This is a genomic window from Flavobacterium sp. GP15 (assembly GCF_014281985.1).
Classification (GTDB): domain Bacteria; phylum Bacteroidota; class Bacteroidia; order Flavobacteriales; family Flavobacteriaceae; genus Flavobacterium; species Flavobacterium pygoscelis.
Genome location: NZ_JACFTC010000007.1, coordinates 1 through 57,671 on the forward strand (window position 1 = coordinate 1; position 57,671 = coordinate 57,671).

Below are 57,671 nucleotides of genomic sequence, written 5' to 3' on the forward strand. Positions count from 1 at the left end.
TATCGCTTAAGCATTGCTATTGTTGTCTTAGATATAGGCAATTCAATACTACCATTTATAAAACCGCTGTTTTTTACACCTATATATAGCTAGGTGTTTTTTTTCTTACCTATATATAGGTGTAGTAATCCTATTGAGTAGAATCTGATCTAGAATAGTAAATTGTTTATTAAGTCTAATCTCTTATAACAGCCTTAGAAAAACAACCCCGCGTTAGGGATATCAGCGCAAAGCCCACAGTCAAGTGAAGTATAACGGAACTTGACGAGGACTTGAAGCGAATAGCCCGACCCATTCTAAAAAAGAGGCTATAACCGAACTCGGATATAGCCTCTTTTTTAGAATGGGAAACGCCAAAAGGAAATCAATCGAAACGAATGGCTTTTACAGGCGAAATTTTAGTTATTATGTAAGAAGGGATTAGTAATACCAAGAAGCATATACCAATAGTTAAAAAGTTTAGTGCTATTATATATCCCCAATTAAGATATACTGGCGCTTGATCAACATAATAGTTTTCAGGATTTAATTTAATTATTCCAAAATGCTGTTGAATCAATAAAAGTGAAATTCCAATCAAATTCCCCCAAAACAGCCCTCTTATTATAAGATAAAAAGCATTGTACAAAAATATTTTTCTAACAGACCAATTATCTGCTCCCAGTGCTTTTAATATCCCTATCATTTGGGTTCGCTCGAGTATTAATACTAATAGTGCAACTACCATATTAATGGTGGCCACTAAAATCATAACTACTAAAATAACGATAATATTAAAGTCGAATAATTGAAGCCATTCGAATATATAACTGTATTTTTCGATAATCGTTTTTGTGTCTAATGTAGAGCCTGTTTGTTCATAAACTTGCTCGCCTTTTACTTTTATGTCATTAAAATTATCTAAAAAAACTTCGAATGCTCCAACTTCATCAGCGTTCCATTTATTTATACGTTGAAGATGTCTAATATCTCCAATTATATAAGTAGCATCGAATTCTTGAAACCCAGAATTAAAAATACCTGTAATTTTGAACCTTCTACTGATTGGAAGTTTGTTTTGCTCTTCTTTTATAAAGAAGGTATTAAATGAATCACCAACTTTTAGATTTAATCTATTAGCAAGAAACTGTGATATCACTACTTCTTCATTGAGTTTTTTAGAAAAATCAGGAATTCTACCGGAAACTAAGTATTCTTTTATATTATTCCACTTGTAATCTTTCCCTACTCCTTTGAGAACAATTCCTTCGAAAGCATTATCAGTTCTAATAATTCCCGCTTTGGTAGCAATAGCTTGTATATGATTTATCCCACTAACTGAATTAAATTTGGGATAAAAATCCTGTTTCTTAGAAATAGGAACAAGTGTAACTTCGGATAGATTATTATCATAATTTGAAATAATAATATGCCCATTGAAAGCAGAGATTTTCTCCCGAATTTTTTGTTGCAATCCAATTCCAGTTGCTACTGAAATTATCATCATGATCATGCCAATTGCAATTGCTGAAATTGCAATTTTTATAATTGGCGCTGATATACTGCTTTTATAATCTTTGGCAGTAATAAGTCTTTTGGCTATAAAATATTCTAAATTCAAATTGATACTATTTCTAATTATAATTGCTAATTTTCATTTATGGGTTTAATCAAAAATACAGCTAAACCCCGGATTTGGCTATTTGCTGTCAAAAAAACCCTATAAGAATAAAACTTAAAAAAAGATTCTTTATAAAGGTAATTTTTTTTTCATGTTTTCGACTATATTAAAAGCGGCTGGACAGATAGCAACATTTTTCAAAGTAAGATCTGTGATTTGCTGAAATTTCTTTCTATCTGTATGTGGAAATTCACGACAGGCTTTCGGTCGTACGTCATAAATAAAGCAAGTATTGTCTTGATCTAAAAAATTACATGGTACACTTTGTAAAACATAATCTTGATCTTCATCAATTCTTAAATATTGCTCAATAAACTGTTGTGGTTTTTGTTTTAAATACTTAGCAACGCGTTCGATATCTGCAGAGGTAAATAATGGCCCAGTTGTTTTACAGCAGTTAGCACATTTTAAACAGTCTGTTTTTTTGAATTCAGTATCATGTAAATCTTGCATTACATAATCTAAATTTTTTGGTGTCTTTTTTTTGAGCTTATCAAAATACTTTTTGTTTTCGATATGCTTATCTTTGGCTTCTTTAGGAAGTTCGTTTAAAGTAGGTTTCAATATAAAAGTTTAAATTTTCTACAAAAATAACACTTTTTAAATCAGGATAATAGATTAATGAATTTTGAATTAAAAATAATGAAAGACCTTTTTGGCAAAGCCATACTTGATTATCAAACTAATAATTCTCCGGAAGATTTGATTACTGAAACTACCATCTCTGAAGAAGATGAAATGTCTGTTGCATATTTATTTCGTTCTTATAAAGAAATGCCGTTTTTAGAACAAAAAGCGATGCAACTTACTCATGGAAAAACATTAGATGTAGGATGTGGTGCAGGAAGTCACAGTTTGTATTTACAAAATGAAAAAAAACTCAATGTTCACTCGATTGATATTTCTCCAAATGCGATAAAAGCTTGTCAACTTAGAGGTGTAAAAAACGCACTGATTCAAAACGTTCTCGAAATAGACTCTTCCAATCCTGAAAATAAATTTGACACTATATTATTATTAATGAATGGTACTGGTATATTTGGAAGCTTAAAAAATACATCTCAATATTTGCTTGGCCTAAAAAAATTATTAAAACCAAATGGACAAATCATGATTGACAGTTCTGATATCATTTACATGTTTGATGAGGATGAAGAAGGAGCTTTTGCGATTCCCGCAAATGGTTATTACGGAGAATTGGAATTTAGTGTAACTTATAAAGGCGAAAAAGAAGACACATTCCCTTGGCTATATTTAGATTATAATACGTTACAGAATGCTGCATTTGCTAATGGATTGCAATGCGAAATGAAATTAGAGGGAGAACATTATGATTACTTAGCGAGATTATTCATTTAATAAAAAAAAATAAAATATTTTAATATCTTTAAATACCAAACTTAAAACATACAGCTTGTATGTTTGTATAACCTAAAAAATATTTGTAATTTAAAATAAAAAAGCCCAAATCTAAGATTTGGGCTTTTTTATTTTAAATTACAAATTATTGCATGTATTTCATCATTATGGTTTGTAAATCTCCACCCCATTCTTGACCAGCAGCTGTTGATTTTTTATATATTACACCAGATGAACTAGAAATTTTCTTTCCTAAAGGTGACTGATAAAATTTCAACATTTCTTTAACCTCCTCTTGTTTATAGGTCTCCATGTAAATTTTAGCAAGTTTTTCATACAATGAAGGCAAGCTAGCATCAAATTCTTTTGAAAATTCCTCTTTTTTTAATTCTGGAATATTTTGCATTATTTGTTCCTTTGCCATCTGCATTGGACCGGCTGCACCAGACATTTGTATCACTTTTAACGCTTCTGCTTTAAAAGAATCTTGAGCCGAAACTACATTTACTACTAAAACTAATACGGATGTTATAAATATTTTTTTCATATTGTGTGTTTTTTCACACCAAATATAAACTTTTTTATGGAATATTTAAATATTTATGTGTTTGTAATGATACGCGCCATTTAGGATTTTTCATTACATAGTCAACAATTATCGGTGTCATTTCATCATTTTTGCTCCACTCGGGTTGCAGAAATAAAATAGCGTTTGAATTAACCTTTTCAGCTTGTTCTTCTGCAAAAATAAAATCATGTTTGTTATGAATAATCACTTTTAATTCATTTGCATTATCATATACCGTTTCTGTAGGTAATTTATTTTTTTTGGGTGAAAGACAAATCCAGTCCCAAGTGCCAGACAAAGGATAAGCACCAGATGTTTCTATATGAACTTTTAAATCTTGCTCTTTAAGTTTTTGCGTTAGCAAAGTCATATCCCACATTAATGGTTCACCTCCAGTTACTACAACAGTTTCAGAATACTTACTAGCATTAGAAACTATTAGATCAATACTTGTAGGCGGATGCAATTCTGCATTCCAACTTTCTTTAACATCACACCAGTGACAACCAACATCACAACCACCTATCCTAATAAAATATGCTGCAGTCCCTGTATGAAATCCTTCCCCTTGAATTGTGTAAAACTCCTCCATCAAGGGCAACATCATTCCTTTATTTACTTCTAATTGTACTTCTTTTGATAACATTTACTTAATTTAAAACGCAAAGATAGTTAATTTGAGAAGGAGTCAATTTGAAAACAAGTAGTAATGTACCAAAATTTAACAGTACCAAAAATGTTGTTTATAAAATTATAATAGAAGCCTTATAAAAAAACACAAATCTAATTTTTAAAAAATAAACATAAAAAAACCGATGGCTAAATTACCATCGGTTTAAAATTAAACAGATTAATCGTTTACTATTTTAATATTTTTATAGACTCTGTAGCATAACTATTAGTAGGATCTATTGCAAGCGTTTTCTTAAAATATTCAATCGCTTTTGGTTTATCAGTATTAGCAAAACTAGCTGCCATATTGTTGTAGCATTCAATAATTTTAGTTTTAACAGCTGGCTTAGCTAACTCATCTGGACCTAATTCAGTAGTTTTAGCAACATAATCTTCATAATTCTTCACCATGACATCATCTTTATCAAGCAATCTATTTGTTCTTGCTCTATAAAGATAAGCTTCTAGGTAAGTTGGAGAAGCTACTAATACTTTTTCAAAAGCAGCGTCGGCTTTTTGTAAAGCAACAGTATCAACTTTTACATCTTTACCTTTATTAATATTAGCATAATAGTTAGCTAAACCATAATAAACGTTGTCATCAAGGAAACTTGCAGATTCTTTAGTATTAGCACCAAATTCAAAAATAGCTGCAGCTTCATTGTAAAGCTTTTGTGTAAACATTTTTTTACCAACTTCAGTTAAATCCTGAACAGCCAAAGGTTCCATTTCAATAGCTTTTTTGACATCTACTAAACCAGCTTGAAATGCTACTGGATCTATAGTTGCACCATCAGCACTTGTTCCCTTTTTTATCTTAGTCAACCCTAAATATAAATAATCTAATGCAATTGGTTTATTACCTGGTGCATTAATAAAATTTTCTAATGATTTGATTGCTACATCTACGTTTCCATTTTTATAGGCAGCATATCCTAAATAACGATAAATTCTAGGATTAACTTTATCCAATTCACTCATCTTGTTAGCTTCAGCTTCAAGAGCAACATAATCTTCAACTAATATTAAGAAATCCGCACGACGCATTCTAGAGTGAATAGAATAATCCGTTAATGACATGTATTTATCATAATATCCTATAGCCGTTTTATAATTCGCTGCTGCTTGAGAAGGTTTATTACGAGCAATTTTATAATAAGTTTCTGCTAACTCTCTATAAACTGGTCCGTAATTAGGATTGATAGCAATTACTTCATTGTATGCTTTAAGTGCTTCATCATAAGATTTAGCTCCTTTTAATAAAACACCCAATTGCATTTTAGCTCTCAATAAAGAATTATCAGCTTGAAAAGCACTTCTATATGCTACGTAGGCTTCATTTTGTTTTCCATCACCATAATATGCATCACCTAATGCCAATTGTAATTGTGCATCTTGCGCATTAACAGCAACTGCTTTATTTAAAATAGTTAAAGCATTTTTATAATCAGGCTTATCTGCATTCATATAAGCTCTTGCTATATAAATATATTCCTGAATATCTTTCTTTTTAACGTCTTTAGTTGCTAAAGCAAATTTAGCTTGAGCGGCAGAAACATCATTTTTGTCTAAATCTATTTGACCTAAACCAATATTATTAAGTTTACCGTTATCAGATGCGCTTAATCCCTTTTCAAAAAATATTTTAGCAGAATCTTGAACGTTCTGATTTAGATAAATAGTACCTAAAGTAAAGTAAGCATTACCATTAGAAGGTTTATCTTTTATAATAGATTTTAATATAGATTTAGCACTTTCAAATTGCTCTGCATCAACAGCTTTCTTGGCTTGATTGATATCTTGTGCTTGAACTGAATAAGTTGAAGCTAATATGGCAACACTAAACGTTGCAAATTTATTTATGCTCATTGTAGTTAATTTAATTTTCATCATTTTGGCTTTTAGTTATTATAAAGTTCCTCGTAGGAATTCTTATGGGTAGCAACCCTGATTTTAAAATTATTCTTTGTCCAATGTCTCCACCAACAAATGAGGCAAATCCCATTCCTAATCCAGAATATCCTTGACAATTTATAATATACAAATCACGTGCCAAAGGATACTTTTTTTCTGCTATATCGTTTTGGGTTGGTAAATAAGATTGACTTCCTTTAAGATCTTTAACCCTCAAAGTATTTACATTATCAATATATTTTTTCATTGATGGCTTAGGTTGTGAAAGCCAATTTACGCCAATTACTCCAATAATACCATCATTTTCTGAAACATACTTTATCACTTCATCGTTTGTCTTGAAAGAAAAAACTCCTTTCTCCGGAACAGATTTAATACCAGCGATTTCATTGATATATCTGACTGTACTAGAATTCAAATTATCAAAAACCAGACCCTTAATAGATGGTGTAGCCCTACCTTGCATAAAACTTATTACATCTTTTAATTCTACAATTGAATCCTTAGTATTCTTGTTAGAAATAAAAGCAATAGCATCGGTAGCAAAAGGAGTTACTTTTGGATTGATATTGCGCTGTTTAAAAATCTTAAGCTCTTCACTGGTCAAATCTCTAGATAAAATAGCAATACTCCCTTTTTGTTTAAACAATGAATTAACAGTTTCTGACTCCGATTTTGATACAAGTTTAATTTTCGCATCATAATTACTCTCAAAAACTGCTACTTGATCTTCAATAATAGGAGTTAACGTTTCATCAACATAAATTATTGCAGAACCTTTTAAAATTGTTTCTTGGTTCTTCGAACTGTCTTTTTGATTGCATCCAAACACAACCAAAAAAACTACAAAACATAAAAGCTTACTAATATTTCTCATTAACTAGTCTTTATTATCATTAATTATACGAAAAAATCTAAAGGAAGCATATGCAATAAGTATAATTCCAAATGCAATCCTAGCAGTAAGATTCATTGCTAAAGGAAAATTATTCATAAATATAACAAATAGACCTAAAACAAAATAAACCAAAAAAAACAAAATTCCTAAAACAAGAAGAAATCGCTCTTTAAGCGATTTCTTCTTAATATTATTAAATATGTTATCTAACATTATTGTGCAGATTGTATAGTAATAGGTAATGAATAAAGTACTCTTACTTTTTTACCGTTTTGCTCTCCAGGAGTCCATTTAGGACATTTTTTTAAAACACGGATAGCTTCTTTTCCTGTACCATAACCAATATCTCTAATTACTTTGATATCTGTTAATGAACCATCTTTCTCAACTACAAAAGTTACATATACTTTTCCTTTCAAACCTTCTTCTTCTGGAGTTTGATAGTTATTACCAACAAATTTGTAAAACTTATCAATACCACCTGGGAAATCAGGTTTAACCTCAATACCTGCTGTATTATAGATTGAATTATCTACTTCCTCAACAACGGCTGCAGTTCCAGTACCAACTGGTTCTACTGTTAAGATAGCATCAGGATCTCCTTTAATAGTTTCAGCTCCTAATTTTTTTTCTTTTAATTCAACCGTCTTAGGTGGTTCTTCTGTTACTTCGTCTGCTTTTGCTACTATTGGCTTAACAAATTTTACTTGGTCAACCTTAGGTGGCGGTGGCGGTGGCGGAGGAACATTTTCTTTTATTATCTCTTTCTTAGGCGGCAACTTAATACTAACAATTTTAGTATCTAGAGTAACATCTTTATCAGCTGAATTAGGCAACCAACTTAAAATAAGCGGTAAGCTAACCAATATGATAAAAACAATTGCACCAAAGATAAGCGCTCTAACGGCAGTCTTGTTATTTGATTTCCTTAGTTCGTAAGCGCCATAAGCTTTATTACGACCTTCGAAAACAATATCAAGCCATTGGTTTGTGAATATATCTAATTTCATTTTTCTTGATTATTAGGTTATAGAGTAATAAGCAAATCTTATTTATTACCTTCTAACAATTTTAATTCCTCTGGTGAAAAATCATTAACAATTGCGTTTGAAGGTACTCCAACAATTGCCATCTCATCTAATATATCTACTAAATTACGATAATTTGATTTTTTACTTGGTTTAATAATTACAATTAAACCTTTGTCTTTGTTCCCGGTATATTGTACTACTGACTCTTTTCTTTTCAATAATATTTCACGAATACCATCTTTACCATAAGATACATCTGTTGGACCAGCAATTGGAGTTGCTAGAAGACCCATGTAATATACCAATTTATTATTTTCACCTAACAAAACTGTTAACGTACGATTCTCATCAACTTTGATTGGCTTTTCTTTAGTTTTGTCGTCTTCTTTGTCAGGCAAACCCAAAGGCATCGATTGTGGTTTTGACAACGTGGTAGTAAGCATAAAGAAAGTAATCAACAAGAAAGCTAAATCAACCATTGCAGTTAAATCTACTTTAGAGTTTGACTTTTTACTTCTTACTTTTCCACCTTTTTTGCCTCCACCGTCGCCAGTATTTAATTCAGCCATTTTAGTGTATTTTTTTTAGTTTTTAGTTTTTTGCTCTTAAACCAGTAACTAGATTGAAGCTATTGATTTTTTGATCTTGTAAAATATCCATTACGCTTTTTATTGCAGGATATTGCTCTTTAGCATCTCCTTTAATAGCAATTTGTAATTCTTTATTATTTACTTTGATATTTGCAATACGAGAATTATAAACCCATTCTTTTAATTGATTATCTAGAGAATCTTTAGGTATGCCTGGCTGTAAACCTGGTTTACTTCTATCAGCAGTTTTCATACCGATTAGTTGCTTAAGACTTGTGATTGGAACCCCAATATCTTCCATCAAAGCAAACTTTTGAGATTCTTCAGGAGTAAATTCAACACCGTATTTTTGTCCCATCAAATCAAGAGCCATTTTTCTAACTTCTCTTCCTTTAAGATCGTAGAAAATCTTTCCTTTTCCAACGGTAATGGTAGCTAAATTATCTTCTGGCAACTTTGACTGAACTGTTGACGCAGGAGTATCAACTGGCAATGCTTCAGGTATCTTTGCTGTTGCCGTCATAACAAAGAACGACAACAAAAGAAAAGCCACATCACACATAGCAGTCATATCAGTAGACCCTGCTTTCTTTTTCATTTTTATAGCCATTAATATATTTTTTAATATTTACAAAAAAGTAGTGTTAGTTATCTAACTACTACTTTTTTGTAAATTAAATTATTAATTATTTTTTTGTACTTCTGTAATGTCTGTAAGTATTAACGATTGTATTACCTGCCTCATCAATAGAGTAAGTTAAATCATCAATTTTAGAAGTAAAAAAGTTATAAGAGATAATCGCTAAAGCAGAAGTAGAAATACCAGTAGCAGTATTAATTAATGCCTCAGAAATACCATTTGCAAGAGCAGCTTGATCTGGAGTACCAGCAGCAGATAACGCACTAAATGCTTTAATCATCCCTGTTACTGTTCCTAATAAACCTGCAAGAGTACCTAAAGATACCATAGTTGAAAGCACAGTCATATGTTTTTCTAACATTGGCATTTCTAATGAAGTAACCTCTTCTATTTCTTTGTGAATAGTTTCAGCAGCAGCTTCACTATCTAATCCTTCATTTTTAACTTCTTGATATTTCAATAAAGCTGATTTTATTGGATTTGCAACAGAACCTTTTTGTTTATCACAAGCAGCGATAGCTGATTCAATATTACCACTTTTAATATCATTTTGTACAGTTTTCATAAAAGTATCAAGGTTTCCTTTTCCTGCAGCTTTAGAAATTACTGCATAACGCTCAAATGAGAAAACGATAACAACTAATAACAAACCTAATAAAACAGGTACAATTGGACCTCCTTTATAAACCATTGCCAACATATTACCTGGTAATGGATGACCAGTATTAACACCACCTTCAAAATTAGCACCATTACCCATTATGAAATTCCAAATCAACCATCCAACAAAAACACATGCTACAATAATGATTCCAGAAATCATTCCTCCACCGTTTGCGCTTTTTTCTTTTTTAACGTTTGCCATTTTTTTTAATTTTAATAGTTTTAAATAAATTATCTTAGTTATATTAAACTTGTAGTGGAGCAAATTTATATTTTTAGTTCAAATAAAAAAACTTTTTTTTATTTTATTGTCATTAAATTTATTTTAAAAACATATCTACACAACTATTTATTGCATTTATATCAGTATATGCAATTAAATTAAATGTTTCATGAGAAATAATTTACGTTTTTATGAATATTTAAAGTAATATTTCAAGATATCACTAGTCAAGCTATAAAGTAATATTTTACGATATTAACAATATAAAAGCAGGAAAACTGCATTATACACTAAAATTGTTACTTCTAGAAAAATATAATATCTTGCGGATGATATTAATTTAAACTATTATGGGTAGAAAAGAGGATTTTGTAAAACATATTTCAGAAGGATACAACTTCAAAGGAGAAAGTATCATATTAGGCGGAGCCATACTTGATGGAGAAGCACTCGCAGATGCACCTATTAAAATTCCATTAAAAACTTTAAATCGTCATGGTTTAATCGCGGGAGCTACAGGAACTGGTAAAACCAAAACAATTCAGGTATTATCAGAACAGTTGTCTAGTTATGGAATCCCAGTTTTAATGATGGACATTAAGGGGGATTTTAGCGGAATAGCAAAAGAAGGCGAAGAGAAATCATTTATTACAGAACGCCACAATAAGATTAATATCCCGTATAGCACAGCAAGCTTCCCTGTTGAATTGCTAACTTTATCCGAGCAAAATGGAGTGCGTTTGCGCGCTACTATTTCTGAGTTTGGACCCGTATTGTTTTCAAGAATTTTAAACTTAAATGATACTCAATCTGGTGTAATCTCTGTTATATTTAAATATTGTGATGATAACAAAATGCCTCTATTAGATTTAAAGGACATTAAAAAAGTAATTAACTATATTACCGAGGAAGGAAAAAGTGAGATCGAACAACATTACGGCAAGATTTCTACATCAACGACAGGAACGATATTAAGAAAAATAATTGAACTTGAACAACAAGGAGCTGATCTTTTTTTTGGTGAAATGTCATTTGATGTAGAAGATTTAATGCGTATTGATAAAAATGGGAAAGGCTACGTCAGTATTTTAAGATTGACTGATATACAAGATAAACCAAAGTTGTTTTCTACATTTATGCTAAGTCTTTTAGCTGAAATTTATCAACAAATGCCAGAAAAAGGAGATGCTGATCAACCAGAATTAGTCATTTTTATTGATGAAGCGCATTTGATTTTTAATGAAGCCAGCAAGGTTTTATTAGAACAAATTGAGACTATTGTAAAACTAATTCGTTCTAAAGGGATCGGAATTTATTTTATTACCCAAAACCCAATGGATATTCCAAGTGGAGTTTTGGCACAACTAGGATTGAAAATTCAACATGCTTTAAGAGCCTTTACCGCTAATGACCGAAAAGCAATAAAGCAGACTGCAGATAATTACCCTAGTTCTGCTTATTATAAAACTGACGAAATACTAACTAGCCTTGGAATAGGAGAAGCCCTTGTTACCGCATTGAATGAAAAAGGAATCCCTACACCTCTTGCTGCTACTATGATGCGTGCGCCCATGAGTAGAATGGACATCCTAACAGAAAGTGAAATACAGGAAATCAATATTAATTCAAAATTAGTTAAAAAATATAGCGAGCTCATTGATCGTGAAAGCGCTTATGAAATTCTAAATAAAAAAATCGCTCTTGCTGAAGAAGAATTTGCATCAGAAAATCAAAAAGCAGAAAAAAAACAACCTGAAGGTCCTAGTACAGCAACTGTTGTAGGCAAATCAGTTATAAAAGTACTTACAAGCGCCACTTTTATAAGAGGAGTATTTGGAGTACTAAATAAAATGTTTAAAAAATAAAAATCACTAATCCCTTTTTAAAACCTCATTTAAAAAAGGGATTTTTTTATAAAATCTAGTTATGAAAAAATACTTTATCCAAAAATCTCCTTTCGTATTTCCTACTACTGATGGAAAATTAATTGAAGAGCATCATGGGATAGTTGCAACTAATAATTCCGAAATTTCCATTGCGCACATGGTTGCACCACCACATTGGAAAGAACCTTTTCAAACTCCTGAATTTGACGAATACACTTATATCATAAAAGGCAAAAAGCAATTTATAATTAGTGATGAAATTATTATTTTAGAAGCTGGACAATCTATCAAAATAGATAAGAACACTCGAGTTCAGTATTCTAATCCTTTTGATGAAATATGCGAATATATTGCCATTTGTACTCCAGCATTTTCTATAGAAAAAGTTAATAGAGAAGAATGAATCTTTTAAAAATTATATCTTTATACCTATAACTAAAAAGGCATGAAAATTCAAAAAAAAATTATAATTGTTGGAGCTGGTTTTGCTGGCTTGCGTTTGGCTCAGGATTTACAAAATAGCGACTTTGATGTATTATTAATTGACAAGAATAATTATCATCAATTCCAGCCATTAATGTATCAAGTAGCAACTGCAAGGCTTGAACCTGCAAGCATCTCTTTTCCCTTAAGAAAAGTATTTCAACACTCTAAAAACGTGAGAATTAGAATCGCGAGTGTTTTAGGTGTAGATACACAAAATAAAATATTAAAAACGTCAATAGCTGATTTTGATTACGATCATCTTATCATTTCATTTGGTTGTTCAACCAACTATTTCGGAAACGCTGAAATAGAGAAATTTGCTTACCCAATGAAATCTGTTCCTGAGGCTATCCAATTGCGAAATCATATCTTACAGACATTTGAAGACGCTTTAATGGTAGATGGAGACCAATTACAAGCTTTAATGAATTTTGTAATTGTAGGAGGTGGACCAACAGGTGTAGAACTTGCTGGTGCATTAGCAGAAATGAAAAGAAATATTCTTCCTAAAGATTATCCAGATAAGGATTTCTCTAAATTGACTATTTATTTGCTTGAGGGATCACCTAATGTTTTAAACCCAATGAGTGGTGACTCACAAAAAATGTCACGAAAATATTTAGAGGAATTGGGTGTAATTGTAAAAACAAGTTCAATTGTAAGTAAATATGATGGTAAAATAGTCACTTTGCAAAGTGGAGAAATCATCGAATCTAATAACGTAGTTTGGGCAGCAGGAATAGTTGGAAATGCTCTTGAAGGAATTCCTTCGGAATGTATTACGAGAGGCAATCGATTTCTTGTTAATCGATTTAATGAAGTAGAAAATCTAAACGGTGTTTACGCTTTAGGTGATATTGCTTTTATGTCTACTCCTAAATATCCAAATGGGCATCCACAAGTTGCTAGTGTAGCAATTGAACAAGCTAAAGTATTGGCCGAAAACTTTAAACGAAGTATAAAAAACAAACCTAGAATCGAATATGAATATCACGATAAAGGTTCAATGGCAACTGTTGGCAAAAGAAAAGCTGTAGTCGATTTGCCTAAATTTAGTTTTCAAGGTAGATTAGCCTGGTTCACTTGGATGTTTATTCACTTAATGTTAATTTTAAGTGTAAAAAACAAACTATCTATTTTTATCAATTGGATGTTTAGTTACTTTAATAACGACAGTACATTACGAGTCATATTAAAATCTGCTTCAAAAAATAAATAAACTAAAAAGGCTCTGAAAAATCAGGGTCTTTTTTATTTATAACCAATATTTATACTTCCTTTTAAAAATAAAAATCAATTGGTTTTGATAATTTTATATTCACAAAGTAATATTTTGTAAAAAACTAAGATCCGTTTTTATCGTAAACTTGACAATAAAAAACTTATCTATTTCGATAATTTAGAAACTAAATTTCCTTTCCGTTTAAAATGTTTCAAGCAATTCTAATCAGTTATTTATTATTTATTTGTAAATATTCTTTATTTATTATTAAATGATATGTTCATAAATGGTAAGAAAAAAACTTTCGAAAGCGCAATTAAATTAAAATTCTCTTTTCATAACCAAGTAAATTAATGTAAGAAAAAATATCGTTTTTTTTAATTAAACTGACAACCATTCTCCCTTAAATATGTATTTTTGATGACTAAATTTCTCTTTTAAATTTATAACATTAAAAACAAAGTATTTTTTTTATTACTAAAAATTTAAAGAATTTATTAATACTCTATTGAAAAGAGAAGTAAAATATTGACCATTAACAGAATTACAGCTAAATTAAAATGAAAAAAACAATACTTTTATTATGTTTATTATACGCAGGAAACCTATTTTCTCAAGCCTGGGATGAAACTTTTGATGCTAAATATTCTATTGGAGCCACAATTCAAAATAAAGGAATAGGCGCTGAAATTGGTAGTGAGATAGGCATTTCAAATTACTTATCAGTAGCAATCAATATTGGTTATGTAATAAAGACAGAACCTTTAGAGCCCGTTTATGATGGGTGGGGTATAAATATTAATAATAGTAAAAATGCTGATTCATTTGAAAAAATGAATATGGCTGCATCACTGAATCTTCACCTTACGCCTTTTTTCAAAATGGATGGAGAGAAGATAGACATGTCAGTCGGTGGAGTAGTCGGAATTAATGGTATTGGTGGACAAGCAGGATTTAAATATTATTTTTCAGAAAATTTTGGACTCTATTTTAGCGGATATTGTCCCATAGTTAAAAAGAGATTCTTTATAGAAGAATCATCTGCAAGAATTTATTATGATTTTTATACTCAGCCTGTTGCAAGCCTTGGTATTTCTTTTAGTCTATAAATTAAATTGATTGATTACTTTTTGATTTATCAGAACATAAAGTAGGTTTTCAATGAAGACTAAATTTAGTTTTGAACCATTACAATTGTAATACAACTAGTATTGTGTTACTTACAGATATAAAAAAAGGGTTCTGAATTTTCAGAGCCCTTTTTATTTACTTTAATAATTCTAAAATCTTATTTTCAACTGCTACTGAATCCCAGATTTTATCAATACTGTCCATTTTCAGTACTTGTTCCATTATTTCGTTTTGATAATCACCTATCGCTAATGCTTCAGCATAAGGACGATCACTAAAAGTGACTCTACTGTATAATGGAATCCATTTTTCAGGATGTTTGTCTGAGAACCATTTTTCAATTTTCTTCTGTAAAAGGAAATTTTCATCTGCAGTTTTAGAACTCATTTCTAAAAAATTACGATAAGAAAGTTCCGCAATAGCATCTGCATTTGGTTTGCGTGATTTTTCATATTCTGAAAAAATAGTTACCCAATCATCGTCATATTTTTCGATCATCTCATGAAGCACGGTAATGTCTTCAAAACCAGCATTCATTCCTTGTCCATAAAAAGGAACAATAGCATGGCTTGCATCACCTATTAAGGCCACTTTATCTTTATATGTCCAAGGAAAACATTTCATAGTAACCAGCGTGCTTGTAGGATTATTGAAAAAATCTTCGGTAAGCTTCGGGATTACATCAATTGTATCTGGCAAATTTTTCTCAAAAAAGGTTTCAACAGATGCTATGTCTTTTAATGATTCAAATGAGTTTTCCCCTTTAAAAGGCATAAATAAAGTGCACGTAAAACTACCATCAAGATTTGGCAATGCAATTAACATATACTCGCCTCGTGGCCAGATATGGAAAGAATTTTTATCTAATTTATGTGTTCCATCATGGTTTGCAGGAATGTTTAATTCTTTATAACCAATAGGTAAAAATTCTTGCGAATAATCAAACATACTTTGACGCTGCATGCGGTGACGAATCCTAGAGAACGCACCATCTGCACCAAAAACAATATCGTATTTTTTATCCTCCCAAGCACCACGTTCTGTCTCGCCACTGTGAAGTGTTGCATCATCAAGAGAAACATCCCAAATTTTTTGCTCAAAAAAGAATTCTGCTCCTTCGGCTTCCGCCAAATCAATCATTTTTCTATTCAAAACTCCTCTAGATATAGAGTAAATTGATTCTCCTTCTTGACCGTAATTCTGAAAATTTAGTTTGTCTACTAAATGGATAGCCCGTTTATCCATTGGAATTGCTATTTCTCGTATTACGTCACCAATATTCACTGCATCAAGCGCTTTCCAACCCCGATTAGACATCGCTAAATTAATAGAGCGACCGGAAAATTGTATTTTTCTAATATCTGGACTGCGATCATAAACATGAACTTCATGACCTGCTCTACGTAGATAAATAGCTAATAAAGATCCTACTAATCCAGAACCTACAACAGCTATTTTTTTTGAATTTTGCATTAATTATATTTAAAAAGTTCTACGAAATTACTAATTTAAAACTGGAAGAGCTTTGAACTATTTCTTTTTAACTGGCATAAACACCAATTTTGTTGAAGTTCTAACTATCTCCTCTTTATTTAGCATCATTCGTCTGAATTTACCCGCATTATAAAGTTCTGCTTGATCGCTATAATGTGCGCTTAATGGATTTCCTGATTGTCCTGTAGGCAAAATGCTCCAACTATTTTCTATGTCAGAAAAGTCAACAATTCTCCTAGTAGAAGGGCCGCCTTTTACTTTATAATTGCCATCAGCAGTAAAATCAAAGAATAAATTATTAATAACCTCTGTAGAACCTGACACTTCGTAAGGTCCAACATTAAAAAATCCTCTAAGAGCGGCAACTTTTCCTAATGGATGCTCATGCTCTACGGTATGAACTTTATTCCAAGTCCAATCTGCAACCGTATTTCCCAGTTGTTTTTCAAGTGCTACAATTGATTCTTTATATGATTTTGATATGATTTGACTTCTTGTTTCCTTACTATTTTTGGTTCTTATATCATCCCACCAAAGCGATTTTTCATTCGTAATTTGTTTGGCTATAATTTGTTTTACAACATGCGTTCCTAAAAATTGCTGAAAATTTTCTGGACCTAATTCATCTTCAAATGTATTTTTTAAATAATTAAAAATCCATTTATTATAAATGGTCGGTGCTACATCATTTAGATTATTAGAACCTTTCCAATCTTTTAAAACAACTAACGCTTGCTTTTCTGTTTCCGAAAGTGATTTCTCCTCTATATTTGAAATTAAATTGGCAACTACATCAGGAGCAACGGCTGATGTGTTGTCAAAAATCATAGTTCCTACAGCTGCCATATCCCAGTCTGATTTAGGATCTAGTAATTGCGTAATTCTTTTAGCACGGTCTTCTGGTAGATAATAACCAGGATAATTATAACCTTCAATAGCTTCGGGTTGATTGTTAGCCGAATATACATAATTCCACCTTGGGTTTTCAGCAGATGGATTTTTGGAAAAATCTAAATATTCCTTAATGTCCTCTTTACCACTAGCTCCATCCAAAACAAAATTAGTATTTACTCCTTCATTGTGCTTGTATAATTTTCCTGTTGCCCACCAGGCTACATTTCCTTTTGCATCTCCATACATAACATTTAGGCCTGGAGCAGCAATTAATGAAACTCCTTTTTGAAAATCTGCTATGCCCTTTGCATGTGATAATTGATACACTGCTTCTAAAATCTGAATAGGTTGTTGGGTGTAAATCCAAGACATTGCCACAGGTTTGTCTGTTTGCAATCCTTCAATTAAATCATTTACAACAGGACCATGACGCGTTATTTTTACATTTAAAGCAACATCTTTAGCATCTTTTACTTTGATTGTTTTTTTTCGTACCTCATAGGCACTATATCCATTTGGAGTTTTATATAAATTGCCGTCGTTGGGATTGTTCTCTTCCTGATAGAGATCAACATCATCATTTTCAAACATTGTTAATCCATAAGCATATTCTCTATTATGTCCCAATAACGGAAAAGGTGTTCCTGCCAAATACGAACCATATAACTCAAATTCTGGAGTTACAATATGTGCCTCATACCAAGTTCCTGGCTGAGAAAAACCAATATGAGGATCATTTGCAAAAATAACTTTCCCATTTTTTGTTTTCTTAGGTGCAATTACCCAACTGTTACTTCCTATAAAAGGAGAAACGGGTGATTTATCTAAAAGAGCGGCAATTGTTTTTGATATTGCAGCATATTCTTGGGGTCTGTCTTTTACATTTTTTATTTTAGTAGTGTTAAATGAACCATCCAGACCAAAATCCTTTAGATAATCCATGCCATACTTATTTCTTATGTCCGTCATAAGAGGGTCTGATTTTTGGGCAATTGCAAAACTAAAAGACATATATCCAAAAATATTATAGACATCTTTTATGGTGAATTTTTCTTTTTTAATACCTAATATACTAAATTCAACTGGAGTTTTTCCCTGCTCTAAATATTGATTTATACCGTCTAAATAGGATATAGTCAATTGATATTCTGGACTATTTTTATCTAAAGCTTCTATTGCTTTCGCAGAAGCCTCTTCAATTCCTAGACCCGCAAAGAATTGATCATTTTTTAAGGTTACAGATCCAAAAATAGCAGACAAACGACCTGAAGCAATTCTACGCATTACTTCCATTTGCCACAATCGATCTTGCGCATGCACGTAACCCAAAGCAACCATTGCATCCTTTGAATTAGCAGCATAAATATGTGGCACACCAAATTCATCAAAATAAACCGTTGTTTCTTTGTTAATATTTTTTAATTGTTGCTCTCCTTCATATTGGGGTTTTAAATAAAAACCATAAATAAATCCTGCAACCACAGTTAGGATAACCAATGAAAGTAAAACGAGAAGAATCTTTTTAAATATTTTCATCTTTAGATATATTGAAAAACAAATATATAGGATTTAAAACTATTTTTTTACGCAGTTTGAAAGAAACAAATTTAAATAATTTAACCATCTATTTTAAATTTTGTTTAATTTATTTTAAAATTAATTAAACAAAAAGTATCTTTGTTTTAAATTATACAACTTATGAAACATATTTCTAGAGATGATATTTCTCAAATGGAGAAAATAGAAAGATTAAATCTGATCAATTCTTGCACAGGATATAAATCAGCTAACCTAATAGCTACAAAATCTCTGGATGGAGATTCAAATGTTGCCATATTCAGCAGTGTAACCCATCTAGGAAGTAATCCTGCAATGATTGGTTTTATTATGCGACCTACAACTGTCCCAAGAGACACCTACAAAAACATCAAGGAAACTGGTTTTTTTACAGTAAATCACATTACATTAGATATGATAAAAGACGCGCATCATACTTCTGCCAATTATGAATGCGGTGTTTCGGAGTTTGACAAAACAAATTTAGAAGAAGAGTATAAAAAAGATATAAATGTTCCATTTGTGAAAGGGAGTCCTGTTCAGCTATATTGCAAATACATTAATGAATATTATATCAAGGAAAATGATACGATTCATGTAATTGCATCTATTGAAAATCTATTTTTTGAGGAAGAATTAGAACATAAAGACGGTTGGTTACAAATTGACAAAGGAAATGTTGTGGCGCTAAATGGTCTTGATGGGTATTGTTTACCCAAATTAATAGAGCGTTTTCAATACGCACGAAAAGAAATTCCTAGCACGCCTTTTCCAAAAAAATAACATGAGAAAACTGCGATTAATTCTTGGCGATCAGTTAAATTCAGAGCATTCCTGGTTTCAAAAAACAGATGAAAACACACTGTATGTTTTGGCAGAAATGCGTCAAGAAACCGATTATGTAAAACATCACATCCAAAAAGTTGTAGCATTTTTTTTGTCGATGAGAAATTTTTACACACATATAAAAAGTAAAGGACATAAATCCATTTACTTTGAAATTTCGGATATTGAAAACCCACAAAATTTAGAAAAAATCATTTCTAAATGTATTGAAAAATATAGAATTCAAAAATTTGAATATCAATTGCCGGATGAATTTCGATTAGACGAAGAGCTAAAAAAGATTTGCTCTAATTTGACTATACCATCAGAGGCTTTTGACACGGAACACTTTTTTACCAATAGGACTGAACTTTCAGAGTTTTTTGAGGGTAAAAAGCTACTCTTGATGGAGAACTTTTATCGTTATATGCGCAAAAAGCATCATATTATTATGGATGGATCAACACCTTTAGGCAATCAGTGGAATTTTGATGCTAGTAATCGTAAGAAATACAAAGGTGAGGTTCCAGTTCCTTCAGAAAAAAAATTCCAAAAAGAGGTCTCAAAAATAGTTCAGCAAATCAGAGAAGCAGAAATTTCGACTATTGGTAATATTGAATTAAACAGTTTCAGTTGGCCCACTTCACGTGAACAAAGTTTAGAAGTAGTAGATTACTTCTGTAAAAATTTATTAAAACATTTTGGCGATTATGAAGATGCGATGCACACCGATGAAAAATTTCTTTTTCATTCTCGATTGTCCTTTGCGATGAATTCGAAAATGATTTCTCCCAAAGAAGTTATTGAAATCGTAATTTCATATTATCACAAAAACGAATCTAATATTACAATTTCACAAATTGAAGGCTTTGTGCGTCAAATATTGGGTTGGCGAGAATATATTAGAGGTATTTATTGGAAAGAAATGCCAAACTACGCTCAAATGAATGTCTTGAATAATACCAATAAATTACCTGATTTTTTCTGGACAGGAAAAACAAAGATGAATTGTATGAGTCACGCGATTAATCAAAGTTTAGACGACGCTTATGCACACCACATACAACGTTTAATGGTTATTGGTAATTTTACCTTACTCACACAAATAAATCCTGACGAAGTAGACGCTTGGTATCTAGGGGTTTATATTGACGCAATCGAGTGGGTGGAATTACCTAATACACGTGGTATGTCTCAATATGCTGATGGCGGCATTATAGCAACTAAACCCTACGTTTCTTCAGGTAGTTATATCAATAAAATGAGTAATAACTGCGCCAAATGCTATTATAATGTAAAAGATAAATTTGGAGAAAAAGCATGCCCTTTTAATACATTGTACTGGAATTTTCTAGATGAGAAAAAAGAATATTTCAAAGGAAATCAACGAATGGGAATGATGCTAAATATGTTGAATAAAATAAGTCCTGAAGAACTGTATAAAATTAAAATAAAAGCAAATGAAATAATTGAAAATATGGATTCTTACTAAATCATTGAATAAACAAAAAAAGAGTGTTTGAATTCTTTATGAATCCAAACACTCCTCTTTGTATTTAATAAAAACTCTAGTTCTTTTTCTTTCCGTCTATAATTGCTCCTGTACCAGCACCAACTCCTGCTCCTGCAATACCACCTATTATAGCTCCTTCTCCTTTTCTCTTGCTTATAATTGCTCCTGTTGCAGCTCCTACACCAGCTCCAATCACAGCTCCTTTTGCAGTATTACTCCAACCTTTCTTTTTGGTTGTAGTAGAACTTGTTGTAGTAGTTGTTTGTGCAGGCGCCTGATGATTTACTACAATTACTTCTTTTTTAGTTTCAACCTTAGCTTCTTCCACTTTTGCCATCTCTACTTGCATAGAATCAATCACTCTTTGTTTTTCTAAAACAACTTTCATAGAATCAACGGTTGCTTCTTTAGCCACTTGAACATCATTTTTTCCTTGATTTTGACAAGAAACGATCAATAAAGACGCTAAAAATAAGTATAATGCTTTCATAATTTTAATTTAAATAATATATACCGCAAAGAAACATATTATACATTTAATAAAGGTTATATAATTACAGGGAATGCTTATATAATTATAGTAAATCCTTATATAATTTTAGCTTAAGTTCTATTGGCATTAAAAATAGTTGTTAATTTAGAATATAAAATGAAAAATAGTAGTTTTATATTACTTATAAAAGCTAAGAAATTAAAAATTCATGACTACCTTAAAAAAAATCGTGCTCGTTATAGTTAGTCTAATTACTATAATTGTACTTCTAAATTTTGGATTAAATTTTTGGATTGACAGACAACTTCCTCAAATTATTTCTGAAAACAATCCAACTCCATACGCCTTTACTTATAGCGACTTAAAAGTTGATCTTTTATCAAAAAACATCAAAGCATCTCATTTAACTATTAGTCCTAAAAGTAAATCACAAGACAGTTTAAAAAAAATTGGAATTTATGCTAAAATAGAGTCCATAGAAATCATAGATTTTAAAATTTGGGATCTTGTTTTCAGCAAACGCATCAAAGCAAATAGTATAAAAATAAATTCTCCAGAAGCGTTCCTGTATAAAAATACTGAGAACGCCATTAATGATTCTAAAAATATAGGCTCAGAAGTAGTTAAACCATTTGAAGAAATTATAGTTGTTTCAAAAATGGAACTGAATAAGGGTAGCGTAACTTTTATATATACAAAAACTAAAAAACCCATTTTAAGTCTCAAAAATCTGAATTTACAAATTGATGGGATTGTTATCACAGATGATATATTAAAACAAAAAATTCCTTTTCAGTATAAAACCTATGAATTAACCGCTGACAGCATCTATTATAGAGTAAGTAATGTTTACCATCTTAGAGCTAACAATTTTAAAGCAACTACAGAAAATATAACTTTAAAAAAATTCGAATTAATTCCAGAATACAGCCGTAGCGAATTTGTTAAGAAATTAGACAAAGAGAAAGATCTTTTTACATTGCGATCCGAAAGTATTGCAGTAAATGCTATGGATTGGGGATTTAAGGATGATAAACTTTTTTTCAACGCTAATTCGGTTAAAATTGATCAATTAGCAGCAAACATTTACCGAAATAAATTACCAGCTGATGATTTGAGTAAAAAACCTTTATACAGTAAACTGCTACGGGATTTAAAATTCCCTCTAAAATTAGATACATTAGCCATACGAAATTCTGTTTTAGTCTATGAAGAAGAATTGAACTTTCAGAAAGGTCCAGGAGTATTGAAATTTAATAATTTTAATCTAACCGCAACACATATTCAAAGTGGTTATGGTCAAAAAAAGTTAAAAAATGTCAATATTGACATTGATTGCAAATTCATGAAAAACTCACCTTTTAAAGTGAACTGGACATTTAATGTTCTAGACAAACAAGATCGTTTTATAATGCATGGTGAAGTTTCAAATTTAAACACCAACGATTTATATCAGTTTACTAAACCTTACATTAATGCAACAACTCAAGGAATATTTGACAAATTAAAATTTACTATAAAAGGAAATGATATTAATTCCTATGAAAATGCTTCTCTACAATACCATGATTTAAAAGTGACATTATACAAAAAAGGGAAACCAGAGCAGAAAAATAAAATTAAAAGCGCATTGGCCAATTTAATTCTTAAAAATGATTCTAAAGGAGAAGAAATACAAACTAAAGCAACTGTTGAGCGTGTGCAAGAAAAGTCATTTTTCAATTTTTTATGGATTAATATTGCAGCGGTACTAAAACAAATTTTAATATAAAATTGAACAACGGGTTTAGAAATAATTTATTCCTAAACCCGTTGTTGGTTTAATTAAAAAAATGGAATTTATTTACCTCACTTCTTGAATACCTCTTTTTAATATTTGACCAAAAGAATACATATCAACAAAAGAGCTATATAAAGGTACTGGTGCTAAACGGATAACGTTAGGTTCGCGCCAATCCGTAATCACTCCGTTTTTCATTAGATAATCAAATAAGCTTCGTCCTTCACCATGAAGTAAAACTGACAATTGGGATGCTCTTTCTAATGGATTTGAGGGCGTAATTATTTCAAAATTTCCATCAAGTTCTTTAGCAATTTCTTTTAGGATAAATTCTAAATAAGAGGTAATTAAATCTCTTTTCTGAATTAAAGCATCCATTCCTATTTCATCAAACATTTCTACCGATGCTAAATAAGGCGCTAGAGAAAGAATTGGAAGATTGCTTATTTGCCAACCATCGGCGCCATGAACCGGATTAAAAACAGGTTCCATTTTAAAACGGCGTTCTTTATTATGTCCCCACCAACCTGCAAATCGTGGTAATTGGTCATTATGATGGTGTTTTTCGTGAACAAAGCATCCTGAAGCATTTCCAGGTCCCGAATTCATGTATTTATAACTGCACCAAGCTGCAAAATCTACATTCCAATCGTGGAGTTCTAATTTCACATTTCCTGCAGCGTGTGCTAAATCCCAGCCAACATAAGCTCCTACTTTATGACCTGCAGCTGTAATCGTTTTCATGTCAAAAACTTGTCCCGTGTAATAATTTACTCCGCCTATTAAAACCAAAGCTAACTCGTCTCCTACTTCTTCAATTTTAGCCAAAATATCTTCTAAACGAATATTATGTTCGCCATCACGACGTTTAATTTCAACAATGGTGTCATCCATTTTATAGCCATGAAAATGAACTTGGCTTTGAAACATATATTGATCTGATGGAAATGCCTTTTCTTCGCAAATAATTTTAAATCTGGTTTTTGTAGGTCTGTAAAAAGAAACCATCATTAAATGAAGATTTACAGTTAACGTATTCATTACCGTAACTTCAGAAGGCAAAGCGCCTACTATTTTGCTCAAAGGATTGGCAAAACGTTCATGATAGTCCCACCAAGGTTTCTCAGCATAAAAGTGTCCTTCAACGGCAAGATTTGCCCAATCGTTCATTACTTCATCAACATATTTTTTTGTACGCTTGGGTTGCAAACCCAGAGAATTTCCTGTAAAATAAATTACTTTTTCTTCATTAACTTTAGGATAAATAAACTCCTGTTGGTATTTGTTTAAATCATCTTTTGCATCTAATTCTTTGGCAAATTCAAGCGTATTTTTGAAAGTCATCTTTTATATTTTGAAATGTAAAAATAACAAAAAAGAAAATAAACGAAAGTTAATTTTAACAGGAATAAAAAACAAATTCTTAAATAGTAATTCAAATCCTACTAACAGTGGCCTAATAATTGATTATATTTGATTAACTATAAATCATAGATCTAATGCTTAAAAACAGTTTAAACGTAATTATTATAGCTCTAGCTGTGGTGATTTCCTCCTATTTATTTTCGAATGCTTTTCAGAATCGAAACAAAAGTAATGATACAATTAGTGTAACAGGATCAGGAAAGAAAGATTTTGTCTCGGACTTAATTGTTTGGAGTGGTTCTTTTTCTAAAAAAAGCATGACTTTGAAAGAAGCCTATGCTGCATTAGATTCTGACAGAGAAAAAATAAAAACTTACTTATCCGGAAAAGGGATTGCAGCTAATGAAATGGTATTTTCGGCAGTGAGTTTTAACAAGGATATCGAAACTACGTACAATGAAAATGGTACAACTCGCCAACAAATTTTTACCGGTTTTACCTTGACACAAAGTGTAAGCATTCAGTCTAAAGAAGTTAATAAAGTAGAAGAGTTATCAAGACAGTCAAGTGAGTTAATTAATTCTGGAGTCGAATTTTATTCTAATGCACCAGAGTATTACTATACTAAACTGGCGGAATTAAAAATAAAAATGATTGCTGAAGCTACTAAAGATGCTAGCGTAAGAGCAAAAAGTATTGCTGAAAATGCCGATGCCAGTCTAGGAAATCTAAAAAAATCAGACATGGGTGTTTTTCAGATAACGGGTCAAAACTCCTCAGAGGACTTTTCATATGGAGGTTCCTTTAACACGCAGTCTAAAAATAAAACTGCTAATATTACTGTTCGTTTAGTGTATCAAGTGAATTAAATAATTCTCATTGAAGTACTATTTATCCTTTTTAATATAAATTGTGTGAGTGATGGAAGTGGCATCCTTTGTTTTCTTGATAAAGAAAATAAAGATATAGCGTACAGCACGACCCTTGGGGCACACCAAAAAAAAACTCGCCAATATTGACGAGTTTTTTTTGAAATCTAAAATATTTTTAGACTATATAATTAACATAGCATCTCCGTAAGAATAGAATTTGTATCCTTCTTCGATTGCTTCTGCGTAAGCTTTCTTCATTAAATCATGTCCGCAAAATGCAGAAACCATCATCAATAATGTTGATTTTGGCGTATGAAAATTAGTAATCATACAAGTTGGAATCGTAAAATCATGCGGAGGGAAAACGAATTTATTAGTCCAACCGTCAAAAGGATTCAACGTGTTTTGAGACGAAACTGAACTTTCAACAGCACGCATAGAAGTAGTTCCTACGGTACAAATACGTTTCTTTTTTGACTTAGCTTCATTTACAATGTCACACGCTTCTTGAGTAATTTTTAGTTCCTCAGAATCCATTTTGTGTTTTGATAAATCTTCAACCTCAACTGGATTAAAAGTTCCTAAACCTACGTGAAGTGTAACTTCAGCAAATTTAATTCCTTTAATTTCAAGTTTTTTCAATAAATGTTTAGAGAAGTGCAAACCTGCAGTTGGTGCTGCAACAGCTCCTTCTTCTTTTGCATAAATCGTTTGGTAACGTTCTGCATCTTCTGGCGTTACGTCTCTTGAAATGTATTTTGGTATTGGAGTTTCTCCCAATTCTGTCAATTTATTTCTGAATTCTTCGTAAGAACCGTCGTAAAGAAAACGCAATGTTCTTCCACGAGAAGTAGTATTGTCGATAACCTCGGCAACTAGCGAATCGTCATCCCCAAAATATAATTTGTTTCCGATTCTTATTTTACGTGCTGGATCAACTAAAACGTCCCAAAGTCTTTGCTCAGAATTTAATTCTCTAAGTAAAAAAACTTCGATTCTTGCTCCCGTTTTTTCTTTATTTCCATACAAACGAGCTGGAAAAACCTTCGTATTATTCAGAATTAAAACATCGCCTTCATCAAAATAATCGATAACATCTTTGAACATTTTGTGTTCTATAGTTTGCTTTTTACGATCAATAACCATTAGACGTGCTTCGTCTCTGTTTTCAGCAGGATACTCTGCAAGTAATTCTTTTGGCAAGTCGAATTGAAAATGTGATAATTTCATTTTTGTTTTTTGTTTAAAAGATTAAATCCCTCGGCAAAAATATTGCCCCAAATTATAAACTTATATAGGACTGCAAATATACGACTGTGAGATAGGCGTTGTCAAGTGTTTTGCTGTTTAATTTAAAAACTAAGTCGCAAAGTCACAAAATATCAGCTATTTAACCCGCAAACATTGACAATTATTGACTAATTTAAGAAATAAAAAAGCCTAAACTTTTCATATCTTCCCAGAAATCAGGATACGATTTTGAAACTACATCAGCGTTTTCAATTATAATAGGCACTTTTAAAGCTAAAGGAGCAAATGCCATTGCCATTCTGTGGTCGTTATAAGTGGCGATTTTTACATTGTGATTAATTGTATTTGATGGTTCTAATGTTAAACTATCATTCGTTACAGAAATAGTTGCCCCTAGTTTAGTAAGCTCTACTCTTAATGCTTCTAGGCGATCTGTTTCTTTTATTTTTAATGTATGAAGTCCTGTTAGATGACAACCTATTCCTAATCCTAAACAAGTTACCACAATGGTTTGTGCAATATCTGGAGTGTTATTAAGATCTAAATTTAAAATTTCAGGTTTAAAGTTTGGCACTTTACTCAAAGACAACGTATTGTTTTCGAAATTCGAAATAACGCCCATTTTCTTGTAAATTTCGACCAAAGCTGAATCGCCTTGTAAACTATTTTCTTTATAGCTCGTTAATGTAATAGAAGCCGTTTCTGATAAAGCAACCAAACTAAAAAAATACGAAGCCGAACTCCAATCGGACTCTACCACCATTTCTTTAGTTTCTACTTCTTGTTTTGGAAAGACTTTGATTATATTCCCTTCAAAACTAGTTTGGATATCAAGATCATTCAGCAAAGCTAATGTCATTTTGATATATGGAACTGAGGTGATTTCACCAACGAGAGTCAATTCAATACCATTGTCTAATTTTGGTGCAATTAATAAAAGTGCCGAAATATATTGGCTGCTGACATTAGCAGGAATACTAACTTTATTACTTGAGATTTTTTTTCCTTTAATGCGAATAGGAGGAAAACCTTCTTGTTTTTCATAGGTAATTTGGGCACCCAATTGTTTTAGTGAATCAACCAAAACTTTAATGGGGCGTTCTGTCATTCTTTGTGAACCCGTCAAGACGACTTCACGTCCTTCTTGTGTAGCAAAATAAGCACTTAAAAAACGCATTGCAGTTCCTGCATGATGAATATCTAGATCCCTTGTTTCTCGAGATGACAAATCAGCGTTTAATGCTTTTTGCATCACTTCACTATCATCGGAATTAGAAGTATTCGCCAAAGTGATATTAGGGAATAACGCTTGTAATAATAATAATCGGTTGGTTTCACTTTTCGAGCCAGTAACGGCAATCTGAGCTTTTAAATTAGAATGGATAGTTTGTAACAGTAAATTCATGTTGTAATTATGAGTTTTGAATTTCGAATTATGGTTAGCATAATTCAAGTTTGCAATTTAACACTCCTCCTTTATAATTCATAATTTAAAAACTACAAATTACTTCAGTTTATCGTTGTTTTTGTGACGATCTTTGTCTCTAACTGACTTTAAATCCATCTTTTTATCAAAAGCAGCTTGTAAATCAATCCCAGTTTGATTGGCTAGACATAAAACAACAAAAACCACATCGGCTAATTCCTCGCCAAGATCTTTATTTTTATCACTTTCTTTTTCTGATTGTTCTCCATAACGACGGGCTATTATTCTAGCTACTTCACCTACTTCCTCAGTAAGTTGAGCCATATTTGTCAGTTCATTAAAATAACGAACACCGTGTTCTTTTATCCAATTATCTACTTCTAGTTGGGAGTTTTTTAAGTCCATATTTACTGTATTTCAATTTTATTAATTTCTTCTATTATCCTGTTTACTTCTATCAAAGTTGTTATTAATGTTTGATATTGTTTGATATCGTTAGATTCTAACAACTTCCGTTTTCTGTCTATTAGCCATTTTTTTGCGGGTTGAGAGTTTCCGATACAAAGGTTCCAAACTGCCTCAGGAATATTTGCAAAGTATTGTGTTTCGTTTATAAATACACTTCCTAAATTTCCGCTACTACAATTTTCTTCAATACAATTCCCCACCTTTGGAGGAATGCCCGTAGGACACGGTGGTATTTCTAAGACATCACAGCCATTCCCGTCATAATTATCAATAATAAACTTTTCTAAATCATTCATCACTTTACTCCTATTCTGTAAAACATCGACAACAGGAATTCGGAATATTTTTAAACCCAAGGATTTTAAATAACGTTCTCTTTCTGCATCATACTTTTCCTTTCCTTCATGACTTAAGCCATCTATTTCGACAACTAATCCTAGCTTTTTAGCGTAAAAATCAACGATGTAATTCCCAATAATTCTTTGTCGGTCAAAATCTATCTTATAAAAATGATTTTTATGTACTTGCATCCAAAATAAAACCTCTGATAAATTTTCTGCATATCGAAGTGCTTTTGCTCTTTCTTTTAATTTTGGATTATAAGGTAAAGTAGTTATTGTGTTGTGATAAATTTTTATGTTTTTAATAGTAAAATGTGGTGGAGTTATTTTATTTATTTGTTCGCCCGTCCCAGTATAAAAAACCACCCCAACCGCTGGGCACTCCTCCGAAGGAGGGGAATTCGAGATACTAAATTCCCCTCCTTTGGAGGGGTAAATGTAAGCCGGGGTGGTATTTGCAATTTCAAATCTTATATTATCTACTAAATTATCACCCGCTAAACGAAATTGAGCAATATTATCTTCTACAAATGGACTTAACAGCAAATTTATCTCCCTCAACTCCTTTCCCAATTTTACCAATTTCCAAAAATCATTACTAACTTTTGGAAAAGGGATTTTTAGAAAATCTGCGCTAAAAGATTTCTGAAATTTTTCTTTATAAATAGCTGAAAAAGAAACAGCATAAATATAATCAAGGAAATCTATTGTTCTAAAAACTTGTTTGAAATCGTCTCTTAATTCTTCATTGTTGTTGGCAAAACAGACATTGCCATTTTCTTTTTTAGGAAGAAACTCCAAACCTAATTTTTGAGCAAATTCAGCTATGATTTCAGAGTTTAAATCAGGAATAAGCAGGGTAACTTTTTCTGTCGTTAACTCTTTATATAAAACTGAATTTAAATTTTGAATATACTGTTCTAAAGTCATCTAGGCTGGAATTTAAAAAAGCGTAAAGAATTTATAATAAAGAATTCAACACTAACACTTGACTTATTCTTTATTCTTACTGTCAATTAGTATTGTAACCGGTCCATCATTTAGTAATGAAACTTTCATGTCTGCACCAAAAACTCCGGTTTGCACTTTCTTACCCAATTGTTTTTCCATGCATTTTACAAAGCTTTCATACAATGGAATTGCAACATCAGGTTTTGAAGCCTTGATATAAGAAGGACGGTTTCCTTTTTTGGTATTGGCGTGTAACGTAAATTGGCTCACTACAATTACATCACCATTACTCTCTTTTACGGAAAGATTCATTACTCCATTCTCATCACCAAAAATCCTAATATTGGCTATTTTAGCAGCAAGCCAATCAATGTCTTCTTGATTATCGGCATCTTCGATACCAACTAACACCAACAAACCTTTCTGAATATCAGCGACTACTTTTGAATCAATGGTAACTGAGGCAGAAGATACTCTTTGGATTACTGTTTTCAATTTTTGATATTTAAGATTTACGGCAGGATTTACTCTCTTGTTTTATCGCTAATTATTCGATCTTCATTGTGAATATCGGTTCTATAATTTTCATCATCTCCTTCTAAAATCTTGAGGTAACTATTGTATCGGGACCATGCAATTTCATCTCTTTCTAAAGCTGCTTTAATGGCACAATGCGGTTCTTCTTTATGCAAACAATTATTGAATTTGCACTGCTCTTTTAATTTGAAAAACTCCGGGAAATAGCCACTAATTTCTTCTTTTTCCATATCAACGATTCCAAAACCTTTGATTCCAGGAGTGTCGATAATTTTAGCATCAAAAGACAAATCATACATTTCTGCAAAAGTCGTCGTATGTTGTCCTTGTTTACTTGCTTCCGAAATCGTTTTTGTTTTTAGATGTAAAGTAGGTTCCATTGCATTTACCAAAGTCGATTTTCCTACACCAGAATGTCCTGAAAACATACTTACTTTACCGATCATCATTTCCTTCAGCTCATCAATTCCTTTCATTTCTGTCGATGAAACGCGCAGGCATTTATATCCAATCTCCTGATAAACGTGTTGCATGTACAATTGTTCGTCAAGCGTAGCTTCATCAAAAGTATCTATTTTATTAAAAACTAAGATCGTTTCAATTCCATAAGCTTCAGCCGTTACCAAAAAACGATCAATAAAATTGAAAGTAGTTGGTGGATTATTAATGGTAATTAATAAAAACACACGATCAATATTAGAGGCAATAATATGCATTTGATGAGATAAATTCACTGACTTACGAACGATATAATTTTTACGTTCATGAATATGGTGAATTGTTCCTGTAATAGTATCTGAGGATTCTTCTAATTCATAATCTACGATATCGCCCACGGCAATAGGATTGGTACTTTTAATTCCTTTGATTCTGAATTTCCCTTTCATACGGCATTCTATAAAATCTCCTTGATCAGATTTTACGGTGTACCAACTTCCTGTAGATTTATATACTAGTCCTGTCATGTAGGCTTTTTGATTGAAGATTAACGATTGCTGATTTCTAATTTAAAATCTATCGATTTGCAAAGGTAAATAATTTAAGATTGAGGAGTAAGGATTTTAGACTTATGATTTTAAAACAATATCTAAATAAAAAATCCCAAAATGTATAATCCTGGGATTTTTCTTTAAGTTCCATTTTATCGGCTCACAAAAGTAAAAATCGTTAACCTAAAACTCTTATTCCTTAAACATTTACTATTTTTTCTTGGTGACCAATACTTTCTTGGTGAATTGCTTTGAACATTCTAAGTACAAACTCTTCTGTCAAACCTCTTTTTTCTCCTTCAAGGATCATTTTTCCAAGGATTTCATTCCAACGTGTATTTTGAAGTACCGCAACATTAGCGTCTTTTTTCACCTGCCCTATTTCGTCAGCTACTTTCATACGCTTTCCTAATAAGTCTAGTAAATTAGTATCTAAAACATCAATATTCGCTCTCAGTTTTTTCATTTTCTGAGTGTATTCATCTGATGCATCATCTTGTTTTCTTACTCTCAAATCCTTGAAAATTTGTTTCAAAGCATCAGGTGTTACTTGCTGCGCAGCATCACTCCAAGCATTATCTGGATCCGTATGTGTTTCGATAATCATACCATCATAATTTAAATTTAGCGCTTCCTGTGTTACTTCAAGAATCATTTCTCTGTTCCCAGTAATATGTGATGGATCAATGATTAAAGGTAAATCTGGAAATTTATTTTGCAAGTCAATAGCAATTTGCCATTCTGGAATGTTTCTGTATTTTGTTTTTTCGTACGTAGAAAAACCTCTGTGAATTACTCCTAATTTTTTGATTCCAGCAGCATGCAAACGTTCTACACCACCCAACCACAAAGCCATATCAGGATTTACGGGATTTTTTATCAAAACAATTTTATCCGTTCCCGCTAATGTATCAGCAATTTCCTGAACAGCAAACGGATTGGCAGTCGTACGAGCACCAACCCATAAAACATCGATATCATATTCTAAAGCTAATTTACAGTGTGCAGCAGTAGCAACCTCAGTTCCCATCAGCAAACCCGTTTCTTTCTTAGCTTTTACTAACCATTTCAATCCAATTTCTCCAACACCTTCAAATCCTCCTGGACGCGTTCTTGGTTTCCAGATTCCAGCTCTAAAAATACTGACATCTGAGTTCTTCAATTCATGTGCAATTTTCAACACTTGCTCTTCTGTTTCCGCACTACAAGGACCTGCTATTACTAGAGGATGTGTTAAATTAAAATCATTTAACCACGTTCTCATTTCTTTATTATTTTCCATATTTTCTAAATTTATTCCCACCCTAACCCTCCCGCCACGGCGGGGAAGGAGCCAAAATAGGATTGTTGTTAATTATTTTATTATGTTTTGTTTTTAACTTCAGACTATGACTGACTACTTTTTCATTCCGTTCAAAATTTCTTTTATTCTATTCACACTTTCCATTTCCTCAAAAATGGCGTTATAATCTTCGTTTATCAGTAAATCTTTAAACTGAGTCAAATTAGAAATATATTCTTCTAGCGTTTTTATAACTTGCTTTCTGTTTTGTTTAAAAATTGGTGTCCACATGGCTGGTGAACTTTTAGCTAATCGAACAGTACTTTCAAAACCAGAACCCGCCATGTCAAATATATCCTGCTCGTGTTTTTCTTTATTAATTACAGTCTTTCCAAGCATAAACGAACTAATATGCGATAAATGCGAAACGTAAGCAATGTGTTTATCATGCGATTTGGGTTCCATATAACGAATTCTCATTCCCAAATCTCTAAATAATTCCAGTGCCTTTTCCTGAAGTTTAAAAGCTGTTTTCTCTACCTCACAAATAATATTAGTTTTCCCTTCAAACAAACCGTGTATGGCGGCTGATGGTCCAGAAAATTCAGTTCCTGCTATAGGATGTGTAGCAATAAAATTTCTTCTTTTTGGATGATTGGCAACTGCTTCACAAATAGGCATTTTAGTCGAACCAACTTCAAAAACTATTGTATCATCTCCAATTGCGTCTAATACAGTTGGCAAAACTACCATCGCCACATCTACGGGAACAGACACAATTACAAAATCTGCCGATGCTAAATCTTCTATTTTTCCAGCCAAATCTACAACGCCTAAATCAATTGCTTCTTGTAAATGCTTTTCGTTAGCGTCAATACCAAAAATCGTGGAATTCGGTTGCAACACTTTGATGTCTAATGCCATCGAACCGCCTATCAATCCTATTCCTACTACGTATACTTTCATTTTTTGTTTTTTTTGAAGCCAATCCTGCTATCCGCTGTATCTTTTTTTGGCCGAAAAGCCAAAAAAAGGATGCCGCTTCTATCAGGGCTAGGGTAACTTTTTTCAATCACAACATTCTTCCTTTCAATAATTTATCGTTATTCCGTTAGAGTTAAAGACGCGATTCATCGCGTCTCTACAGTGTCAATCTTTCTATTGCTTCCTGTACTTTATCCTCTTTCACACACAATGAAAACCGAATATATCCTTCGCCATTACTACCAAAAATAGTTCCTGGTGTGATGAATATCGATTTTTCATATAAGATTTGGTCAATGAACTTCTCTGCTGAAGTTATTCCTTGTGGTAATTTTGCCCAAACAAATAATCCAACTCCTTCCTTATATACTTTGCATCCTAGTTTCTCAGCCAATTCCTCTGTCAAAACTCTTCTTTTTTTATAAATCGCATTCATTTCTTCAAACCAAGAAGCATCACTTTTCAAAGCTTCAATGGCTCCTTTTTGGATTCCAAAAAACATCCCGCTGTCCATATTACTTTTTACTTTCAAAATAGCATCAATACATGCGGCATTTCCTAAAACCATTCCGACTCTCCAACCTGCCATATTAAAAGTTTTACTCAAAGAGTTTAGTTCTAAAGCCACCTCTTTTGCCCCTTCAACCTGCAACAAACTCATCGGATTGTCATTCAAAACAAAACTATACGGATTGTCATTTACTAGTACTATTTGATGCTTTTTGGCAAAAGCTACTAACTTTTCAAACAATTCCAAATTTCCTCTCGCTCCTGTTGGCATGTGTGGATAACCAATCCACAAGAGTTTTACTTTCGAGAGGTCTAATTTTTCTAAAGCTTCAAAATCAGGCTCCCAATTCGTGTTTTCTTTTAGATCATAATAAATAGGAACCGCTCCTACTAAATTGGTCACCGAAGTGTACGTTGGATATCCCGGATTCGGAATCAAAACTTGGTCTCCTTCATTCAAGAAAGCCAATGAAATATGCATAATCCCTTCTTTAGAACCCATCAAAGGCAAAATTTCTGTATTTGGATTCAAAGTGACATTATAATTATTTTTATAAAAATCAGCCATTCCCTGACGCAATTCTGGCAAGCCTTGATAACTTTGATATTGATGTGCAGCATCTTCCTGCATTGCTGCAATCATAGCATCAACTACTGCTTTTGACGGCAGTAAATCAGGGCTTCCAATTCCCATATTGATAATTGGTTTCCCCTCTGAAGCCAATTGCCTAACTTCTCTCAGTTTTGAGGAAAAATAGTACTCTTCAATTGTGTCTAAACGTTTCGCTGTTGTAATCATGATTTCATTTTAAAATCTTTCTCTCTTCTTAATTTTTTTCGAACTTATTCTTTTGTGTTTTTATATTCTCCTAAAACTTTAAAATATTCCGCCATAATAATTAATAGCGATTTTGCTTTGGCATAATCTTCATATTTATCAAAAGTGATATCTACAAAAAAGGAATATTTCCACGGTGTTTCGATTTTTGGTAGCGATTGAATCTTAGTTAAATTCATTTTGCAATCACTCATTACATTTAAAACTGCTGCTAAACTTCCTCGTTTATGATCCAATTCAAATTTTAAAGAGGCTCTTTTAATCTCCTTTTCTGGAACAAAAGAATTTTCCTTCTTTAAAATAACAAAACGAGTCATGTTATTTTTTATCGTCTGAATTTTAGGTGCTAATATTTCTAATTCATACATCTCTGCTGCCGTTTCACTTGCTATTGCCGCAATGCCTTTTAGTTTTTTTTGCTGAATTCTTCGAGCCGTTTCAGCGGTATCTTTATCTTCTACTAATTTTATATTTGGATATTTTTTTAAGAAATCCATACATTGCAAAATAGCCATCGGATGAGAATGTACTTCAGTAATATCTTCGATTTTTTGACCTTTTAAAGCCATTAAATTTTGATTTATATTTAGGTAATGCTCTCCAATTATGTGTAAATTATTTTTATCTATTAATGCATAATTTGGAATAATAGGTCCTGCAATAGAATTTTCGATGGCCATAACCGCTTGTTCAGAATTACCTAAAAGTAAACTAGTTACCAATTCCTCAAAAGACAAACACTCATCGACTAGTACGTTATCCTGAAAGTATTCTTGCGCCACTTGATGGTGAAAAGAGCCTTTTATTCCTTGTATTGCAATTTTATTATTCATCTTTTTTTTAAAATTTAGGCAAAAAAAAATCCCGATTCACATCGGGATTGTATATTTTATAATTATCAATTTAATTTTTAATTAAATAACCATACAACAATCCCTCTCCTGTTTCCAGAAATAAAAAGAATTGCTAAAATAAAATCGGTTATTGAACATTGTGTTGTGTGGTTTTCTATTAAACTCTTTGCGAATGTATAAATAATTTTGGGGGCACCAAAAAAAAAGCGCTCTTTTTTAGAACAAAAAAAGAATTAGCTGTAAAGTTAGTCCAAAATTATACAATCATTAAAAAAAAGCGAATTAAATGATTTATAAATAACTCGGTTTTTAAATCAAGTAAGTTTTAAAACAAATAGTTATTATTTTTTTACTCGTGTTGGTGTGTCTTTGCCCGTTATAATACTCTGAGAACTAATAGCAATCGCCTCAATAATTTTGGTCATATTATCTAAATCTAATGTTGCTACTTCATCACTCAATTTATGATAATTGGCTTCTACATCCATTTTAGAAGTTGAAATGGTATGTGCAGGAACTCCTTGTGCGGCCAATCTTGCATTATCTGAACGATAAAAAAGTTGCTCTGTAGGATATGGATCTTGATAGAAATTGAAACTTGTACCTTTTAAATTATTTTGCAAAATAGTTCCGAAATCTGTTTTTTCAAAACCAGTAATGTAAGCTGAGTTTTTACCCCACTTGCTTTCGGTACCAATCATTTCGATATTAAACATTGCCACTACTTTTGCTGGATCCATCTTAGCAGAGAAGAATTTTGATCCAAAACCGCCCATTTCCTCTCCTGTAAAGGCTACAAAAATAATCGTACGTTCATTTTGACCTAAATCTTTAAAATATTTTGCCAATGCAATTACAGCTGTCGTTCCAGATGCATCATCATTTGCGCCATTATAAATCTTGTCTTCACCTTCTTTTTCCATTCCTAAATGGTCATAATGTGCAGAAAAGATAACAAATTCTTCTGGTTTAGATTTTCCAGGTAAAACTCCGATTACATTGTTTGCCTGTTTCCCTTTAACATCAAATTCTTGACGGTAATTGGTCAAATTATCATAGTAGGAAAGGTTAATTTTCTTGAATTCGTTTTCAATAAAAGCAGAAGCCAGTTCAATACCTGCTGAGAATGTGGCTCTTCCTTCCATTTTATCAGATGCGAGCTCCGTCTCAATTCGGATTACTTCTTTCTTATCAATTACTACTTTTTTCTGAGCTTGAACTAAAAATCCAAGAAAAATGAAGACTAAAATAATTTTGTTTTTCATAATGATACTGCTTATTTATTTGATTATACGTTTTAAAAAGCGCTATCGAAAACCATAGTTCAGTCTTAAAACGCTCTTTTTAATAATAAATAACTAATTTTTTTTAAAATTACTTATTTGACATTCAAAGAAACAACAAATCCATCTTTTTCTGATTACTTTTGCAACAAATAATACGTCATGTCAATAGAAGTAAATAATATATCCAAAAGTTATGGTGCACAATGCGCCTTAGACAACATCTCCTTTTCTGTAAATAAAGGTGAAATCGTTGGTTTTTTAGGTCCAAACGGAGCTGGTAAATCTACTTTAATGAAAATATTAACTACTTACATCAATGCAGATCAAGGTTCTGCGATGGTAAATGGACATGATGTAAACACGGATCAAAAAGCAGTTCAACTTTCTATTGGTTATTTGCCAGAACACAATCCGCTTTACTTAGATCTTTATGTGAGAGAATATCTGGCTTTTAATGCTGCTGTTTATAAAGTGGCTAAATCCCGAATTGAAGAGGTAATTTCACTTACCGGATTAGCTACGGAAAGTCATAAAAAAATTGGACAACTCTCTAAAGGTTATCGTCAACGTGTAGGACTTGCAAACGCTTTATTGCACAATCCAGATGTTTTGATTTTGGATGAACCAACGACTGGTTTAGACCCAAATCAATTAATCGAAATTAGAAATGTGATAAAGAATGCGGGGAAAAACAAAACTGTTTTCCTTTCTACTCATATTATGCAAGAAGTAGAAGCTATTTGTGACCGCGTTATCATTATAAATAATGGTAAAATTGTTGCAGATAAAAAATTAGACAAACTTATTTCTGCTGATAAAGAGCAAGTAATTGAAGTTGAATTTGACTATAAAATAGAAGAACAAGCGATCTCTAAAATTGAAAATCTTACTTCCTATAAAAATACACATGACATGATTTGGGAATTAACTTTCCTTGCCGACAAAGACATGCGTTCAGTAGTTTTTGATTTTGCTACTGCCAATGGATTAAAAACGCTTCAACTGAATCAAAAAAATAAAAACCTAGAAGCTGTATTTAGAGAAATAACTAAAAAATAACTTCTTATTGCTGTCTGTAGATTTCAACTTTCTCTCTTGAAAGTCGTTGTTCCAACCACAAAATTAGTTTTTGTTTTGAACTTTTTGAAAGCTCACTTTTACTCTTGTAAATCATTACTGGAACTACTTTAGACTTTTCTGTGTTTTCGTCATAGGTATGATTTGAGATTGCAAGATTTTCAATTTCTGGAAAAATGATTTTAGCTTCGGCTAATACTACAGCATTATTATAAGTGTTTTGCTTAATTTGTTTTTCTAATTGCAAAATAGTTAAATCCTTTTTGTTTAAAATTGATTTCTCCAAGTTAATTTGGTTGGAAATATACTTTTTGATGTCAGTTGTATCTTGTCTTATTTTTAATTCTGTATTTTCAATACCGTAATTTTTTAATCTTTTATTCAGGATTTGCAATTCTTCATTCGTTGTTTTTTTGGCAAGAAAAACAAGTTCGATTTTTTTAGGAATCACATTAGTTTTTATTTTTTTATAAAGAATAGTATATCCTTTATTGGTAAATTCATCTGTTATAAAAAGTTCAATTTTTTGATTGTACTTTTTTTCTTGAATTAAGATGTAAGCAAAATAAACACTAGGAATAATCATCACCAAAATTAATGAAGTCATAGCGTATCGCACCTTTTTTTCGCGACCTTCATCAATTTGTTTCACCGACGGGTATTTCAGGTATTTAACAATCAAAAAAGTTGCAATACATATAAAAACACAATTTATAATGTACAGGTAAATAGCACCAAAAAAGAAACCCATATTGCCTATTGCTAATCCGTAACCTGCAGTACACAAAGGAGGCATCAATGCTGTTGCAATAGCAACACCCGGAATAGGATTTCCTTTTTCGACTCTAGTTATGGCTATAACTCCAACTAATCCTCCAAAAAAGGCAATGAAAATATCATAAATATTAGGTGAAGTTCTGGATAATAATTCAGATTGTGTTTCCTTAAAAGGACTTAAATAAAAATAAATAGTAGAGACTACCAATCCAACAATTGTTGCAATAAGAAGGTTTTTTAATGCTTTTTTCAAAAGATTAAAATCATAAATTCCTAAACCAAATCCAGCCCCAACTATTGGACCCATTAAAGGAGAAATTAGCATCGCACCAATTACTACCGCCGTAGAATTTACATTTAACCCAACTGACGCTACCACAATTGCACAGGCTAAAATCCAAAAATTAGATCCTCTAAAAGAAATATTGGCTTTTACATTTTCTAATACTTTTAACCGGTCTTCTTCACCAGAATGCAGGTTAATAAAATTTATAATTTTATGGATAATGTCTTTCATAAATGTGTGTTTGCTACCGTAAAAGATGAAATTACATATTTATTTTTGATTACACTACGCAATTTATTTTTTATTTCTTTCTTTGGAATAGAGATCAGATATCGTGTAAAATTTCATGTCATTTGACTTGATGTATCTACATATTGCTATCAAAGTTTTGTATTCGGTTTCGTATTGCGCATCCGACTTATAAACTGGCTTATGTGCATAAAAGATCACCACTCTATTATTTTTTTTTGCATACTCTAACAAAGATAGAAAATAGGGAATACTATATTGTGGATAGCTATTATCAATTCCTAATCCATACAAAACTCTGTTATAATTAAAATAACATTTTTGCTGATTAGGTGCTACTTTACCATAAGTAGTTGCTCTGATAATATTAAATTCTTTAAGCAAAAGAGTATCTGTTTTTGCATCTCTAGATCCATAAGGATAAGCAAAAGAGTGAATGGGCATTGCATTTTCATTCATCGATTGCATCATTGGAAAAATTTCTTTATTTAAGTACTGTATGTCACCATTCTTGGTTTGATAAGGTGCCGCTTTAACGTGCATCCAACCATGTCCTCCAATTTCGTTTCCTTTACTTTTTAAAATTTTCAATTTATTTAATTGAGAAACGGGAAGCGTGTTGAATTGAGATATAAAAAAAGTAGCTTTCCAATTGTATCTTTCCAATAATTTATCGGCATTATACCATTCATCAACATAATTATCATCAAAAGTAATTGCAACACCAGCTTGTAGTTTTTTTTCAATTGGCGAAGTAGCATTATCTTCACTTTTACTACAAGAAAATAAAAAAACAATACTCATTAATAGAACGCCAATTTTTAATTTCATTATTTAATATTTATCAGTAATTGAAGCAAAAGAAATATCGAAGTAGAATACTACACTTGTACGTATAATTTGAACAACCGTTCTTATTAAAGACAAAATATTTATTTATACGGGAAAGATACAAATCAACACGAAAGCCAATTACTTTTTTTAATGTTTTTTGATAAAAAAAATAGTGAGAATTATTTTTGAAAGTAAATAAATTCCTCAACATTAAAACACCTGACTTGCTATTTGCCTAATGTTCTCTGATTTTCCCATAGAATAATAATGCAGAACAGGAACCCCAGCAGCTTTTAACTCCAATGATTGTTGAATTGCCCACTCAATTCCAACTTGTCTAATCCCTGCATTATCTTTACATTCCTCTACTGCTTGAATTAAATCCTCCGGTAAATCGATGCGAAAAATTTGCGGTAATATTTGTAAATGTCTTTGTACTGCAAGTGGTTTAATCCCCGGTATTATTGGAACCATAATTCCCATTTCTCTTGCTTTGGCAACAAATTGAAAATATTTAGCATTATCAAAAAACATTTGTGTCACTACATAATCTGCACCTGCATCTACTTTTTCTTTCAATCGTTTTAAATCAGAAAGTAAAGAGGGCGATTCTAAATGTTTTTCAGGATAACCAGCAACGCCAATACAAAAATCAGACTTATTATCCGTATGCATTACATCATGAAGATACTTACCTTGATTCAATTGATCAATTTGTTTTACTAGATCAACAGCGTAATTATTCCCACCATATTGCGCTTTAAAAGACTGCTCCTCTTTCATGGCATCACCACGAAGCGCCATTACATTATTGATTCCCAAATAATGGCAATCTACTAGCAAATACTCTGTTTCCTCTTTTGTAAAACCACCACAAAGTACATGAGGAATTGTATCAACATCGTATTTATGTTTTATTGAGGCACAAATCCCTAAGGTTCCAGGGCGCATTCTAGTTAATTTTTTATCCAATAAGCCGTTGTCTTTTTTAACATAAATAAATTCTTCACGAGAAGTAGTTACATCAATAAACGGTGGCTTAAACTCCATTAAAGGATCTATATTGTCATACAAATCTTGAATACTTTTGCCTTTTTGAGGCGGAATAATTTCAAAAGAAAATAATGTCTCTCCTTTTGCGCCTTCTATATGTTGTGTTACTTTCATTTTAAGTCTTAAAGTTTGAATGTCTAAAGTCTAAAGTCATATCCTTTGGAATTTATGACTATTTTTTTAATCTGCTATATTGGGGTTTAACCATTTCATGGCTACTTCCGTTGGAATACTTCTTCGTTTAGCATAATCAATCACTTGATCTTCCTTTATTTTTCCGAGTCCAAAATACTTACTTTCTGGATTTCCAAAATAATATCCTGAAACAGCAGAAGCAGGCCACATCGCCATACTCTCGGTTAAAACCACTCCTATTTCTTCCTCAACATTTAACAATTTCCATATAGTAGGTTTTTCTAAATGGTCTGGACAAGCAGGATAACCTGGTGCGGGACGAATTCCTTTGTAAGTTTCCGCAATCATATCTTCGGTTGTCAAAGATTCGTCAGCCGAGTATCCCCAAATTTCTTTACGTACTTTTTCATGAAGGTATTCTGCAAAAGCTTCTGCCAAACGATCTGCCATTGCTTTGACCATGATCGCATTATAATCATCTAAATCTTTTACAAATTCTTCTGCCCATTCATCGACACCAAAACCCGTTGTTACACAGAAACAGCCCATATAATCTGTTATACCACTATCTTTTGGCGCAATAAAATCAGACAAAGCTATATTTGGAGCGCCTTTTGTTTTTTGAGATTGCTGGCGCAAAGTCAAGAATTTCTCTAGTACTTTTCCGTTTTCATCACTCAATTCAATATCATCATCATTGACTTGGTTGGCTGGAAAAATGCCGTAAATTCCTTTGGCTGTTAGTTTCTTTTCTTTTAAAATGACTTCTAACATCGCTTTGGCATCCGCAAAAACAGCAGTTGCTTGTTCTCCCACTACCTCATCGGTAAGAATGTCTGGATACTTTCCGTGCAATTCCCAAGTTCTAAAAAAAGGTGTCCAGTCAATGTAAGGAACCAAAACATCTATATCGACTTCAATAACTTTTACACCAATAAAATTGGGTTTCACTGGTTTGTAATTTGCCCAATCCAATTGCAATTTATTTTTTCTTGCCTGTTCTATTGTTAAGAAGTTTTTATCGCGAGATCGGCTCAAGAAAGTCTCTCTAAAAGCATCGTATTCTTCACGAATCGAAGCCATATATATTTTTTTATCACTATTTAGCAAACTTCCCGCAACTGTTACCGCTCTAGAAGCATCGTTGACATGAACTACGGTTTGCCTGTATTGTGGAGCAATTTTTACAGCTGTGTGCGCTCTCGAAGTAGTAGCTCCACCAATCATAATCGGGATTTTGATGTCTTGTTTATCTAATTCTTTAGCCAGATAAACCATTTCGTCAAGCGAAGGCGTAATCAATCCGCTAAGACCAATAATATCTACGTTATGCTCTATCGCAGCTGCAATAATTTTCTCTGGCGCAACCATTACACCTAAATCGACGATTTCATAATTATTACAGGCTAAAACCACAGAAACAATATTTTTTCCGATATCGTGAACGTCTCCTTTTACAGTAGCCATCAATATTTTTCCATTTCCTTGCTTGTCTCCCGCTTGTTTACTGGCTTCAATAAAGGGCAATAAATAAGCAACTGCTTTTTTCATTACACGAGCTGATTTTACCACTTGAGGCAAAAACATTTTTCCGGATCCAAACAAATCACCCACGACATTCATTCCTGTCATTAAATTAATTTCGATCACTTCAATTGGCTTTGCGGATGCTAATCGCGCTTCCTCAACATCTTCTTCAATATATTGATCGACACCTTTTACAAGAGAATGTGTAATTCTTTCTTGTACGGTTCCCGAACGCCATTCTTGAATTGCTTTCTCATTTCCTTTTACATCGCCTTTTACATTTTCGGCAAAATCCAATAAGCGTTCTGTTGCATCATCACGTCTATTTAAAATTACATCTTCTACATGCTCCAATAAATCCTTTGGAATTTCATCGTAAATAGAAAGCATTTCTGGGTTTACAATCCCCATCGTCATTCCGTTTTGAATGGCATGATATAAAAACACCGAATGCATTGCTTCACGAACCGTATCATTTCCTCTAAACGAAAACGAAACATTGCTCACTCCGCCACTAATATGGGCATGCGGCAAGTTTTCCCGAACCCATTTTGTTCCTCTAAAGAAATCTAAAGCATTCAGGCGATGCTCGTCCATTCCTGTTGCAACCGGAAATATATTTAAATCAAAGATGATGTCTTGAGCTGGAAAACCCACTTTATTTACCAAAATATCATACGAACGCTGACAAATTTCTATTCTTCGCTCGTAATTATCAGCTTGACCAACCTCATCAAAAGCCATCACAATTACTGCAGCTCCGTAACGCTTGATTAATTTAGCATGATGAATAAAAGCTTCTTCACCTTCTTTTAAAGAAATAGAATTCACGACACTTTTCCCTTGAACTACTTTCAAACCCGCTTCTATAATTTCCCATTTCGAGCTATCAATCATAATGGGCACACGCGAAATATCTGGTTCAGCAGCGATTAAATTCAGGAATTTTGTCATTGCATAAACACCATCAAGCATCCCTTCATCCATATTAATATCGATGATTTGGGCGCCACCTTCTACTTGCTCTTTGGCAATACTAAGTGCTTCTTCGTATTTTTCTTCCTTGATTAATCGAAGGAATTTTCTAGAACCTGTAACGTTTGTTCGTTCTCCAACATTGATAAACAAACTCTCTGGAGTTATTGTTAAAGGCTCTAATCCTGATAATACAAGGTTTTTTCTTGTTTCTTTTTCTGCCATTTTATTTATTTTTAATTCTAAATCATTTTAAAAATGAAATAGATTTAATCTTTATTTTTCATGTTTTGGGCGTGACCCAAAAAGGGTCGGGCTATCGTTTCAAGTCCTCGCTTAGTTGCGCTATCGCTGCACTTCACTGTGGGCTTTTCACTGCTATCCCTCACGCGGTTTTGTGTGAATACCGCATTCTGTTGTTCATTCCTGCAAGGTTTATATAACCTTGTAGGTATTGGTTTATTAACTCTACTTATGTTTTATACCTACGAGGTTTAAAAAATCTTGCAGGATCAGCTCTATTTTAACTACAAGCTTTAAAAAAATTTGTAGGATAAGCTCTGTTTTATACCTACAAGGTTTAAAAAACCTTGCAGGATCAGCTCAATACTTTTGGAGTTTTAAACAAAAGAGAAATCTTAATTATGTGATTGCTTCGTTTCTGGCAATGACATTTTACATCACCGCCGTCGAAACTCTTGGCTTATAATTCTTTGCAATATCTGCGATTAACTTGATGTGTGCTGGGGTTGTTCCGCAGCAACCGCCTATAATATTTACTAAATTATCGTCTAAATAGGTTTTGATTTGCGCTTGCATTTCCTCTGGTGTTTCATCGTATTCTCCAAAAGCATTTGGCAATCCTGCATTAGGATGCGCCGAAACATTAAATGAAGTATTGTGTGAAAGGGTTTTTAAATAAGGCTTTAACAAATCGGCACCAAGGGCACAATTAAAACCTACACTTAACAATGGAATGTGTGAAACTGAAACTAAGAAAGCTTCGACCGTTTGCCCAGAAAGTGTTCTTCCGGAAGCATCGGTAATGGTTCCAGAAACCATGATAGGAATATCAATATTGCGTTCGTCTTTCACTTCTTCGATAGCGAAAAGCGCCGCTTTAGCATTTAAGGTATCGAAAATAGTTTCGACTAATAATAAATCGCAACCGCCATCCATCAAAGCTTCTACTTGTTGTTTGTATGCCACGCGCAAATCATCAAAAGTTACGGCTCTATATCCAGGATCATTTACATCTGGTGACATGCTTGCTGTTCTGTTGGTTGGCCCTATAGAACCGGCTACAAAACGCGGTTTTTCTGGATTTTTTGCCGTGAATTCGTCAGCTACTTCTCGAGCAATTTTTGCAGATTGAAAATTCATTTCGTAAACCAAATCTTCGAGATGGTAATCGGCCATTCCGATTGTGGTACTCGAAAAAGTATTGGTTTCAATAATATCGGCTCCTGCTTCAAAGTATTTGGCATGAACTTCTCTAATCGATTTGGGTTGGGTTAGCGACAGTAAATCATTATTTCCTTTTAGTGAATGTGGAAAATCTTTGAAACGCACTCCACGAAAATCTTCTTCGGAGAAATTATAACGTTGCAACATGGTTCCCATGGCTCCATCTAAAATAAGAATTCTCTCTTTTATTGCCGTTTGAATGTTTGACATAATAGTTTCAGTTCTTGAAAATCTCTTTTTAGGAGATTTTTACTTTTGATTAATATTTACAAAAGTTCACTATAATGGCTTTTTAGCCCTGATGGAAGCGGTATCCTTTTATTCTGGGGTTCAGAATAAAAGATATAGCGTACAGCAGGAAGAATATTGGCAAAAAAAGCACCAATAATCCGCTCAAAAAGGATATTAAAATGTTGTCAAGAAAAGGTTGGGGAAATACTAAGTGTGTATTCGTGTGTTATCTATCCACATATTTTGTGGTAGAATGTAGCACCTTCTTTATAAAATAAAGGGTTGCTAAGGTTTCATTGGGTCTTTCCCTCCGCCTTTCGTGATAACTTTCAATAAATATAGGAACACTGCAAAGTAAAGACATAGCGTTACTACTTGCAAGTAATAACGCTATATTTTTTAACTATTTTTTGGTAAATTGTTAAACTATTGCTTTTACCACAGCTTTTGGTGCTTCTTTACGAGTACCATCAAATCCGTCAACACCGCTAACGGTAGTGTATTTTAGCACATATTTCTTACCTGGATTAATGATTTGGTAAGCAGCTTGACACATTAAAGTAGCTTCATGAAAACCACAAAGGATTAATTTGAGTTTTCCTGGATAGGTATTTACGTCACCAATGGCAAAAATACCAGGAATATTGGTTTGATAATCTAACGCATTATTTACTTTAATCGCATTTTTTTCTATTTCTAATCCCCAATCTCCAATAGGACCTAATTTGGGCGTAAGACCGAAAAGAGGAATAAAATAATCTGTTTCGATGGTTCTTGTCGCACCATTTTCTTCGAGCAAAATTGATTCTATGCGCTCTGCGCCATTGATACCAATAACCTCAGCTGGAGTAATTAATCTGATTTTTCCTGCTGTTTTTAACTCTTGTACTTTATCAACAGAATCTAATGCTCCTCTAAATTCATTTCTTCTGTGCACTAAAGTTACTTCTGAAGCTATATTGGATAAGAAAATACTCCAGTCTAATGCAGAATCTCCACCACCAGCAATTACAACTTTCTTGTCTCTGAATTTTTCTGGATTTTTGATAAAATACTTGATTCCTTTGTCTTCATAAAAATCGATTCCATCAATAAGAGGTTTTCTTGGCTCAAAACTTCCTAAGCCGCCTGCAATTGCAATAACAGGAGCATGAAATTGTGTTCCTTTATTAGAGGTAACTATAAAAGTTCCGTCCTCTTGCTTATCTATTGTTTCTGCTCGTTCTCCTAGCGTAAATCCTGGTTCAAATTGCTTGATTTGTTCCATTAAATTATCAACTAAATCTCCCGCTAAAACTTCTGGAAATCCTGGGATATCGTATATTGGTTTTTTAGGGTACAACTCTGAAAGTTGCCCTCCTGCTTGTGGTAAAGCATCTAATATATGGCATTTTAATTTTAACAAACCGGCTTCAAAAACAGCAAATAAACCTGTTGGACCAGCTCCTATTATAAGAATATCAGTTTTAATCATTATGTTACTATTTATAGTCATTTTATGAGTTTACAAAGAAACGAATATTTGTTTCTCCTTTTTATGATTTTTATCATTCCTTTAAATTTAAAAGAACTTTTTATATATTTTTTAACGTTTCGGTAATCTTATTCATTTTTTCGACTTTTTCTTCAAAGTTTCCTTTCAAAGTTTTCCGATATTCATTTAAGTTCAATACCATTTTATTAATATCATCTGGAATTACTTCTTCAAAAAACTCTCGTAATCTTTTGGCCGTAGTTGGGGATTTTCCGTTAGTCGAAATTGCAATTTTCACATTCCCTTTTGTAACAATACCACCCAAATAATAATCGCATAAATCAGGCGTATCAGCTATATTACAAATCAAAAATCTTTTTCGAGACAAGTCGTAAATTTTTTTATTTACCTCTAAATCATCCGTACAGGCAATAACCAAATGTCTTTTTTTGAGCATTTTTTTTTTGAATTTCTTCATGGTTAATTTTACAGAATCGTGTTGATGTACTAAATCGACTAGTTCTGGTAAAAATCGTGGAGCAACAACTTCGACAATTGCATTGGGACTGGATTTTAATAAAAAAGATAATTTCTCTAATCCTACATTTCCGCCACCAACAATAAGCACTTTCAGTTGATGCACTTTTAAAAAAATGGGGTAAAGCTGATTCCTCTCTCCCAAATCCTCTCCTAAGGAGATGGAAGCCGAGTCGTGATTATTGGAGTATGATTCTTTTTCTTTCATTATAGTCGTATTTCAGAAGACACAAACTCTTCGTAAAAGCCTTTTAGTTTATTACTTTCTTTAACTACTTCGCCAATTACAATAATTGCTGGGGAACTTAAATTATTTTCAGCGACTACTTTTTGGATGTTATCTATGGTTCCAATTCCAAGCTTTTCTTCTGGAGTTGTTCCGTTTTGAATAATTGCAACCGGCATTTCACCTTTAGATTCATTTTGGAATAAAGCTACAATTTCATCCAGTTTACTCATTCCCATTAAGATCACTACGGTTGCTGTTGATTGAGCCGCCAAAGCTACATCGGTAGATAATTTTCGGGTAGAAGTGGTTCCCGTAATTACCCAAAAACTCTCAGAAACATCTCTTTTTGTCAACGAAATTCCTTGCGAAGCGGGAACTGCTATTGATGAGGAAATTCCGGGGATTACAAAAGTTGGAATTCCAAAACTTTCTACGAATTCAATTTCTTCGCTTCCTCTTCCAAAAATAAATGGATCGCCACCTTTTAACCGAACCACATGACCGTAAGTCAATGCATTATCAACAATCAATTGGTTAATTTCATCTTGCGTATAAGCATGACAGCCCTTTCTTTTTCCAACAAATATTTTCAGTGCTTTTTTAGGCGCATAAGTCAACAATTCGTCGTTTGACAAAGCATCGTACAAAACCACATTGGCTTCCGCCAAAGCTTTTGCTCCTTTGATCGTAAGTAAATCTGGATCTCCTGGACCAGCGCCTACTAAAGTAACTTGAGGTTTTAGTCTATTTTTCATCTTCTAAGTCTTTAGCTCTGAATGCTTCGATTGTATCGAAAAAATGGATTGCTTGTTCTATATATTTTTTAGCGAAAGCCTCAGTAGGTTCGTTTTGATTGATTTGGAAAACTAAATCTCTGAATGAAGTTTCAAAGGAAATTTTATTGGTTTGTACAAAAACACTATCAAATAAATCTATAATTCCGGCCTGATGATTTGTTTTTTGGTTTTCCGAAAGCAGTAAAGCTTTGGCACCATTTACAAAACCAGAATACGCATGATAAATAGCATCTGACCATTTATTTTCATCGAAAGCTTCTTGAGCAAATGTCAATTTATCTTTGGCTTCCAATAAAAGAGTGGCCACTAAATCAATCACAACGCCAGCACATTCTCCTACTCCAACGGCTTTTACGTAATTATCCGCATTTCCCCAATCAACAAAATCAGCTTCTGTAAGGTTGGTTATATCGGCTAAAGGTTTTAATATTTCGTAGAAATATTTCTCGCCTTTTTCTACATAATAATTCACAAATGAAGTTCCATTCCCATTTTCATCAAAATCATTTAAGATATAACGCAACGCTTCAGGTCCTCTACGGCTTGGAATTTTTATAACTTTATCAGCAAAACGACCACTTCCATTTCCTAGATTTCCACCTCCCAATAAAACTTGCAAGGCTGGAGCAACTAATTTACCAGAGTTGATTGACATTCCTTGAAAACCAATCGCTGACATATTGTGTTGACCGCAAGCGTTCATACATCCACTAATTTTTATTTCAATCTCTTTGTTGTTTTTATATTGTGGATATTCTGCTTCGATTACTTTCTCCAATTCTTCCGCAATTCCGGTACTACTGGCAATTCCGAGGTTACAAGTATCAGTTCCTGGGCAAGCAGTGATATCAGCCGTAGAATTGTATCCCAAAGTGACCATATCTAATTTCGCTAATTCTTGATAAAAGAAAGGCAAATTTTCTTCTTTTACATTGCGAATAACAATATTTTGACGCAATGAAAAACGCAATTCATTAGCTGCATAATTTTTAATCAAGTCTGCTAAAACTCTGGCTTTATCGGTATAAAAATCACCTAAAAGTACTTTGATACCTATAGCAAAATATCCTTTTTGTTTTTGAGGAATCACACATGATGATTTCCAAGTTTCATAAGCAGTAGTATCAGCAATTGTAACTTCTGGCACTTTTAATAAAGGTTCTGGAATAGTTTCATCAAATCCTGCAATGTCGATTTCGTATGTCTCAAAAGCGATTGCTTTTTTCTCTTTTTCAACCAATTCTAAGAAAGCTTCTTTCCCAATGTCTTTGATTAGAAATTTCATACGCGCTTTCATTCTTTTATTGCGCTCTCCATGTCTATCAAAAACCCGAATAATACCTTCAGCCGTTGGCACTATTTGATTTGCGGGAATAAATTCGCTTAATAATTCCGCGTGAATGGGTTGCGAACCTAATCCACCGCCAAGCATCACTTTGAATCCTCTTTCACCATTTACAATTTTGGGAATAAATCCTAAATCGTGTAAATAGCTCAAAGCAGTATCCTCATCAGAAGAAGAGAAAGAAATTTTGAATTTACGTCCCATTTCTTGGCAAATAGGATTTCGTAACAAATATTGAAACATTCCGTGAGCGTAAGGCGAAACGTCAAAAGGTTCGTTTACATCTACGCCTGCTAATTCGCTTGCTGTAATATTACGAACCGTATTTCCACAAGCTTCACGTAGTGTGATATCATCTTTAGCTAAATTTGCCCAAAGTTCCGGTGTTCTATCCAAACTCACATAGTGAATCTGAATATCTTGACGTGTGGTAATATGCAAACGACCTGTAGAATATTCGTCAGAAACTTTTGTAATACGCACTAATTGTTCGCTAGTTACTTTTCCGAAAGGCAATTTAATACGAATCATTTGGACTCCTTCCTGACGTTGCCCGTAAATTCCACGTGCTAAACGAAGACTGCGAAATCGTTCTCCATCAATTGTTCCCCCACGAAAAGCATGAATTTTTTTTTCTAAATCAATTATTTCTCTTTGTACAATTGGATTTTCTAATTCTGTTCTAAAACTTTGCATTTCCTGAGTATATTCCTCCCCCTGACCCCCTGAAGTAGGGGGAAACTTGATGGGAAATTATTAATGTATATATATTGTTCCCCGCATCGGAGAGTTTGAAGGCGCTACTTTATAAAACCAACTCCAGCAGTGGTATTTGTAGCAACATCAATTAAGATAAAGGCACCGTTGGTTTTATTTTCATTATAAGAATCAAAATACAGTGGTTTGCTTAATTTAATTGTGACTTCACCAATTTCATTAATAGACAATTGAGAAGCTGCTGTTGTTCCAGAATAATCAGTTGCAATTACATTTTTTACATTATCAATTTTTGCTAAAACTCTATTGGTATTATGCTGTACATAATATTTAGCTCCTGCAACTAATTTTTTGCTGTCCATCCAACAAACGGTTGTTGTAATATCTTTTTCTATTCTTGGAATTTCATCTGATTTTACAATCATGTCTCCTCTAGTGACATTGATATCATTTTCTAATTCGATTGTAATGGAAGAACCAGCACTAGCCTCATCAAATTGTTTGTCAAAAAAATGAATGTGTTTTACTTTAGACTCTGTTAAAGAAGGAAGCACTGTTACGGAATCTCCAACTTTGATATTGTTGCCATATAACTTACCCGCATATCCTCTAAAATCATGGTATTCATCTGTTTTAGGTCTAATTACGGTTTGAACAGGAAAACGTGCTTTCCCTTTTTCGTAAACATCAGCAGGTTGTAATTCTTCTAGATGTTGTAAAACCGTTTGCCCTTTATACCATGGCATATTTTCTGATCGATCAGCTACGTTTCCTCCATTTATTGCACTGAGAGGAATGTAGCTCACATTTTGTTCCTTGAATGAACTCTTCCTGTTTAATTCTTGAAAATCGGTTTTGATTTTATTAAATACTTCCTCAGAATAATCAACTAAATCCATCTTGTTTACTGCAACAATCACCTCTTTTACTCGCAATAAATTATTGATGAAAAAGTGACGATAGGTTTGCTCAATAACGCCTTTTCTGGCATCTATCAAAATAATTGAAACTTGCGAAGTCGAAGCTCCCGTTACCATGTTTCTAGTATATTCTACGTGACCTGGCGTATCGGCAATGATGTAACTTTTCTTGGCTGTCGAAAAATAAATATGTGCTACATCAATTGTAATTCCTTGTTCTCTCTCGGCCACTAATCCGTCTGTAGCCAACGAAAAATCAAGATAGTCATATCCTTTTTGCTTGCTGCTTTTCTCAATTGCTTCTAATTTATCTGTAGTTAGTGATTTTGTATCATACAATAATCTCCCGATTAAAGTACTTTTCCCATCATCTACACTTCCTGCTGTTGCTATTTTTAAAACTTCCATAGGCCCCACCCCAGCCCTCCCCAAAAGGGAGGGAGCCAGGTTTTGATTTTAAATTATTAAATATGTTTTTTATAAGTCCTTTATTCCCCCTTTGGGGGTTAGGGGGATTAAAAATATCCTTGTTGTTTTCTTTTCTCCATCGCGGCTTCTGAACGTTTATCATCAATTCTGGCTCCTCTCTCAGATATTGTTGATGTTCTGATTTCGCCAACAACCTCAGCAATTGTTGCAGCATAAGAATCTACTGCAGCCGTACAACTCATATCTCCAACTGTTCTAAAACGAACAATTCTCTCTTCGATTTCTTCGTCTTCTTCTTGGTAAACAAATGGAGAATGTGACCAAATGAGTCCATCTCGCATAAAAACTTTACGTTTATGTGAAAAGTAAATAGATGGAATTTCAATTTTTTCTTGTTCGATATAACTCCAGACATCTATTTCTGTCCAGTTTGAAATTGGGAAAACACGAACATTTTGACCGTTTTCAATTTTTCCGTTTAGTAAATCAAATAATTCAGGACGCTGGTTTTTTTCATCCCATTGCCCAAAATCATCCCGTACCGAAAAAATACGTTCTTTAGCTCTTGCTTTTTCTTCATCTCGACGGGCACCACCAATACAAGCATCAAATTTAAATTCTTCGATGGCATCAAGAAGTGTAGTCGTTTGCAAACTATTTCTGCTTGAATATTTTCCAGATTCCTCTTGTACTTTACCAGAATCGATAGCATCTTGCACATTACGAACGATTAATTCTAAGCCTAATTCTTTAACTAATTTATCTCTAAAAGCAATAGTTTCAGGAAAATTATGTCCTGTGTCTACGTGCAACAATGGAAAAGGAATTTTGGCAGGAAAAAATGCTTTTTGTGCCAAACGTACTAATGTAATAGAATCTTTTCCACCAGAGAAAAGCAAAACTGGTTTGTCAAATTGAGAAATAACTTCTCTGAAAATGTATATCGCTTCGCTTTCTAAAGCATTCGTTTTTAATAATGTGCTCATAACTTATTTTTTATCCCATCTCTGGCTCTACACAAAATGAAGGAAGCCACAACTTGAAATTATTATTTTTACTTTAACTTATTACTTTTGGTGCAAACCACATTCTTTATGACTGGATTCCCACCACCATCTTCCTGCTCTAATATCCTCGCCAGGCAAAATTGCTCTAGTACATGGTGCACAACCAATACTTACAAAACCTTGTTTGTGCAATGCATTTTGTGGTACATTATTTAAGTCTATATAACTTTGAACTTCTTCTAATGTCCATTTTAACAAAGGATTAAATTTGATGATATTAAAGTGCGCATCATATTCAAAAAAAGGTAAATCATTTCTATTCTCAGACTGCTCTGCTCTTAAACCTGTAATCCAAATTTCATTTCCATTTAAGGCCTTACTTAACGGAGCTACTTTTCGAATAAAACAGCATTCTTTTCTATTTCCTACAGATTCGTAAAAACTATTTGGGCCTTTTTTGTTTAGTAAATCTTCAACAGATGCTGCTTCTGGGAAATGGGTTTTAATTTCTATTTTATACTTTTTATTTGTTTTATGAAAAACATCATACGTTTCTTGAAACACCCGACCTGTATCTAAAGTAAAAATGGCAATTGGTAAATCCTTTGAAGCAATGAGCGCTGTTATCACTTGGTCTTCTTGTCCAAAAGAAGTTGAAAAAACTACTTTATTTTGATATTCATTAGCCAAAAAAGCTAAGGTTTCTTCGATTGAGAAGTTTTTTGTTTTTTCTGTTAATGCTTGTGCTATTGTTGAACTCATTTTTAAGCTTATTTAATTAATCTATTACCCTATAGGATTAGTAGATTGAATTGCAAAAGTACTATTTATTTTTAAATAACAAAATAATTGCATAATTTTTATTTTATTTCAAAACCATCGCTAAGCCTTGTAAATAAAGAGTTTATAAATTACGAACGCAATAATTATTGATTTCTTTATCAATCGGTTCTGTTTTATCATATCTATAAAAAAAGTAATTTAAAATTGATTAAAGTTTATTTCTTGACAAATAAAATAATTAACCTACTTTGCCGATAGGATAATTATAAATAATTATTATTTTTGTCAAAATTTTTTTTATGGATTTCCAATTAGGTTTAGTAATAGCAGGTTTAACGGTAGGTTTTATAGTTGGGATGACAGGTGTAGGAGGCGGATCTTTGATGACACCTATTTTATTATGGTTTGGAATTCCACCTACAACTGCTGTTGGCACAGACTTATTATATGCTGCTTTTACTAAAATGGGAGGAGTTTATGTACATCACAAGAAAAAAAATATCAATTGGTCTATAACAGGTTGGCTTTCATTAGGAAGTGTTCCCGCAGCTTTATTAACCTTATGGATATTGCATAGTATAAAAACAGAAGTAGCTTCTCTTAACGCTATTATAAAATATGGCTTAGGCTGGGCGCTTATATTAACTTCGATAGCGGTTTTATTCAAAAAGAAACTGTTATTAGTTTCTCAGAAAAAGTCTGGAAATAAATTTCATAATGAAAGTAAAACTCAAAACCTACTAACTGTAGCTATTGGTCTTTTATTAGGTGCAACTGTTACCTTAACTTCTATTGGAGCCGGTGCATTGGGAACGGTTACCTTATTTTTCTTGTATCCCCTTTTAGCAACTCCAAGATTAGTGGGGACCGAAATTGCGCATGCTGTCCCGTTAACGCTTGTAGCTGGATTAGGACACGCATCAATGGGAAATTTAGATTTAGGATTGTTGGGGCAATTATTACTTGGTTCTCTACCTGGAATTTATATTGGAAGCATGTTGAGCGGAAAAGTTCCCGATTTATTTCTTAGAAATGCTATTGCTATTATGCTTTTTATAGTGGGTTATAAATTAATTTTCTAGTTTTTTAGGTATTGCGATGCGGTATTTTAATTATGAAGTAAGTAATTTATTTTCTTAAACCATATAAGACATTTAAGAAAATTAAGCATGTGGTGTTAATAACCGTCGTCTTTTAAAGATGATGTTAATGATTAGAGGTTTTTAGCTACAGGAGTAATTTTCACCTCTGTTTTTGATTATAAATAAGTTGAGTTTGTAATTATAAGTGTAGTTGGGTAATATTCTACATTCGTAGGAATTAAAAATTGAGCATTACTGCAATTTTATAAAAAAATTGAAACTGAAACTGATTTTTTTTTGCGTGAGGGATTGCAGTGGAGCTCTTTTTTATTAGGTTTCGTTGATAGAACGAGACCTAATAAAAAAAAGCGGGAACGGAAAGCACGACCCGAAGTTGCGATGAGGAACGAATGAGCAATCTGAAGGGGCACGCCCAAATAAATATTGTTGAAAAGATTAATTTAAAAAGCGATATCTGCAAGGGTGTTACTCTCTAATATTTTTAAAGTGTTATCGCGTACTTCTATCATTAATTTTCGAACAGCACAATTTAATTCCTCCTTGCAATCATCACATTTCTCATAGAAATTGTGACTTGCGCAAGGCAAAAGTGCGATAGGTCCTTCTAGAATGCGATAAACATGCGCCATATTGATTTCTTTAGGATCTTTGATTAAGTAATAACCTCCTCCTTTTCCTTTTTTGGCACCTAAAAAACCAGAATTTCGCAATAATAATAAAATACTTTCTAAAAATTTCAACGAAATATTTTCACTCTTCGCTATTTCAGCAATTTGTACTGGTGTATTATCTTCTTGGCGAGCCAAAAAAGTCATTGCTTTTATTCCGTATTTTGTTTTTTTAGAGAGCATAATTACCGATTTGGATTTAAGAATGATGATTAACGATTTTTGATTTAAAAAAATCATCAACTGTTTTAAATTCGAACACCAAATTTACAATCTTTTTTTACGACAATCATCAAATCTAAATTCAAAAAACGCAACCCTAAAATCTAGGATAATGCTTGCTCTAAATCGGCTATTACATCCTTTACGGTTTCTAATCCTACGGAAACGCGGACTAAACCATCCGTGATGCTTACTGCCAAACGTTCCTCTACGGATAATTTACTATGAGTTGTAGAGGCGGGATGCGTAACAATAGTTCTTGTATCGCCTAAATTAGGAGACAAAGAACATAGTTTTATTTTATCCAGAAAAGTTCTTCCTGCTTCTAATCCGCCTTTGATCTCGAATGCTACGATATTTCCACCTAAACTCATTTGTTTTTTAGCAATGTCATATTGTGGATGTGATTTTAAAAACGGGTATTTCACCTGTTTCACTTTAGGATGATTTTCTAGAAACTCGGCGACTTGAAGTGCATTTTGGCAATGTTTCTCGACACGAACGGCTAAAGTTTCTAAACTTTTAGACAAAACCCAAGCATTAAATGGGGATAATGCAGGACCTGTAAGTCGGGAAAACAAATAAATTTCTTTGATTAAATCAGTATTCCCAACAGTAACTCCTCCTAATACTCTTCCTTGTCCATCAATTAATTTAGTAGCAGAATGCACCACTAAATGTGCACCCCACTTTATAGGTTGCTGAATATAAGGGGTTGCAAAACAGTTGTCGATAATCAAAATCAAATTGTATTTTTTAGCAATTGCTCCCAATAATTCCAAATCAATAATATCAACTGCTGGATTCGTAGGCGATTCCGCAAAAAGAATCTTGGTATTTGGTTTAATAAAACTCTCGATAGTTTCCGGTTTATTGATGTCAAAATACGAAGTTTCGATATTCCATTTAGGAAAGTATTTCATAAAAAGCGAATGTGTAGCGCCAAAAACACTACTGGCTGATACAATATGATCTCCTGATTTTAACAAAGCTGCAAAAGTAGAATACACCGCTGCCATTCCAGATGCAAAAGCAAAACCTGCCTCAGCACCTTCCATTTTACAAATTTTATCAACAAATTCGTTGGTATTTGGGTTACTGTAACGGCTGTAAATATTTCTCTCTTTTTCTTCGGCAAAAGAGGCTCTCATATCTTCGGCATCTTCAAAAACAAAGCTGGAGGTTAAATACAAAGGCACTGAATGTTCCAAATATTGTGTTCTTTCTAATTGATTGCGTATTGCTTGGGTTTCAAACCCGAATTCTTGATCGTTCATAAAAGTTCTATTATCCCCACCCCAGCCCTTCCGCCGCGGCGGAGAGGGAGCCTGGCTAGAGCATTATTATTTAAAAAATCAGCAATTATTTATAAGTTG

Annotated in this window: 51 protein-coding genes and 1 riboswitch (1 of these 52 running past the window's edge); of the genes, 11 read left to right on the top strand and 40 right to left on the bottom strand. The window is 32.7% G+C overall.

The window, feature by feature from the left end:
• Positions 1–364: 364 nt before the first annotated feature.
• A complete protein-coding gene (locus H2650_RS13175; protein WP_188051282.1) occupies positions 365–1,600 on the bottom strand; it encodes an ABC transporter permease in 1,236 nt (411 codons plus the stop codon).
• A 129-nt stretch (positions 1,601–1,729) separates the two neighbouring features.
• A complete protein-coding gene (locus H2650_RS13180; protein ID WP_188051283.1) occupies positions 1,730–2,224 on the bottom strand; it encodes a YkgJ family cysteine cluster protein in 495 nt (164 codons plus the stop codon).
• A gap of 78 nt (positions 2,225–2,302) precedes the next feature.
• Here H2650_RS13180 and H2650_RS13185 point away from each other — a divergent pair, with 78 nt between their 5' ends.
• Entirely contained in the window at positions 2,303–3,019 is a 717-nt protein-coding gene (locus tag H2650_RS13185) for a class I SAM-dependent methyltransferase (RefSeq protein ID WP_188051284.1), read from the top strand.
• A 145-nt stretch (positions 3,020–3,164) separates the two neighbouring features.
• Here the strand turns inward: H2650_RS13185 and H2650_RS13190 are convergent, their stop codons facing one another.
• From H2650_RS13190 to H2650_RS13225, 8 genes are all read right to left on the bottom strand, one after another.
• Positions 3,165–3,566 (bottom strand): DUF2059 domain-containing protein, encoded by a 402-nt coding sequence (locus H2650_RS13190; RefSeq protein ID WP_188051285.1) that lies wholly within the window; start codon positions 3,564–3,566, stop codon positions 3,165–3,167.
• A gap of 34 nt (positions 3,567–3,600) precedes the next feature.
• Entirely contained in the window at positions 3,601–4,233 is a 633-nt protein-coding gene (locus H2650_RS13195) for a 7-carboxy-7-deazaguanine synthase QueE (protein WP_188051286.1), read from the bottom strand.
• A 215-nt stretch (positions 4,234–4,448) separates the two neighbouring features.
• Positions 4,449–6,128 carry a hypothetical protein gene (locus H2650_RS13200; RefSeq protein WP_223151114.1) on the bottom strand — a complete coding sequence of 560 codons (1,680 nt, stop codon included), beginning with the start codon at positions 6,126–6,128 and terminating at the stop codon, positions 4,449–4,451.
• A 10-nt stretch (positions 6,129–6,138) separates the two neighbouring features.
• Positions 6,139–7,050: a substrate-binding domain-containing protein gene (locus tag H2650_RS13205; protein ID WP_188051287.1), complete on the bottom strand. Its 912-nt coding sequence runs from the start codon at positions 7,048–7,050 to the stop codon at positions 6,139–6,141.
• Between the two features lie 233 nt (positions 7,051–7,283).
• Complete coding sequence (locus H2650_RS13210) at positions 7,284–8,081, bottom strand: energy transducer TonB (RefSeq protein ID WP_188051288.1); 798 nt, start codon at positions 8,079–8,081, stop codon at positions 7,284–7,286.
• 38 nt (positions 8,082–8,119) lie between these two features.
• Positions 8,120–8,671: a biopolymer transporter ExbD gene (locus H2650_RS13215; RefSeq protein ID WP_188051289.1), complete on the bottom strand. Its 552-nt coding sequence runs from the start codon at positions 8,669–8,671 to the stop codon at positions 8,120–8,122.
• 22 nt (positions 8,672–8,693) lie between these two features.
• Positions 8,694–9,302, bottom strand: coding sequence for a biopolymer transporter ExbD (locus H2650_RS13220; protein WP_188051290.1), 609 nt, complete (start codon positions 9,300–9,302; stop codon positions 8,694–8,696).
• Between the two features lie 76 nt (positions 9,303–9,378).
• Complete coding sequence (locus H2650_RS13225) at positions 9,379–10,197, bottom strand: MotA/TolQ/ExbB proton channel family protein (RefSeq protein WP_188051291.1); 819 nt, start codon at positions 10,195–10,197, stop codon at positions 9,379–9,381.
• 371 nt (positions 10,198–10,568) lie between these two features.
• On the opposite strand from H2650_RS13225, the gene H2650_RS13230 reads away from it, so the two are divergent.
• From H2650_RS13230 to H2650_RS13245, 4 genes are all read left to right on the top strand, one after another.
• Positions 10,569–12,083, top strand: a complete 1,515-nt coding sequence (locus tag H2650_RS13230) for a helicase HerA-like domain-containing protein (RefSeq protein WP_188051292.1) — start codon at positions 10,569–10,571, stop codon at positions 12,081–12,083.
• Positions 12,084–12,144: 61 nt separating this feature from the next.
• Complete coding sequence (locus tag H2650_RS13235; RefSeq protein ID WP_188051293.1) at positions 12,145–12,507, top strand: cupin domain-containing protein; 363 nt, start codon at positions 12,145–12,147, stop codon at positions 12,505–12,507.
• A gap of 42 nt (positions 12,508–12,549) precedes the next feature.
• Complete coding sequence (locus H2650_RS13240; RefSeq protein ID WP_188051294.1) at positions 12,550–13,809, top strand: NAD(P)/FAD-dependent oxidoreductase; 1,260 nt, start codon at positions 12,550–12,552, stop codon at positions 13,807–13,809.
• A gap of 563 nt (positions 13,810–14,372) precedes the next feature.
• Complete coding sequence (locus H2650_RS13245) at positions 14,373–14,921, top strand: DUF6646 family protein (protein WP_188051295.1); 549 nt, start codon at positions 14,373–14,375, stop codon at positions 14,919–14,921.
• Positions 14,922–15,078: 157 nt separating this feature from the next.
• Here the strand turns inward: H2650_RS13245 and H2650_RS13250 are convergent, their stop codons facing one another.
• Positions 15,079–16,416 carry an NAD(P)/FAD-dependent oxidoreductase gene (locus tag H2650_RS13250; RefSeq protein ID WP_188051296.1) on the bottom strand — a complete coding sequence of 446 codons (1,338 nt, stop codon included), beginning with the start codon at positions 16,414–16,416 and terminating at the stop codon, positions 15,079–15,081.
• A gap of 57 nt (positions 16,417–16,473) precedes the next feature.
• Complete coding sequence (locus H2650_RS13255) at positions 16,474–18,867, bottom strand: penicillin acylase family protein (protein WP_188051297.1); 2,394 nt, start codon at positions 18,865–18,867, stop codon at positions 16,474–16,476.
• Between the two features lie 162 nt (positions 18,868–19,029).
• On the opposite strand from H2650_RS13255, the gene H2650_RS13260 reads away from it, so the two are divergent.
• Together H2650_RS13260 and H2650_RS13265 are read left to right on the top strand one after the other, a co-directional pair.
• Complete coding sequence (locus H2650_RS13260) at positions 19,030–19,671, top strand: flavin reductase family protein (protein ID WP_188051298.1); 642 nt, start codon at positions 19,030–19,032, stop codon at positions 19,669–19,671.
• Position 19,672: 1 nt separating this feature from the next.
• Positions 19,673–21,205: a cryptochrome/photolyase family protein gene (locus tag H2650_RS13265; protein ID WP_188051299.1), complete on the top strand. Its 1,533-nt coding sequence runs from the start codon at positions 19,673–19,675 to the stop codon at positions 21,203–21,205.
• 76 nt (positions 21,206–21,281) lie between these two features.
• Here the strand turns inward: H2650_RS13265 and H2650_RS13270 are convergent, their stop codons facing one another.
• Positions 21,282–21,716 (bottom strand): YMGG-like glycine zipper-containing protein, encoded by a 435-nt coding sequence (locus H2650_RS13270; RefSeq protein ID WP_188051300.1) that lies wholly within the window; start codon positions 21,714–21,716, stop codon positions 21,282–21,284.
• 211 nt (positions 21,717–21,927) lie between these two features.
• On the opposite strand from H2650_RS13270, the gene H2650_RS13275 reads away from it, so the two are divergent.
• Positions 21,928–23,490, top strand: a complete 1,563-nt coding sequence (locus tag H2650_RS13275) for a hypothetical protein (RefSeq protein ID WP_188051301.1) — start codon at positions 21,928–21,930, stop codon at positions 23,488–23,490.
• Between the two features lie 72 nt (positions 23,491–23,562).
• Here H2650_RS13275 and kynU read toward each other — a convergent pair whose 3' ends face one another.
• Entirely contained in the window at positions 23,563–24,843 is a 1,281-nt protein-coding gene (kynU, locus tag H2650_RS13280; RefSeq protein WP_188051302.1) for a kynureninase, read from the bottom strand.
• A gap of 155 nt (positions 24,844–24,998) precedes the next feature.
• Here kynU and H2650_RS13285 point away from each other — a divergent pair, with 155 nt between their 5' ends.
• On the top strand, positions 24,999–25,733 hold the full coding sequence (locus H2650_RS13285; protein WP_188051303.1) for an SIMPL domain-containing protein: 735 nt from the start codon (positions 24,999–25,001) through the stop codon (positions 25,731–25,733).
• 183 nt (positions 25,734–25,916) lie between these two features.
• Here the strand turns inward: H2650_RS13285 and queA are convergent, their stop codons facing one another.
• The 11 genes from queA to H2650_RS13340 form a co-directional block, all read right to left on the bottom strand.
• Positions 25,917–26,966, bottom strand: coding sequence for a tRNA preQ1(34) S-adenosylmethionine ribosyltransferase-isomerase QueA (gene queA, locus H2650_RS13290; protein ID WP_188051304.1), 1,050 nt, complete (start codon positions 26,964–26,966; stop codon positions 25,917–25,919).
• Positions 26,967–27,159: 193 nt separating this feature from the next.
• On the bottom strand, positions 27,160–28,392 hold the full coding sequence (gene aroA, locus H2650_RS13295; RefSeq protein ID WP_188051305.1) for a 3-phosphoshikimate 1-carboxyvinyltransferase: 1,233 nt from the start codon (positions 28,390–28,392) through the stop codon (positions 27,160–27,162).
• 99 nt (positions 28,393–28,491) lie between these two features.
• Complete coding sequence (locus H2650_RS13300; protein WP_188051306.1) at positions 28,492–28,818, bottom strand: nucleotide pyrophosphohydrolase; 327 nt, start codon at positions 28,816–28,818, stop codon at positions 28,492–28,494.
• A gap of 2 nt (positions 28,819–28,820) precedes the next feature.
• On the bottom strand, positions 28,821–30,152 hold the full coding sequence (locus tag H2650_RS13305; RefSeq protein WP_188051307.1) for a type ISP restriction/modification enzyme: 1,332 nt from the start codon (positions 30,150–30,152) through the stop codon (positions 28,821–28,823).
• Positions 30,153–30,215: 63 nt separating this feature from the next.
• Positions 30,216–30,668: a D-aminoacyl-tRNA deacylase gene (dtd, locus tag H2650_RS13310; protein ID WP_188051308.1), complete on the bottom strand. Its 453-nt coding sequence runs from the start codon at positions 30,666–30,668 to the stop codon at positions 30,216–30,218.
• A 29-nt stretch (positions 30,669–30,697) separates the two neighbouring features.
• Complete coding sequence (gene rsgA / locus H2650_RS13315; protein ID WP_188051309.1) at positions 30,698–31,675, bottom strand: ribosome small subunit-dependent GTPase A; 978 nt, start codon at positions 31,673–31,675, stop codon at positions 30,698–30,700.
• 223 nt (positions 31,676–31,898) lie between these two features.
• Positions 31,899–32,981 carry a bifunctional 3-deoxy-7-phosphoheptulonate synthase/chorismate mutase type II gene (locus H2650_RS13320; protein WP_188051310.1) on the bottom strand — a complete coding sequence of 361 codons (1,083 nt, stop codon included), beginning with the start codon at positions 32,979–32,981 and terminating at the stop codon, positions 31,899–31,901.
• Between the two features lie 114 nt (positions 32,982–33,095).
• On the bottom strand, positions 33,096–33,947 hold the full coding sequence (locus H2650_RS13325; protein WP_188051311.1) for a prephenate dehydrogenase: 852 nt from the start codon (positions 33,945–33,947) through the stop codon (positions 33,096–33,098).
• 175 nt (positions 33,948–34,122) lie between these two features.
• Positions 34,123–35,274, bottom strand: a complete 1,152-nt coding sequence (locus tag H2650_RS13330) for a pyridoxal phosphate-dependent aminotransferase (RefSeq protein WP_188051312.1) — start codon at positions 35,272–35,274, stop codon at positions 34,123–34,125.
• Positions 35,275–35,318: 44 nt separating this feature from the next.
• Complete coding sequence (locus tag H2650_RS13335; RefSeq protein ID WP_188051313.1) at positions 35,319–36,146, bottom strand: prephenate dehydratase; 828 nt, start codon at positions 36,144–36,146, stop codon at positions 35,319–35,321.
• Between the two features lie 362 nt (positions 36,147–36,508).
• On the bottom strand, positions 36,509–37,432 hold the full coding sequence (locus tag H2650_RS13340) for a M20/M25/M40 family metallo-hydrolase (protein WP_188051314.1): 924 nt from the start codon (positions 37,430–37,432) through the stop codon (positions 36,509–36,511).
• A gap of 180 nt (positions 37,433–37,612) precedes the next feature.
• Between H2650_RS13340 and gldA the strand changes: the two genes are divergently transcribed.
• Positions 37,613–38,512: a gliding motility-associated ABC transporter ATP-binding subunit GldA gene (gldA, locus tag H2650_RS13345; protein ID WP_188051315.1), complete on the top strand. Its 900-nt coding sequence runs from the start codon at positions 37,613–37,615 to the stop codon at positions 38,510–38,512.
• A 4-nt stretch (positions 38,513–38,516) separates the two neighbouring features.
• Here gldA and H2650_RS13350 read toward each other — a convergent pair whose 3' ends face one another.
• From H2650_RS13350 to H2650_RS13405, 12 genes are all read right to left on the bottom strand, one after another.
• Positions 38,517–39,824, bottom strand: coding sequence for a TIGR00341 family protein (locus H2650_RS13350; RefSeq protein ID WP_188051316.1), 1,308 nt, complete (start codon positions 39,822–39,824; stop codon positions 38,517–38,519).
• Between the two features lie 63 nt (positions 39,825–39,887).
• Positions 39,888–40,673 carry a polysaccharide deacetylase family protein gene (locus H2650_RS13355; protein WP_188051317.1) on the bottom strand — a complete coding sequence of 262 codons (786 nt, stop codon included), beginning with the start codon at positions 40,671–40,673 and terminating at the stop codon, positions 39,888–39,890.
• 213 nt (positions 40,674–40,886) lie between these two features.
• Positions 40,887–41,843: a methylenetetrahydrofolate reductase [NAD(P)H] gene (gene metF / locus H2650_RS13360; RefSeq protein WP_188051318.1), complete on the bottom strand. Its 957-nt coding sequence runs from the start codon at positions 41,841–41,843 to the stop codon at positions 40,887–40,889.
• Between the two features lie 66 nt (positions 41,844–41,909).
• Complete coding sequence (gene metH, locus H2650_RS13365) at positions 41,910–44,591, bottom strand: methionine synthase (protein WP_188051319.1); 2,682 nt, start codon at positions 44,589–44,591, stop codon at positions 41,910–41,912.
• Between the two features lie 450 nt (positions 44,592–45,041).
• Positions 45,042–46,043 (bottom strand): homocysteine S-methyltransferase family protein, encoded by a 1,002-nt coding sequence (locus H2650_RS13370; RefSeq protein ID WP_188051320.1) that lies wholly within the window; start codon positions 46,041–46,043, stop codon positions 45,042–45,044.
• A 244-nt stretch (positions 46,044–46,287) separates the two neighbouring features.
• A riboswitch (SAM riboswitch) is annotated at positions 46,288–46,393 on the bottom strand.
• A 92-nt stretch (positions 46,394–46,485) separates the two neighbouring features.
• The gene (locus H2650_RS13375) at positions 46,486–47,538 is read right to left on the bottom strand and encodes an NAD(P)/FAD-dependent oxidoreductase (protein WP_188051321.1); all 1,053 of its coding nucleotides are present in this window, start codon (positions 47,536–47,538) and stop codon (positions 46,486–46,488) included.
• Positions 47,539–47,638: 100 nt separating this feature from the next.
• Positions 47,639–48,220 (bottom strand): bifunctional precorrin-2 dehydrogenase/sirohydrochlorin ferrochelatase, encoded by a 582-nt coding sequence (locus tag H2650_RS13380; RefSeq protein ID WP_255462918.1) that lies wholly within the window; start codon positions 48,218–48,220, stop codon positions 47,639–47,641.
• Positions 48,221–48,282: 62 nt separating this feature from the next.
• Positions 48,283–49,059 carry a uroporphyrinogen-III C-methyltransferase gene (cobA, locus tag H2650_RS13385; RefSeq protein ID WP_188051323.1) on the bottom strand — a complete coding sequence of 259 codons (777 nt, stop codon included), beginning with the start codon at positions 49,057–49,059 and terminating at the stop codon, positions 48,283–48,285.
• Positions 49,049–51,142 carry a HEPN domain-containing protein gene (locus H2650_RS13390; protein ID WP_188051324.1) on the bottom strand — a complete coding sequence of 698 codons (2,094 nt, stop codon included), beginning with the start codon at positions 51,140–51,142 and terminating at the stop codon, positions 49,049–49,051. The genes cobA and H2650_RS13390 overlap by 11 nt, the downstream gene beginning before the upstream one ends.
• Before the next feature lie 104 nt (positions 51,143–51,246).
• Positions 51,247–52,491, bottom strand: a complete 1,245-nt coding sequence (locus H2650_RS13395) for a sulfate adenylyltransferase subunit 1 (RefSeq protein ID WP_188051325.1) — start codon at positions 52,489–52,491, stop codon at positions 51,247–51,249.
• A 107-nt stretch (positions 52,492–52,598) separates the two neighbouring features.
• Positions 52,599–53,498 carry a sulfate adenylyltransferase subunit CysD gene (gene cysD, locus H2650_RS13400; RefSeq protein WP_188051326.1) on the bottom strand — a complete coding sequence of 300 codons (900 nt, stop codon included), beginning with the start codon at positions 53,496–53,498 and terminating at the stop codon, positions 52,599–52,601.
• 81 nt (positions 53,499–53,579) lie between these two features.
• Positions 53,580–54,281, bottom strand: coding sequence for a phosphoadenylyl-sulfate reductase (locus H2650_RS13405; RefSeq protein WP_188051327.1), 702 nt, complete (start codon positions 54,279–54,281; stop codon positions 53,580–53,582).
• 320 nt (positions 54,282–54,601) lie between these two features.
• On the opposite strand from H2650_RS13405, the gene H2650_RS13410 reads away from it, so the two are divergent.
• Positions 54,602–55,384 carry a sulfite exporter TauE/SafE family protein gene (locus tag H2650_RS13410; protein ID WP_188051328.1) on the top strand — a complete coding sequence of 261 codons (783 nt, stop codon included), beginning with the start codon at positions 54,602–54,604 and terminating at the stop codon, positions 55,382–55,384.
• 461 nt (positions 55,385–55,845) lie between these two features.
• Here the strand turns inward: H2650_RS13410 and H2650_RS13415 are convergent, their stop codons facing one another.
• From H2650_RS13415 to H2650_RS13425, 3 genes are all read right to left on the bottom strand, one after another.
• Positions 55,846–56,256 (bottom strand): Rrf2 family transcriptional regulator, encoded by a 411-nt coding sequence (locus H2650_RS13415; RefSeq protein ID WP_188051454.1) that lies wholly within the window; start codon positions 56,254–56,256, stop codon positions 55,846–55,848.
• A 143-nt stretch (positions 56,257–56,399) separates the two neighbouring features.
• Entirely contained in the window at positions 56,400–57,572 is a 1,173-nt protein-coding gene (locus H2650_RS13420) for a PLP-dependent aspartate aminotransferase family protein (protein ID WP_188051329.1), read from the bottom strand.
• A gap of 89 nt (positions 57,573–57,661) precedes the next feature.
• Positions 57,662–57,671: the 3' end of an OsmC family protein gene (locus tag H2650_RS13425; RefSeq protein ID WP_188051330.1), read on the bottom strand. 443 nt of this gene lie beyond the right edge of the window; the window shows 10 of its 453 coding nt (coding positions 444–453); its start codon lies beyond the right edge, outside the window; the stop codon is at positions 57,662–57,664.

Bases quoted from the DNA above. Each gene is read 5' to 3' on its own strand.
- H2650_RS13185 (WP_188051284.1), top strand. From the start codon at position 2,303: ATGAAAGACCTTTTTGGCAAAGCCATACTTGATTATCAAACTAATAAT.
- H2650_RS13190 (WP_188051285.1), bottom strand. From the start codon at position 3,566: ATGAAAAAAATATTTATAACATCCGTATTAGTTTTAGTAGTAAATGTA.
- H2650_RS13195 (WP_188051286.1), bottom strand. From the start codon at position 4,233: ATGTTATCAAAAGAAGTACAATTAGAAGTAAATAAAGGAATGATGTTG.
- H2650_RS13200 (WP_223151114.1), bottom strand. From the start codon at position 6,128: ATGAGCATAAATAAATTTGCAACGTTTAGTGTTGCCATATTAGCTTCA.
- H2650_RS13205 (WP_188051287.1), bottom strand. From the start codon at position 7,050: ATGAGAAATATTAGTAAGCTTTTATGTTTTGTAGTTTTTTTGGTTGTG.
- H2650_RS13210 (WP_188051288.1), bottom strand. From the start codon at position 8,081: ATGAAATTAGATATATTCACAAACCAATGGCTTGATATTGTTTTCGAA.
- H2650_RS13215 (WP_188051289.1), bottom strand. From the start codon at position 8,671: ATGGCTGAATTAAATACTGGCGACGGTGGAGGCAAAAAAGGTGGAAAA.
- H2650_RS13220 (WP_188051290.1), bottom strand. From the start codon at position 9,302: ATGGCTATAAAAATGAAAAAGAAAGCAGGGTCTACTGATATGACTGCT.
- H2650_RS13225 (WP_188051291.1), bottom strand. From the start codon at position 10,197: ATGGCAAACGTTAAAAAAGAAAAAAGCGCAAACGGTGGAGGAATGATT.
- H2650_RS13230 (WP_188051292.1), top strand. From the start codon at position 10,569: ATGGGTAGAAAAGAGGATTTTGTAAAACATATTTCAGAAGGATACAAC.
- H2650_RS13235 (WP_188051293.1), top strand. From the start codon at position 12,145: ATGAAAAAATACTTTATCCAAAAATCTCCTTTCGTATTTCCTACTACT.
- H2650_RS13240 (WP_188051294.1), top strand. From the start codon at position 12,550: ATGAAAATTCAAAAAAAAATTATAATTGTTGGAGCTGGTTTTGCTGGC.
- H2650_RS13245 (WP_188051295.1), top strand. From the start codon at position 14,373: ATGAAAAAAACAATACTTTTATTATGTTTATTATACGCAGGAAACCTA.
- H2650_RS13250 (WP_188051296.1), bottom strand. From the start codon at position 16,416: ATGCAAAATTCAAAAAAAATAGCTGTTGTAGGTTCTGGATTAGTAGGA.
- H2650_RS13255 (WP_188051297.1), bottom strand. From the start codon at position 18,867: ATGAAAATATTTAAAAAGATTCTTCTCGTTTTACTTTCATTGGTTATC.
- H2650_RS13260 (WP_188051298.1), top strand. From the start codon at position 19,030: ATGAAACATATTTCTAGAGATGATATTTCTCAAATGGAGAAAATAGAA.
- H2650_RS13265 (WP_188051299.1), top strand. From the start codon at position 19,673: ATGAGAAAACTGCGATTAATTCTTGGCGATCAGTTAAATTCAGAGCAT.
- H2650_RS13270 (WP_188051300.1), bottom strand. From the start codon at position 21,716: ATGAAAGCATTATACTTATTTTTAGCGTCTTTATTGATCGTTTCTTGT.
- H2650_RS13275 (WP_188051301.1), top strand. From the start codon at position 21,928: ATGACTACCTTAAAAAAAATCGTGCTCGTTATAGTTAGTCTAATTACT.
- kynU (WP_188051302.1), bottom strand. From the start codon at position 24,843: ATGACTTTCAAAAATACGCTTGAATTTGCCAAAGAATTAGATGCAAAA.
- H2650_RS13285 (WP_188051303.1), top strand. From the start codon at position 24,999: ATGCTTAAAAACAGTTTAAACGTAATTATTATAGCTCTAGCTGTGGTG.
- queA (WP_188051304.1), bottom strand. From the start codon at position 26,966: ATGAAATTATCACATTTTCAATTCGACTTGCCAAAAGAATTACTTGCA.
- aroA (WP_188051305.1), bottom strand. From the start codon at position 28,392: ATGAATTTACTGTTACAAACTATCCATTCTAATTTAAAAGCTCAGATT.
- H2650_RS13300 (WP_188051306.1), bottom strand. From the start codon at position 28,818: ATGGACTTAAAAAACTCCCAACTAGAAGTAGATAATTGGATAAAAGAA.
- H2650_RS13305 (WP_188051307.1), bottom strand. From the start codon at position 30,152: ATGACTTTAGAACAGTATATTCAAAATTTAAATTCAGTTTTATATAAA.
- rsgA (WP_188051309.1), bottom strand. From the start codon at position 31,675: ATGACAGGACTAGTATATAAATCTACAGGAAGTTGGTACACCGTAAAA.
- H2650_RS13320 (WP_188051310.1), bottom strand. From the start codon at position 32,981: ATGGAAAATAATAAAGAAATGAGAACGTGGTTAAATGATTTTAATTTA.
- H2650_RS13325 (WP_188051311.1), bottom strand. From the start codon at position 33,947: ATGAAAGTATACGTAGTAGGAATAGGATTGATAGGCGGTTCGATGGCA.
- H2650_RS13330 (WP_188051312.1), bottom strand. From the start codon at position 35,274: ATGATTACAACAGCGAAACGTTTAGACACAATTGAAGAGTACTATTTT.
- H2650_RS13335 (WP_188051313.1), bottom strand. From the start codon at position 36,146: ATGAATAATAAAATTGCAATACAAGGAATAAAAGGCTCTTTTCACCAT.
- H2650_RS13340 (WP_188051314.1), bottom strand. From the start codon at position 37,432: ATGAAAAACAAAATTATTTTAGTCTTCATTTTTCTTGGATTTTTAGTT.
- gldA (WP_188051315.1), top strand. From the start codon at position 37,613: ATGTCAATAGAAGTAAATAATATATCCAAAAGTTATGGTGCACAATGC.
- H2650_RS13350 (WP_188051316.1), bottom strand. From the start codon at position 39,824: ATGAAAGACATTATCCATAAAATTATAAATTTTATTAACCTGCATTCT.
- H2650_RS13355 (WP_188051317.1), bottom strand. From the start codon at position 40,673: ATGAAATTAAAAATTGGCGTTCTATTAATGAGTATTGTTTTTTTATTT.
- metF (WP_188051318.1), bottom strand. From the start codon at position 41,843: ATGAAAGTAACACAACATATAGAAGGCGCAAAAGGAGAGACATTATTT.
- metH (WP_188051319.1), bottom strand. From the start codon at position 44,591: ATGGCAGAAAAAGAAACAAGAAAAAACCTTGTATTATCAGGATTAGAG.
- H2650_RS13370 (WP_188051320.1), bottom strand. From the start codon at position 46,043: ATGTCAAACATTCAAACGGCAATAAAAGAGAGAATTCTTATTTTAGAT.
- H2650_RS13375 (WP_188051321.1), bottom strand. From the start codon at position 47,538: ATGATTAAAACTGATATTCTTATAATAGGAGCTGGTCCAACAGGTTTA.
- cobA (WP_188051323.1), bottom strand. From the start codon at position 49,059: ATGAAAAATAGACTAAAACCTCAAGTTACTTTAGTAGGCGCTGGTCCA.
- H2650_RS13390 (WP_188051324.1), bottom strand. From the start codon at position 51,142: ATGCAAAGTTTTAGAACAGAATTAGAAAATCCAATTGTACAAAGAGAA.
- H2650_RS13395 (WP_188051325.1), bottom strand. From the start codon at position 52,491: ATGGAAGTTTTAAAAATAGCAACAGCAGGAAGTGTAGATGATGGGAAA.
- cysD (WP_188051326.1), bottom strand. From the start codon at position 53,498: ATGAGCACATTATTAAAAACGAATGCTTTAGAAAGCGAAGCGATATAC.
- H2650_RS13405 (WP_188051327.1), bottom strand. From the start codon at position 54,281: ATGAGTTCAACAATAGCACAAGCATTAACAGAAAAAACAAAAAACTTC.
- H2650_RS13410 (WP_188051328.1), top strand. From the start codon at position 54,602: ATGGATTTCCAATTAGGTTTAGTAATAGCAGGTTTAACGGTAGGTTTT.
- H2650_RS13415 (WP_188051454.1), bottom strand. From the start codon at position 56,256: ATGCTCTCTAAAAAAACAAAATACGGAATAAAAGCAATGACTTTTTTG.
- H2650_RS13420 (WP_188051329.1), bottom strand. From the start codon at position 57,572: ATGAACGATCAAGAATTCGGGTTTGAAACCCAAGCAATACGCAATCAA.